This is a genomic window from Enterobacter cloacae complex sp. P40C2, from assembly GCF_014930695.1.
Taxonomy (GTDB): domain Bacteria; phylum Pseudomonadota; class Gammaproteobacteria; order Enterobacterales; family Enterobacteriaceae; genus Enterobacter; species Enterobacter pasteurii.
Genome location: NZ_JADBRP010000001.1, coordinates 1,030,501 through 1,086,776, shown reverse-complemented (window position 1 = coordinate 1,086,776; position 56,276 = coordinate 1,030,501). Strand labels below are relative to the sequence as shown.

Genomic DNA, 56,276 nt, shown 5'->3' with positions numbered 1-56,276 from the left:
CTTGCTACCCAGACCGCGGTTGTTGTATTCCCACATGCGGTTGAAGTTAGCGTCGTTCAGATTGCGCTGCACCTTCTCTTTATCATCCACCGTGCCGGTGTTGCCGGAGAACGGACGTTTGGAGATCGCCGCGTCTGCCCACGGTTTCGCCACGTTAAAGCCTTCGTTAATCACGCTGTCGCGGATCACCACCTGACCGTTCGTGGCGGAGTCCACGTCCAGCGAGCGGCCAAGCTGCGCAACGCCGTCACCGGCAGCCGTAAAGCGGCTGTTAACGGCCAGGAAGCCATAGAAGAGGTTGGACTGCGTGGCCGGCGCGAACACGTAACCTTCCTGCTGAGTGCGCGAGTTCACCACGCGGAAATCGGTGTTCTCGAACACCACCGCACCGCGACCGGACACCATATCCACATCACCTTCAACGTAGCTGTTGGTAACCAGGGTGCGCGTCAGGCGGTTATTCTGGAGGGTATTCTGCACGCCGCTGTTGGTGACGAAGAAGGTGTTCTGACGGCCAAGAATATTGACGTTGTTGATTTGTACCTTGTCGCCATCGCTGCGCAGCGCCACGGCCTGGTGATTACCTGCGTCAACGCTGTCGCCCAGGGTGTTCTGAATGGTCAGATTCTGTAACTGCAGGCCGTTGTTCTGAGACCAGAATACCGCCGAGCACATCACGCCAACGGTGGCGGCACGCTTGCTCTGGCATTTATCAAACATATACCACGCCGGTTTGCCTGGCATGTATTTGCCTGCCGGGTTCACCAGATGGCGCCAGGCCGCGCCGTCGAGCTCTGAATCAATTGCCAGGCCAATTTTTACGTCGACCGCTTTTTCGCCCAGGCCGTAAATAGTAATGCTGCCAGGGGCCGCCGGAACGTACACGGTGCCTTCGTATTCACCCGGCAGGATCGCAATGTACTGACGAGATGCGCTGTGTTTGGTGATTGCCGCATCGACCGCTGCCTGAATAGAGGTGTGCGTGACGCCCTGCGCCCCGGCCGGGCCAACAACGAAGTCTGGCTGTTTCGGCAGGTTAATAGAAGAAGGCGTCCACGGGGCAGCGTTTGGATCCATCGACGAGAAATAGTGCGCACGGGTGAAATTCTTCGCTTCATCCGCAGACAGAACAGGGCGGGAAGCGGTGCCCGGAGCAACCTGCTCAGAGGGTTGCTGATCCGGTGGTGTTGAGCTGCACGCGGATAAAGTCACGCCAAAGGCAAGTGCCAACGCCAGACGGGAAATCCTGGAAATAGTCAAGGTAATGCTCCTGGGTATGCAAGTCTTATCTGGATAGACGAAATAGCCTGCTTTTTTATACTAAGTTGAGCGAAACGGGAAGATAAAAAGGGGGAAAGTTGCACTTTTGCCCGGAGGGGACGGGAAAGTCATCACAAATAAATAACATTTTGCCTCAGGGCGGTTGACAGTCGGTGGCAGATGAAAATAAATGTCTATACAACCCATGACAAGTGGAAGGCACATGCAGCAGATTCATCCCGACGATGTGATATGGCGAAATGCCCGACTGGCAACCCTGGTTGCAGGCGAACCGGAACCGTATGGTCTGAAAGAGCAGCATGCTCTCGTGGTGCGTGGCCAAACGATTCTGGCCGTTATTCCTGAATCAGAGGTCCCCTCCGGGCATCGCCAGTGTGTCGATCTCAACGGGCGTCTGGTCACTCCCGGCCTGATCGACTGCCATACCCACCTGGTGTTCGGCGGCGACCGCGCGGCGGAATGGGAGCAGCGGCTTAACGGCGTATCGTATCAGACCATTAGCGCCCAGGGGGGCGGGATTAACGCCACGGTGACGGCCACCCGCAACAGTTCACCGGAAACCCTGCTGGCTCTGGCGCAGCAGCGTCTCCGGCGTTTGATGAACGAGGGGGTAACGACCGTTGAAATCAAATCGGGATACGGGCTCAATGCCGATACCGAAGAGAAAATGCTGCTGGTTACGCGCCAGCTCGGCCTGAACAACCTGGTGGACATCAGCCCGACGCTGCTGGCGGCGCACGCCGTCCCTGCTGAGTATCGGCAGGATCCGGACGCGTATATGACGCTGGTCTGTGAGGAGATCGTCCCCGCGCTTTGGCAAAAAGAACTGTTTGAAGCGGTGGACGTGTTTTGTGAAAACGTCGGCTTTACCCCGGCACAAACCGAACGCCTGTTCCGGGCCGCCGCCGCGCTCGGTATCCCGGTTAAAGGGCACGTAGAGCAGCTCTCCAGCCTGGGCGGCGCGGCGCTGGTCAGCCGCTACAGGGGGCTTTCCGCGGATCATATTGAGTATCTTGATGATGCGGGGATCCAGGCGATGGCGCACAGCGGCACGGTCGCCGTATTACTCCCGGGGGCGTTCTATTTTCTTCAGGAGCGTCAGCGTCCCCCGGTGGAGCAGCTCAGAAAACAGGGCGTGCCGATGGCCGTAGCCACCGATTACAATCCGGGCACCAGCCCGTTTGCCAGCCTGCATCTGGCGATGAATATGGCCTGCGTCCAGTTTGGCCTGACGCCGGAAGAAGCCTGGGCAGGCGTGACGCGCCATGCCGCGCAGGCGCTGGGGCGCGGCGCGACGCACGGGCAGTTGAGGGCGGGCTACGTGGCCGACTTTGTCGTCTGGGAGGCCAAACATCCGGTTGAGATGGTTTACGAGCCGGGGCGTAATCCCTTATATCATCGCGTATTTCGGGGGCAGATAGCATGAAGCTGTGGCATCCCGTTTCTCCGCAGGTCTGGCAGGGGCGTGACGACAGCGCCGAGTCCAGCACCGCAAAGCGCCTTTTCCAGACGATACGGCAGCGTGAACGCTTCTCCCCCGAGCCGTCAGGCATCGCCCTGATGGGCTTTGAGTGTGATGAAGGGGTAAAGCGTAACCAGGGCAGGCCCGGAGCCGCGCAGGCCCCAGACGTGCTGCGCGGCGCGCTGGCGAATATGGCAAGCCATCAGGGACACGCGCGGCTGGTGGATATGGGCTCTGTTTATGTTGAAGGCAACGCCCTGGAGGCGGCACAGCGGGCGCTGAGCGATGCGGTAACCGCGTGCCAGCAGTCCGGGATGCGAACCCTGGTTTTCGGCGGCGGACATGAAACCGCCTGGGCGCACGGGCGCGGCGTGCTTGATGCCTTCGCCACTGAACGCGTTGCGACGATCAACCTTGATGCGCACCTGGATTTACGCAAGGCTGAGCGGGCGACATCCGGCACGCCGTTCCGCCAGCTGGCGCACTATTGCGCGTCCCGGTCGCGCGAGTTTCACTACGCCTGCCTGGGCGTAAGCCGTGCGGCGAATACGCAGGCGCTGTGGGATGAAGCCGGGCGGCTAAACGTAACGCTGGTGGAAGATCTGCATTTTCGCCGCGATGCGTTATCCTCCCTGGACCGCGTGCTCGCGGGGGCAGACCGGGTTTATCTCACTATCGATCTCGATGTGCTGCCCGCCGCAGAAATGCCCGCCGTGTCGGCCCCTGCGGCGCTGGGGGTTCCGGCCCTGGATCTCTTGCCGGTGATTGAGCGTATCTGCCGAAGCGGTAAACTACAGGCGGCAGATCTCGTGGAATTTAACCCGCACTACGATCGGGACGGTCAGGGCGCGAAGCTAGCCGCCCGACTGGCCTGGCAAATTGCTCACTGGTGGGCATAACAACATTACAGGAGTCAGCATGTTTTCACGCTCACCGCAGCAACCGGCCAGCCCGCCCGCACCTTTTTATGAAAAGGTGAAAAAGGCGATCAGTGAAAAAATCGCCGCGGGCGTCTGGCGTCCGCACGACCGCATTCCGTCAGAAGCCGAGCTGGTGGCGCAGTTTGGCTTTAGCCGCATGACCATCAACCGTGCGCTGCGCGAACTTACCGATGAAGGGCTGCTGGTGCGTTTGCAGGGGGTCGGAACCTTTGTGGCCGAGCCAAAAGGGCAATCGGCGCTGTTTGAAATCCGCAGCATTGCCGATGAAATTACCTCCCGTCATCATCAGCACCATTGCGAAGTGCTGGTGCTTGAGGAGACGCAGGCCAGCGCCGGGCAGGCCGCTGAGCTGAACGTGAAGGAGGGCACGCGCATCTTCCATTCGGTGATGGTGCACTATGAGAACGACGTTCCGGTACAGATTGAAGATCGCTGCGTTAACGCCGGGCTGGTCCCGGACTATCTTAACCAGGACTACACGCAAACGACGCCGCATGCGTATCTCTCCCTCGTCGCCCCGCTGACGGAAGGGGAGCATATTGTGGAGGCGGTGCGCGCCACGCCGCAGGAATGCGAGCTGTTGCGCATTAAAGAGCACGATCCCTGCCTGCTGATCCGCCGCCGTACCTGGTCATCCTCGCAAATTGTGTCGCACGCGAAGCTGCTGTTCCCGGGGAATCGCTACCGGCTGCAGGGCCACTTTATGTCATAAGATCGATAAGCGTGATCGCTAACGCAATATAGCAAAATTGTATCTTTTCTGTTAAATTTGGCCTTGTGTGCACTTGTCTATACAAGTATATCTAAATGCATCACCTGTCCCTTACAAGGAACACACAATGTCGTCAGATAAATACCGCAAGCAGGATGTCCGCGCCGCGCGCGGCACCACCCTCACTGCAAAAAGCTGGCTCACCGAAGCACCGCTGCGCATGTTGATGAACAACCTCGATCCTGAGGTGGCAGAAAACCCCCACGAGCTGGTGGTTTACGGCGGCATTGGCCGCGCCGCGCGCAACTGGGCGTGCTATGACGCCATTGTTGAGTCTTTAACGAATCTGGAAAACGACGAAACCCTGCTGGTGCAGTCCGGCAAGCCGGTCGGCGTATTCAAAACCCACAAAAATGCGCCCCGCGTGCTGATTGCCAACTCCAACCTGGTGCCGCACTGGGCGACGTGGGAGCACTTCAACGAGCTGGACGCTAAAGGGCTGGCAATGTACGGCCAGATGACCGCCGGCAGCTGGATCTACATCGGCAGCCAGGGCATCGTGCAGGGCACCTACGAAACCTTCGTGGAGGCAGGCCGCCAGCACTATAGCGGCTCGCTGAAGGGCCGCTGGGTGCTCACCGCCGGTCTGGGCGGCATGGGCGGCGCGCAGCCGCTGGCCGCAACGCTGGCGGGAGCCTGCTCGCTGAACATCGAATGCCAGCAGAGCCGCATCGACTTCCGTCTGCGCACCCGCTACGTGGACGAGCAGGCCACCGACCTTGACGACGCCCTGGCGCGAATTAAGCGCTACACCGCCGAAGGCAAAGCGGTGTCGGTTGCCCTGTGCGGCAACGCGGCGGATATTCTGCCGGCGCTGGTGGCGCGCGGCGTGCGCCCGGATCTCGTTACCGACCAGACCAGCGCCCACGATCCGCTGCACGGCTATCTGCCTAAAGGCTGGAGCTGGGAAACGTACCAGCAAAAAGCGGATTCCGATCCGGAGGGCACGGTGCTGGCGGCCAAGCGTTCGATGGCGGAACACGTATCCGCGATGCTCGCCTTCAGCAGGATGGGCATTCCGGTCTTTGATTACGGCAACAACATCCGCCAGATGGCAAAAGAGATGGGCGTCAGCAATGCCTTTGACTTCCCCGGCTTCGTGCCTGCCTATATTCGTCCGCTGTTCTGCCGCGGCATAGGGCCGTTCCGCTGGGTTGCCCTGTCCGGCGATCCGGAGGATATCTACAAAACCGACGCCAAAGTGAAGGAGATCGTCGCCGACGACGAGCATCTGCACCGCTGGCTGGACATGGCCCGCGAACGCATCAGCTTCCAGGGCTTACCGGCGCGCATCTGCTGGGTAGGGCTGGAGTGGCGGCAAAAGCTCGGCCTGGCCTTTAACGAAATGGTGCGCAGCGGCGAAGTCTCCGCGCCGATCGTGATTGGTCGCGACCACCTGGACTCCGGCTCCGTCGCCAGCCCGAACCGTGAAACCGAAGCCATGCGCGACGGCTCCGATGCGGTCTCCGACTGGCCGCTGCTGAATGCCCTGCTCAACACCGCCAGCGGCGCAACCTGGGTGTCTCTCCACCACGGCGGCGGCGTCGGGATGGGCTTCTCCCAGCACTCCGGGATGGTCATCGTCTGTGACGGAACGGATGAAGCCGCCGCGCGCATTGCCCGCGTGCTGCACAACGACCCGGCGACGGGCGTCATGCGCCATGCGGATGCGGGTTACGAGATTGCCATTGACTGTGCCAGAGAGCAGGGGCTGAACCTGCCGATGATTACCGCCACACAAGGAAAGCCTGCATGAACGCCTTAACTGTTACTCCCGGCTCGCTGACGCTCAAACAGCTGCGTCGCGTCTGGCGGCAGCCGGTCACGCTCACGCTTGATGAAAGCGCCCACCGTGCGATTAACGACAGCGTGGCGTGCGTCGAGGCCATCGTGGCTGAAGGGCGCACCGCTTACGGCATCAACACCGGTTTTGGCCTGCTGGCCCAGACCCGCATTGCCACGCACGATCTGGAGAATTTACAGCGTTCGCTGGTGCTTTCGCACGCGGCGGGCGTTGGCCAGCCGCTGGACGACGATATTGTCCGCCTGATGATGGTGTTGAAAATCAACAGCCTGGCGCGCGGTTTTTCCGGCATTCGTCTGAGCGTGATCCAGGCGCTGATGGCGCTGGTGAATGCAGAAGTTTATCCGTGGATCCCGGCAAAAGGCTCCGTCGGTGCATCGGGCGATCTGGCGCCGCTGGCGCATATGTCCCTGCTGCTGCTGGGCGAGGGCCAGGCCCGCTGGCAGGGGGAGTGGCTGCCTGCCAGAGAGGCGCTGAAGAAAGCCGGGCTGGCGCCAGTCACCCTCGCGGCAAAAGAGGGGCTGGCGCTGCTCAACGGCACTCAGGCATCGACGGCTTTCGCGCTGCGCGGCCTGTTTGAAGCGGAAGATCTGTTTGCGTCGGCGGTGGTCTGCGGCGCGCTGACCACCGAGGCGGTGCTCGGCTCGCGTCGGCCGTTCGACGCGCGTATTCACGAGGTGCGCGGCCAGCGCGGCCAGATTGATGCCGCCGCGATGTACCGGCATCTGCTCACCGACACCAGCGCCATTGCCGATTCACACCACAACTGTGAGAAGGTGCAGGATCCGTATTCCCTGCGCTGTCAGCCGCAGGTGATGGGTGCGTGCCTGACGCAGCTGCGTCAGGCGGCAGAGGTGCTGCTGGTGGAAGCCAATGCGGTGTCCGATAACCCGCTGGTGTTTGCGCAGGAAAACGAGGTGGTGTCCGGGGGCAACTTCCACGCCGAACCCGTGGCGATGGCGGCGGATAATATTGCGCTGGCGGTTGCCGAAGTGGGCGCGCTGTCCGAGCGCCGCATTGCGCTGATGATGGATAAGCATATGTCCCAGCTGCCGCCGTTCCTGGTGCGCAACGGCGGCGTAAACTCGGGCTTTATGATCGCCCAGGTAACCGCCGCGGCGCTGGCGAGCGAGAACAAAGCGCTGTCGCATCCGCACAGCGTGGACAGCCTGCCCACCTCCGCAAACCAGGAGGATCACGTCTCGATGGCCCCGGCTGCCGGGCGTCGCCTGTGGGAGATGGCCGCCAACACCCGCGGCGTGCTGGCGGTAGAGTGGCTGGCGGCGTGTCAGGGCATCGATCTGCGCGAAGGGCTGACGTCCAGCCCGCTGCTGGAGCAGGCGCGTCATGCGCTGCGCGAGCACGTTACGCACTACGATGACGACCGCTTCTTTGCCCCGGATATTGATAAGGCGATGCAGCTTCTGGAAGAAGGACGGCTGGTGGGGTTGCTGCCGCCGGTGCTGTGATTTTTTCCCCTCACCCTAACCCTCTCCCACAGGGAGAGGGAATTGTCAGGTTTTCTCCCTCTCCCCGTGGGAGAGGGCCGGGGTGAGGGCATCAGACCGCACGATTACGAATACATCGCCGTAATCGATGCACTTCCGAGCGAATGGAAATGCACGTTAAAGCCCACCATCGCGCCGCTTGCCCCTTCGTCGACCTCAATCTTATCCACGTCCAGCGCGTGCACCGTGAAGATATAGCGGTGGGTTTCCCCTTTTGGCGGCGCCGCGCCGCCGTAGCCCGCTTTGCCAAAATCAGTGCGCGTCTGTATTGCACCTTCAGGGAGGGCAACCAGGTCGGAGCCGGAACCCTGCGGCAGCTTTTCGCCGTCGCGTAAGTCTTTGCTGATGATTTTCATACGGTTTACCCTCGTGAGTCACTCGTTCACAAAGTGTAACCCATAGGGTTAAATCGTGAAATGCGCCGGAATAGTCACGGCTTTAACCACCGCCGACGTGAGCTTGCGTAACTGCTCCTGCGATATGCTGTACGGCGGCATCAGGTAGATCAGCTTACCGAACGGCCGCACCCACACGCCCTGGTCAACGAAGAAGCGCTGCAACGCGGCCATGTTAACCGGATGCGTCGTTTCGACCACGCCGATGGCGCCCAGCACGCGGACGTCCGCCACGTATGGCGCATCCGCCGCCGCGCTCAGCGCCTGTTTCAGCTGCGCCTCAATCGCCGCCACCTGCGCCTGCCATTCGCCGCTCTCCAGAATGGCGAGGCTTTCGCTTGCCACCGCGCAGGCCAGCGGGTTGCCCATAAACGTTGGGCCGTGCATAAAACAGCCCGCTTCGCCGTCGCTGATGGTGTCGGCAACGTGGCGTGTGGTAAGCGTGGCGGAGAGCGTCATGGTGCCGCCGGTCAACGCTTTGCCCAGGCACAGAATATCCGGCGCAATCCCCGCATGCTCGCAGGCGAAAAGCTTCCCGGTGCGGCCAAAGCCGGTGGCGATCTCATCGGCTATCAGCAGAATGCCCTCGCGGTTGCACATTTTTCGAATGCGCTTCAGCCACTCGGGGTGGTACATCCGCATTCCGCCCGCGCCCTGCACAATCGGTTCGAGAATCACGGCAGCAATCTCATGGCGATGGGCCGCCATCAGCCGCGCAAAGCCCACCATGTCCATCTCGTCCCATTCGCCGTCGAAGCGGCTCTGCGGAGCCGGAGCAAACAGGTTTTCCGGCAGATAGCCTTTCCACAGGCTGTGCATGGAGTTGTCCGGATCGCACACCGACATCGCGCCAAAGGTGTCGCCGTGATAGCCGTTGCGGAAGGTGAGGAACCGCTGGCGCGTTTCGCCTTTCGCATGCCAGTACTGCAACGCCATTTTCATTGCCACCTCCACGGCCACCGAGCCGGAGTCGGCAAGAAACACGCACTCCAGCGCGTCGGGGGTCATTGCTACCAGACGGCGGCACAGATCGACCGCAGGCTGATGGGCGATCCCGCCAAACATCACGTGTGACATCCGGTCAATCTGGGACTTCATCGCCGCGTTCAGCCGCGGATGGTTATAGCCATGGATCGCTGCCCACCAGGAGGACATTCCGTCCACAAGCCGCTCGCCGCTGGCGAGATGCAGCTCGCATCCGTGGGCGGAGGCCACCGGATAGACGGGAAGGGGACGGGTCGTTGAGGTGTAAGGGTGCCAGATATGCTGTCTGTCGAAGGCGAGATCGTCCTGGGTCATAATCGACTTGTAAACCATTTTGAAAAGTTTTAGGTTTACAAGTATAAACCGAACCGACAATTAACAAAACCCTTTGGAGAAGCCCGATGGCTCACCACGCACGCTGGACGATGTCGCAAGTCACTGAATTATTCAATAAACCTTTCCTGGAGCTGATGTTTGAAGCGCAGCAGGTGCACCGTCAGCACTTCGATCCTCGCCATGTTCAGGTCAGCACGCTGCTGTCGATCAAAACCGGTGCCTGCCCGGAAGACTGTAAATATTGCCCGCAAAGCGCGCGCTATAAAACCGGACTTGAATCCGAGCGCCTGATGGAGGTGGAGCAGGTGCTCGACTCCGCGCGTAAGGCAAAAAACGCCGGCTCGACCCGTTTCTGCATGGGGGCGGCGTGGAAAAACCCCAGCGATCGCGACATGCCGTATCTGGAGCAGATGGTAAAGGGCGTGAAGGAGATGGGGCTCGAAGCCTGCATGACGCTCGGCACGCTGAACGACGAGCAGGCGCAGCGTCTGTCGGCGGCGGGGCTGGATTATTACAACCACAACCTCGACACCTCGCCGGAGTTCTACGGCAACATCATCACCACGCGCACCTATCAGGAGCGTCTGGACACGCTGGATAAGGTGCGTGACGCGGGGATCAAGGTCTGTTCCGGCGGTATCGTGGGCCTGGGCGAGACGGTGAAGGATCGTGCCGGCCTGCTGTTACAGCTGGCGAACCTGCCGACCCCGCCGGAAAGCGTGCCAATCAACATGCTGGTGAAGGTGAAAGGCACGCCGCTGGCGGATAACGACGACGTGGATGCGTTTGATTTTATCCGCACCATCGCGGTGGCGCGCATCATGATGCCGACCTCTTACGTTCGCCTCTCTGCCGGTCGCGAGCAGATGAGCGAGCAAACCCAGGCGATGTGCTTTATGGCCGGGGCCAACTCCATTTTCTACGGCTGCAAGCTGCTGACCACGCCGAACCCGGAAGAGGACAAAGACGTTCAGCTGTTCCGCAAGCTGGGGCTGAACCCGCACCAGACCGGGGTGCAGGCGGGGGATATCGAGCAACAGCAGCAGCTGGAGCAGCAGATTTTCAACGCCGACACCGATCGGTTCTACAACGCGGCAGCCGTATGACCTGGCAGGCGCGCATCAGTACCGCGCTCGACGAGCGTCGGGCGGCGGATGCGTTTCGGGTACGCGGGGTGGTGGAACACGGCGCAGGCCGATTTCTCACCCGGGAAGGCCAGCGGTTCTGCAATTTCTCCAGCAACGACTATCTTGGCCTGAGCCAGCACCCGCAGGTCGTTCGCGCCTGGCAGCAGGGCGCGGAACGATACGGCGTGGGCAGCGGCGGCTCCGGGCACGTCAGCGGCTACACCGCCGCGCATCAGGCGCTGGAGGAGGCGCTGGCCGACTGGCTGGGCTATCCGCGCGCGCTGCTGTTTATCTCCGGTTTTGCCGCCAATCAGGCGGTAATTGCCGCCCTGATGGGCAAAGAGGACCGCATTGTCGCAGACCGCCTGAGCCACGCCTCGCTGCTCGAAGCGGCACATCTCAGCCCGGCGCAGCTGCGGCGTTTTGCCCATAACGATGTCGCTCAGCTGAACGCCCTGCTGGAAAAAAACGGTACAGGTCTCCAGCTGGCGGTGACGGAAGGGATATTCAGCATGGATGGCGACAGCGCGCCGCTCGCCGCCCTGCACGAGGCCGCAAAACGGCATCATGCCTGGCTGATGGTTGACGATGCCCACGGCACTGGCGTCGTTGGCGAAGAGGGGCGCGGAAGCGCGTACCGGCAGCGCGTCAGGCCAGAGCTGCTGGTGGTTACCTTCGGAAAAGGGTTTGGCGTTAGCGGCGCCGCGGTGCTGTGCAGCGAGCCGGTGGCCGATTACCTGGTCCAGTTCGCCCGGCATCTGATCTACAGCACCAGCATGCCCCCGGCGCAGGCCGTGGCGCTTTGCGCGTCACTGTCCGTGATCCGCGGCGAAGAGGGGGCTGAACGCCGTGCGCGCCTGGCTGAACATATTCAGCGTTTTCGCTGGGGCATTAGCGAGCTCCCGTTCCGCCTGACCGATTCACAAAGCGCCATACAGCCTCTGATCGTGGGCGAAAACCACCGGGCGCTGGCGCTGGCACAGGCGCTGCGGGAAAGCGGAATGTGGGTGACGGCTATCCGTCCGCCTACCGTTCCGCCGGGCACCGCGCGTTTGCGTCTGACGCTCACGGCAGCGCACGAAACCGGGGATATCGACGCCCTTCTGGAGGCCCTGCATGTCTCCCGTCAATAAGCAGGCCGTTGCCGCGGCGTTTGGCCGGGCTGCGCAAAGCTATTCACAGCACGATGAGCTGCAGCGCCTGAGCGCGCGCGGGCTGCTCTCCGCGCTCGGCGACAAACGGTTTGCGCAGGTGCTGGACGCGGGCTGCGGGCCGGGAAGCAACAGCCGCTACTGGCGCGAGAACGGCAGCCACGTTACGGCGCTGGATCTGTCCTCGCGAATGCTGGAAGAAGCCCGTCAGCAGCAGTCGGCGGACCATTATCTGGTAGCCGATATCGAGTCCATTCCGCTGGCGGACGCCCGGTTCGACCTGGTCTGGAGCCATCTGGCGGTGCAGTGGTGCACCAGCCTGCCTCAGGCGCTGCGCGAGCTGTACCGCGTGGCGCGGCCCGGCGGGACGGTGGCGTTTACCACCCTGCTGGAAAGTTCGCTGCCGGAGCTGAATCAGGCGTGGAGGGCGGTGGATGCGCAACCGCACGCCAACCGGTTTCTCTCCCACGGGCAGGTCATCCAGGCGCTGGACGGCTGGCGCTATCGCGGCGTGGCCCAGACCGTCACCCTCGAATTTAGCGATGCGCTAAGCGCCATGCGCTCTCTGAAGGGCATTGGCGCCACGCACCTGCACGCCGGGCGGGAGAAGAAGCCGCTCACCCGCGGTCAGCTACAGCGTCTGGAGCTGGCCTGGCCGCAGGCGCGGGGCCAGTTCCCGCTCTCCTATCATCTTTTTCATGGGATTATTGAACGTGACTGAACGTTATTTTGTTACCGGCACGGACACCGAAGTCGGTAAAACGGTTGCCAGCGCCGCGCTGCTGCAGGCGGCGAAACGGCTGGGGAAAAAGGCCGCCGGATATAAGCCCGTGGCCTCCGGCAGCGAGATGACCCCTGAGGGGTTACGCAATACCGACGCGCTGGCGCTACAGCGTAACGGCAGCCTCAGCCTGGCCTATTCTGCGGTAAATCCCTACACCTTCGCCGAGCCAACCTCGCCGCACATCGTGAGTGCTGATGAAGGCCGTCCGATTGAGTTCGCCGTGCTCTCATCCGGCCTGCGCGCGCTTGAAAGTCAGGCCGACTGGGTGCTGGTGGAAGGGGCCGGCGGCTGGTTTACCCCGCTTTCGGAACAGCAGACGTTTGCCGACTGGGTGCAGGCCGAACGGCTCCCGGTGATTCTGGTGGTCGGCGTGAAGCTTGGGTGTATTAACCACGCCGTACTGACCGCTCAGGCCGTACGGCAGGCCGGGCTGCAGCTGGCAGGCTGGATAGCCAATGACGTGGTTGCGCCGGGTAAGCGCCATGCTGAGTATCTGGCGACGCTGAAGCGGATGCTGCCAGCGCCGTTCCTGGGGGAGATCCCGTGGCTTGCCGACGGTGCAGAGCAGGCGGAAACCGGGCAGTATCTCAATCTCAGCGCCTTACGTCCCGCGCCATCCAGTGTGCAATAAGCTCGTCATTCAGCTCGTTAACGTGGCCCTGCGCCACGTTACGCCCGCGATAGAGCATGCAGAAACGGTCCGCCACCCGGCGGATAAACGACAGCTGCTGCTCCGCTAACAGCACCGTCATTCCCAGCTCCCGATTCAGCCGCACCAGCAGCTGTCCCAGCCTGTGGGCGAAACTCTGCCCGGCGCCATGCATGGGCTCATCCAGGATCAGCACCCGCGGGCGGTTAACCAGCGCGCTGGCCAGGGCCAGCCGATACTGGTCGTCAGGCGAAAGCGTAGCGGCGCGGACCTGGCGCAGCGGATACAGCTCCGGGAAGAGATCATACGCCTCGCTTTTTGCGGCAGGATCGGGTTTCCCCGTCGCCCGCATAGCGATATGCAGGTTTTCATCAATGGTCAGCTGGGAAAATATCCGCCGATCCTGCGGGACGTAGCCTATCGTTGGCGGCGCAGGGGGTTCTGCCGACGGGCTGAGCAAATTACGCGGCGGCGCACCGGCTTCATGCCAGATGATGGTGCCGCTCTCGACGGGCACTTTTCCGGTAATGCAGTTCATGAGCGTGGATTTGCCCATGCCGGGCAGGCCAACGATGCCTGTACAGATCCCTTGCGGAAAGTCGACATTCACGTTCCATAGCGTATGTTGGCTTCCGTAAAACTGATTTACAGCACGCAGACTCAACATCTTTCTCTCCTTAAAAATGTATGGGTGTAAGGCTCAGGTTGATGTCTGCAAAACGCCTGCCAGAAGCTGAATAATGATTAAAAAAAGGCCGTTTTTAGGAATAACACACTGCTTAAAAGTAAAACGGCTGCTTCAAATGCACGCTCCCGGTGCCGAACATGTTGAATTGTGGTGCAGGGGAAAATGACGGAAATGTGATTAAGATCTCACCGACTGCTTATGAAAAATTGAGCGCTTTCCAGGCAAAAAAGAGTGATAAAAATTTTTTACCGCCGCTTCGTGGGAAAAACCGGGAATTTGCTGAAGTACGCGCCATACGGGCTGGAGGCAGTTATCCACTATTCCTGTGGATAACCTTGTGCATTAGAGTTAGAAAACACGCGATAAGCGAGAGAATACGCGGGTTACGCCCAAATTGATGCGAAACGCGGCTTGATGAAATAATCGTTGTTTATTAATGAATTAGATAAATGCAATTCCCGGCACCGCACCACGACGGGTTGCCACAAAACTTTCATATCGTCCCTTGACAAATGTTAAAAAAGTAATAGTTCTGGGGATAACCCCCAAAGCGTGGTGTTTTATTTTGTCTGATATAAAATTTTGGTCGGGATCGCGCTAAACCTCTCCCCGCTACGCTAAATATCCTGACACGCTACTGGTTTTTCATCCAGTGTTTTTTACTGGCAATCCTGGCCACAACGAGTAAAATTACTCACCTGCCGCTTATTACGTCATCAGGTCGTTGCCCATGAGTAAACCGTTCAAATTGAATTCTGCTTTCCGTCCATCTGGGGACCAGCCCGAGGCTATTCGTCGCCTGGAAGAGGGGCTGGAAGACGGGCTGGCGCACCAGACCCTGCTTGGGGTAACCGGTTCGGGTAAAACGTTTACCATTGCCAACGTCATTGCCGATCTACAGCGGCCAACCATGGTCCTGGCGCCCAACAAAACGCTGGCGGCGCAGCTGTACGGTGAGATGAAAGAGTTCTTCCCGGAAAACGCCGTAGAGTATTTCGTCTCCTACTACGACTATTACCAGCCGGAAGCCTACGTTCCCAGCTCCGACACGTTTATCGAAAAAGATGCCTCGGTGAATGAACACATTGAGCAGATGCGTCTGTCGGCGACCAAAGCGCTGCTGGAGCGTCGCGACGTGGTGGTGGTGGCCTCGGTTTCGGCGATCTACGGCCTGGGCGATCCGGATCTCTATCTCAAGATGATGCTGCACCTGACGCAGGGGATGATCATCGATCAGCGCGCGATTTTGCGCCGTCTGGCGGAGCTGCAGTACACCCGTAACGATCAGGCGTTTCAGCGCGGGACCTTCCGCGTGCGCGGTGAGGTAATCGACATCTTCCCGGCGGAATCGGACGACATGGCGCTGCGCGTTGAGCTGTTCGACGAAGAGGTGGAACGGCTGTCGCTGTTCGATCCGCTGACCGGCCACGTCGAGTCCGTTATCCAGCGCTTCACCATCTACCCGAAAACGCACTACGTCACGCCACGCGAGCGTATCGTGCAGGCGATGGAAGAGATCAAGGTTGAGCTGGCGGACCGCCGCAAGGTGCTGCTGGCGAACAACAAGCTGCTGGAAGAGCAGCGCCTGAGCCAGCGTACCCAGTTCGATCTGGAGATGATGAACGAGCTGGGATACTGCTCCGGCATTGAAAACTACTCGCGCTATCTTTCCGGGCGCGGGCCGGGCGAAGCGCCGCCCACGCTGTTTGACTACCTTCCGGCGGACGGCCTGCTGGTGATCGACGAATCACACGTCACCATCCCCCAGATCGGCGGGATGTACCGCGGTGACCGCGCGCGTAAAGAGACGCTGGTGGAGTACGGGTTCCGTCTGCCGTCAGCGCTGGATAACCGTCCGATGAAGTTTGAAGAGTTTGAGGCGCTTGCCCCGCAGACTATCTACGTATCGGCAACGCCGGGCAACTACGAGCTGGAAAAATCCGGTGATGACGTGGTGGACCAGGTGGTGCGCCCGACCGGGCTGCTGGATCCGATTATCGAAGTACGCCCGGTGGCAACACAGGTGGACGACCTGCTCTCGGAAATTCGCGCCCGTTCCGCCATCAACGAGCGCGTGCTGGTTACCACGCTCACCAAGCGTATGGCGGAAGATCTGACGGAGTATCTTGAAGAGCACGGCGAGAAGGTGCGTTATCTGCACTCGGACATCGATACCGTGGAGCGCATGGAGATTATCCGCGATCTGCGTCTGGGCGAGTTCGACGTGCTGGTGGGGATCAACCTTCTGCGAGAAGGTCTGGACATGCCGGAAGTTTCGCTGGTGGCCATTCTGGACGCCGACAAAGAGGGCTTCCTGCGCTCCGAGCGTTCGCTGATCCAGACCATTGGCCGCGCCGCGCGTAACGTCAACGGGAAGGCGATCCTGTACGGGGATAAAATTACCCCGTCGATGGCGAAAGCCATTGGCGAAACGGAACGTCGTCGCGAGAAGCAGCAGCGCTACAACGAAGAGCACGGCATTACACCGCAGGGGCTGAACAAGAAGGTGGTGGATATTCTGGCGCTGGGTCAGAACATTGCGAAGACCAAAGCGAAAGGCCGCGGCAAGGCCCGTTCAGTGGTGGAAGAGGATACCGTCGCGCTGACGCCGAAAGCGCTGCAGCAGAAGATCCACGAGCTGGAAGGGCAGATGATGCAGCACGCCCAGAACCTGGAGTTCGAAGAGGCGGCGCAAATTCGCGACCAGCTGCATCAGCTTCGGGATCTCTTCATCGCCGCATCTTAGGTAAAGCAGCGTGTTTTCGCCCTCTCCCTGTGGGAGAGGGCAACAGGCCGCACAAAACGAGCCTACCCCAGCTCCTGAATCGCCTTCTCCAGCGCCTCGCGCAGCAGGTGGCGGTCGTGACGGTATTTTATGTCGCTCGCCTCCAGCGGCTCCTGCACCACTACGCGATCGCCAATTCCCGACACATCTACTTTCGGCCCGACCACGACACCGTCGATAATTTTTTTGCCGACGTACTGCTCCATCAGTTCAAGCTTGTCCGCCAGCGACAGGCTCGCCGCCGCCGGGCTCAGCTCGCGACCTAAATTACCGATATACACCATGGGCGCGGGCGTTCTGCGCAGCGCCTGCGCCAGCTCGTTTACCAGCAGGATTGGCATCAGGCTGGTATAAAAACTTCCCGGCCCAATCAGGATAAGATCGGCTTCGCCAATCGCTTCTACCGCTTCACGCGTCGCGTGTACGCTGGGGTAGGTCATCAACTCTTTTGGCGGCAGAATGAGCTGATCGATATTCACCTCGCCGTATACCTCGTGATCGTCGGCATCGATCGCCATCAAATCCACCGGCTGTTCCGACATCGGGATCAGAAACGCATCCACTTTGAGCAGGTTACGAATTAAGTTGATCGCCTCCAGAGGCCGCACGCTCAGGTGGTCCAGCGCCTTTAACATCAGATTTCCCAGGTTATGGCCTGAAAGTTCGCCATTCCCGCCAAAACGGTACTCAAACATCGCCGAGGCCACGCTTGGCTCCGTAATGAGCTGATTAAGACAGTTGCGCATGTCACCCCAGGCAATCCCGCCTTCGGCGCGTCGGATCCGCCCGGTAGAGCCGCCGTTGTCGGTGGTGGTCACGATGCCCGTCAGGCGTGAGCCAAGTGACGATAACGACGACATAACCCGACCCAGGCCATGGCCTCCTCCAAGTGCGACCACGCGGTCCAGATCCGCAAAAGTGCGATTGCGCATACCCATTCCTTATCCTGTTTTATCTTGCGTCACAGTAACGCAACTACCCCTAAAAGACGATGCTTCTCACAATCCATAATGACGTATATCAATGCGAAAGCGCTGTTTTTGCGTATTCTGTAGTGAAAATGCACGATAACACCGTTATGTATAAATTTATATAGCGAAAAGCGAGAATGGCGCAGTGGAGATTTCCACGCTACTATCGCCATAACCACGTTTTCAAAACTGAAAACATACACTCTAGCCCTGGCGCCTGTGTCGAGAGATATGGCGCCCTGGCCGTGGCGGATTTGCCACCAGGGTACAGAAAGAAATGACTGTGCCTCCCGTATCTGGAAAGGTGTACATGGCTTCACAACTTACTGATGCTTTCGCGCGTAAGTTTTTCTACTTACGTTTGTCGATTACCGATGTGTGTAACTTCCGTTGCACCTACTGTCTGCCCGACGGCTATAAGCCTGGCAGCGTCACCAATAACGGCTTTCTCACCGTGGATGAAGTGCGCCGCGTCACGCGTGCGTTCTCTGAACTCGGTACGGAAAAGGTCCGTCTGACCGGGGGAGAACCTTCCCTGCGTCGTGATTTCCCTGACATCATTGCCGCCGTGCGCGAAAACGAGCGTATCCGCCAGATTGCGGTGACCACCAACGGCTATCGCATGGCGCGCGACGTGGCGAACTGGCGCGAAGCGGGCCTGACGGCGATTAACGTCAGCGTCGATAGCCTTGACGCCCGTCAGTTCCACGCCATTACCGGCCAGGACAAGTTCCGTCAGGTGATGGACGGCATTGACGCGGCGTTTACGGCCGGCTTCGACAAGGTCAAAGTCAATACCGTTTTGATGCGTGATGTGAATCACCATCAGCTGGACACCTTCCTGGCGTGGATCAAACCGCGCCGCATTCAACTGCGTTTTATTGAGCTGATGGAAACCGGAGAGGGCAGCGAGCTGTTCCGCCGGCATCACATCTCCGGCATGGTGCTGCGCGATGAACTGCTGAAGCGCGGCTGGATCCACCAGATCCGCCAGCGTAGCGATGGTCCGGCGCAGGTCTTCTGTCACCCGGATTATGAAGGCGAAATCGGGCTTATCATGCCCTATGAGAAAGACTTCTGTGCCAGCTGCAACCGCCTGCGCGTCTCCTCCGTGGGTAAACTGCACCTCTGCCTGTTCGGAGATGGCGGCGTCGATCTGCGTGATTTGCTGGAAGACGATGCCCAGCAGGACGCGCTTGAAGCACGCATTTCCGAGGCGCTGACGCACAAAAAGCAGACCCATTTCCTGCATCAGGGCAATACCGGAATTACTCAGAACCTGTCTTATATCGGCGGGTAATCAGGCTTTAGAAGGAACCAGAAGATGAGTCAGGTAAGCGCAGAATTTATCCCGACACGCATTGCTATTCTTACCGTTTCCGATCGTCGCGGTGAAGAGGATGACACCTCCGGCCACTGGCTGCGCGAGGCGGCACACGAAGCCGGACACCAGGTTGTTGATAAAGCGATCGTCAAAGAGAACCGTTACGCCATTCGCGCGCAGGTCTCGCAGTGGATTGCGGGTGAGGACGTCCAGGTGGTGCTGATTACCGGCGGTACCGGCTTTACCGCAGGCGACCAGGCGCCAGAAGCGCTGCTCCCGCTGTTCGATCGCGAAGTGGAAGGCTTCGGTGAAGTGTTCCGCATGCTCTCCTTTGAAGAGATTGGCACCTCCACGCTTCAGTCGCGCGCCGTAGCGGGCGTGGCGAACAACACGCTGATCTTCGCCATGCCGGGTTCGACTAAGGCCTGCCGCACCGCGTGGGAGAATATTATTGCCCCGCAGCTGGATGCCCGTACCCGTCCGTGTAATTTTCATCCCCATTTAAAGAAATAAGCTATGTCACAACTGACCCACATTAACGCCGCCGGTGAAGCGCATATGGTGGATGTCTCCGCCAAGGCTGAAACGGTGCGCGAGGCGTGCGCTGAAGCGTTCGTCACTATGCTGCCACAGACGCTGGCGATGATTATTGACGGCAGCCATCACAAGGGCGACGTGTTTGCCACCGCCCGCATCGCCGGTATTCAGGCTGCAAAACGTACCTGGGACTTAATCCCGCTTTGCCATCCGCTGATGCTCAGCAAGGTGGAGGTGAACCTGCAGGCGCAGCCGGAGCATAACCGCGTGCGTATAGAATCCCTCTGCCGCTTAACCGGGAAGACCGGCGTGGAGATGGAGGCGCTGACGGCAGCGTCCGTGGCGGCGCTGACTATCTACGACATGTGCAAAGCGGTGCAGAAGGATATGGTGATTGGCCCGGTGCGTCTGCTGGCGAAAAGCGGCGGCAAATCCGGCGATTTTAAGGTGGACAGCCATGATTAAGGTGCTCTTTTTTGCCCAGGTCCGTGAGCTGGTGGATACCGACAGCCTGACGCTGGACGCTACTTTTGAAAACGTCGCCGCCCTGCGCGCGCATCTGGCTGCGCAAAGCGACCGCTGGGCGCTGGCGCTGGACGAGGGCAAGCTGCTGGCCGCCGTTAACCAGACGCTGGTGGAGTTCAGCCACCCGCTGGCCGAAGGGGATGAAGTGGCATTCTTCCCGCCGGTTACGGGGGGTTAAGATGGCGGAAACCCGAATTCTGGTCGGCCCTGAACGCTTTAGCGTCGGTACCGAATACGGCTGGCTGGCAGAGCGCGATGAAGACGGCGCGGTCGTGACCTTCACCGGAAAAGTGCGTAACCACAACCTCGGCGACAGCGTAAAAGCGTTGACGCTCGAGCACTATCCGGGGATGACCGAAAAATCGCTGGCGGCGATCGTGGAAGAGGCGCGAGGCCGCTGGCCGCTGGGGCGGGTTACGGTTATTCATCGCATCGGTGAGATGTGGCCCGGCGAAGAGATTGTGTTTGTCGGCGTCACCAGCGCGCACCGCGGGAGCGCCTTTGCGGCAGGGGAGTTCATCATGGACTACCTTAAAACCAAAGCCCCGTTCTGGAAGCGTGAGGCGACGCCGGAAGGCGAGCGCTGGGTAGAATCGCGCGACAGCGACAAGCAGGCTGCCAGCCGCTGGTAACAGGTTTATGAGGATGTGTTAGTCTTAACGTGTGTGTTTACTTAATCAGGAGTGAATCATGGACCGATTTCCGCGTTCCGATTCGATAGTACAGCAGACCCGTAGCGGGTTGCAGACCTACATGGCTCAGGTATATGGCTGGATGACGGTTGGCCTGCTGCTTACCGCGTTTATTGCCTGGTATGCGGCAAACACGCCTGAACTGATGATGTTCATCTTCTCCAGCAAAATCACCTTCTTTGGGCTAATCATTGCGCAGCTGGCGCTGGTGTTCGTCCTCTCCGGGCTGGTGCACAAGCTCAGCGCGGGGATGGCGACCACGCTGTTTATGCTCTACTCGGCGCTGACCGGGCTGACGCTTTCCAGCATCTTCATCGTCTATACTTACTCCTCTATCGCCAGCACGTTTGTGGTGACCGGCGGAATGTTTGGCGTGATGAGCCTGTACGGCTACACCACCAAACGCGATCTGAGCGGTTTCGGCAGCATGCTGTTTATGGGGCTGATTGGGATTGTGCTGGCGTCGCTGGTGAACCTGTGGCTGAAGAGTGAAGCGCTGATGTGGGCGGTAACCTATATCGGTGTCGTCATCTTTGTCGGCTTAACCGCCTATGACACCCAGAAGCTAAAAAATATCGGTGAACAGATTGACGTTCGCGACAGTGCTAACCTGCGCAAATATTCAATTCTGGGCGCGCTGACGCTTTATCTGGACTTTATCAACCTGTTCCTGATGCTGCTGCGTATTTTTGGCAACCGTCGTTAGTGAGGGTGGCGCTGTCTGATGCCCTCACCCTGACCCTCTCCCACGGGAGAGGGAACAAACCCTAAAAACGGCAACGAAGTTGCCGTTTTGCTTTTATTTTGCCATCGCCTTCTCGTTCTTCGCCCGCAGCTTCTTCGCCCGACTCTCCAGCACCAGATAGCAGACCGTTGCCAGCGCCAGCGGCAGGAAGTAGTAGATCATGCGGTACGCAAGGAGGGCAGCGATGATCGTTCCCTGAGAGACATGCTCGCCGGCCAGCAGGGCAATAAATACCGCCTCCAGCACGCCAATGCCCGCCGGGATATGGACTATCACGCCGGCAATACTGCTCACCAGCAGCACGCCCAGCACGAAGAAGTAGTTCACATCTTCCCCAATCAACAGCCAGATAATGGCCCCCATCGCCATCCAGTTGGCGCTGGAAACCACCATTTGCAGGACGGCGAACTTCCACGACGGCAGCACCAGCTTCTGACCTTTAATGGTCATATGGCGACGTTTAGCAAAGGCGCACGCCCACAGATAGGCCGCGATAATCAACAGCAGCACAATGCCCAGAATGCGCAACGTTACTTCATCGATATACCAGTGCGCAGGCAGCTGCACGACGCCTATGGTGAAAATCACCCCACCCAGCAGGATGTATCCCAGCCAGTTGGTGGTGATACTCAGCGAGAAAATGCGGGTGATGGTTCCGCCGGGTAATCCGAGACGCGAGTACAGGCGATAGCGCATGCCGATGCCGCCCACCCAGGTGCTCAGCGTCAGGTTGAAGGCGTAGCAGATGAACGACACCAGCATCACCTGCCGCTTTGCCAGCTTATGGCCGCAGTAGGCGCGCCCGAGCAGGTCGTAGCAGCCGTACATCAGGTAGCTCACGATGACCAGCCCAACGGCCCCCAGCAGCACCATCCGGTTGTAGTTGCGGATAACTTTCCACACCTCTTCCCAGTCCACTTTCTGGGCGTACACCACCAGCAGTACCGCGACGGCAATAAAGAACAGCCAGGTGAGTATTTTTTTCGCCAGCCGCCAGCGAGGATGCGATTTTGACATCAGGTTTTCCCTCCATCTTCCGCTTCAACGCGGTCCTGGGTTTCCATTTCGGGTTGAACCGGAGGATCAACCTGCGCCAGCTTCGGCGTGTGCGCGGGCAGCCAGCCCACCATCGCCGGGAAGTGGCGCAGGAAGTGGAACACCACCACGCCGATGCCAACGTTCCACCAGCTGCGTTTCGGCACCATGGATTCATCCACCCGCACGCAGTCATTCTTGATAAGCCCCTGAAGGTTATCGCGCAGGGTCTGGTTAAACTGGCGATCGTGAATGATCAGGTTCGCCTCCAGATTGAGCGACAGGCTCAGCGGATCGAGGTTGCTGGAGCCGACGGTTGCCCAGTGGTCATCCATAACGGCCACTTTGCCGTGCAGCGGGCGGCGGCGATATTCATAGATCTGCACGCCGCTTTTCACCAGGTAGCGGTAGAGCAGACGGGCGCCGACCTTCACAATCGGCATATCCGGCTCGCCCTGCACGATGAGCTTAACGCTCACGCCGCGTCGGGCCGCGTTGCGCATGGCGTGCAAAATACGATAGCCGGGGAAGAAGTAGGCGTTGGCGATGATCGCCTCGCGTTTTGCGTTGGCCAGCATCTTCAGGTAGTGGCGCTCGATGTCGTCCCGATGCTCCTCGTTATCCCGCCAGACAAACAGCGCCTGGGCTTCGCCCGGCTTGCGGTTCTCTTCCGGGCGATGGCGGCGTCGCCACCAGCGGCGAGCGGCCTCTTTGCCGGGCAGGTTTTCCAGCACGAACAGCTGAATGTCCTGCACCACCGGTCCTTCAATGCGGATGGCGTAGTCCTGCTTGGCCTCCGGACCGTAATCCGACATATGCTCAGCGGAGTAGTTAATGCCGCCCACAAACGCTACCGTTTCGTCCACCACCACGATTTTGCGGTGCATACGGCGGAACAGGTTGGTGCGCATGCCGAACAGGCGCGGGCCGGGATCGTAATAGCGGAACACCACGCCCGCGGCGGTGAGCTCATTAACAAATTCATCGCTGAGATCCGGCGAGCCATACCCGTCGAGCAGAACCTCGATTTTTATACCGCGCCGTGCGGCCTGCAGCAGCGCAGCGTGCAGCTGTCGGCCCACGTCGTCTTCAAACCAGATAAACGTTTCCAGGAATACTTTCTGCTGTGCGTGGCTAATCGCCTCAAAGACCGCCGGATAAAAGTTATCGCCGTTTTCCAGCAGCGTAATGCGGTTACCTTCCTGCCATGTGCATTTCATAAGTGTATCTCCGCGCTGAGTGGGGCATGGTCGGAGAGATGTCGCCAGTTGAGTAAGGCCAGCGCCGTCGGGCTGCTGGCATGGGCATTTTTAACGTAGATGCGGTCCAGGCGCAGCAGGGGGAAGCGCACCGGAAACGTCCGTGCGGGACGCCCGCGCGCGCGGGTGAAAATCTCCTCCAGCCCTGCGTTCACCTTCAGCGGATGGTTGGCGCGCTGCCGCCAGTCGTTGAAATCACCGGCAACCACCACGGGCTCGCCCTCGGGCAGCGCATTCGTCCACTCTGCCAGCATCTGCAGCTGGGCCTGACGGTGGGCTTCACGCAGGCCCAGGTGCACGCAGCCCACGTGTATGGGGAAATCAAGGTCCGGCGGCGTGATGCGGCAGTATAGCAGCCCGCGCTTTTCGCTCTCCCCAACGGAGACGTCGCGATTCTCATAATGTTCAATTGGATAACGCGACAGCACGGCGTTACCGTGATGCCCCTCCGGATAGACCGCGTTGCGCCCGTAGGCGTAATCGCTCCACATGGTATCCGCCAGAAATTCGTAGTGGGGCGTGTCGGGCCAGTTTTCGAAATGCATAGGATGCACCTCGTGGGCGCCCATGACCTCCTGCAGGCAGACAATATCGGCGCTGACGGTGCGTACCGCGTCGCGCAGCTCCGGTAAAATGAAGCGGCGGTTAAATGCTGTGAAGCCCTTATGAATGTTTATCGTCAGCACCTTAAGCGAGAAATGCTGCGTTTTTTTGCTCATAAACACCTTCCTGGGTGACTATCCCGATGAAAATAAAGTGTAGTAGGCGTCACAAAAAGATGCGGCGTTACGGAATTTTCCGTAAAGTGCGGTAGTCTGAATTAGCAGAGAAAAATCCTTCAGGAGAGAAGCCATGAAGTGGCAACAACGCGTTCGTGTCGCAACCGGTTTGAGTTGCTGGCAGATAATGTTGCATTTACTGGTCGTGGCCGTACTGGTGATGGGCTGGATGAGCGGCACGCTGGTGCGTGTTGGCTTAGGGCTATGCGTGCTTTACGGCGTGACCGTGCTGTCGATGCTGTTTTTACAGCGTCATCACGACGCGCGCTGGCGTGAAGTGGGTGATGTGCTCGAAGAGCTCACCACCACCTGGTATTTTGGTGCGGCAATGATCGTCCTGTGGCTGCTGTCACGCGTGCTGCAAAACAACCTGCTGCTGGCCCTGGCGGGTCTGGCTATCCTCGCAGGGCCTGCGGTGGTGTCGTTGCTCACCAAAGAGAAAAAGCTACGCGATGTTTCGTCTAAACATCGCATAGGCCACTGAGCCCGTTGTGGCCGCGATGACCAGTAGCGGCCACAAGCTTCCCCACACAATATCCAGACTCGCATCCTTCAGATAGATTTGCTTGGTGATATCCGTAAAGTGACGAATCGGGTTTATCCACGTCAAATCCTGTAGCCATACCGGCATGTTCTCAACAGGCGAAACGTACCCTGAAAGCAAAATCGCCGGCATCATAAAGACAAACACCCCGATAAACGCCTGCTGCTGCGTGGAGCAGAGCGCGGAAATCAGCAGTCCAAACCCTACCAGCGACAGGCCGTAAATCACCATCGTGAAGTAAAACAGCGCCAGCGAACCGGCGAACGGGATCTGGTAGGCCCAAATCCCAATACCCAGCACGATGGTGGCCTGGAAGGTGGCGACAATCAGCGCCGGCACCGCCTTGCCGATGAAGATCTGCCAGGTGGCGAGCGGGGAGACCAGCAGCTGATCGAGCGTACCTTGTTCCCGCTCGCGGGCCACGGACAGCGAGGTGACGATCATCACACCGATGGTGGTGATCATGGCGATAAGCGACGGCACCACGAACCACTTGTAGTCCAGATTCGGGTTGTACCAGTTGCGCACCACCAGCTCGCTGTTGTTGGGTTTAGGTTTGCCCGTCATCAGCTCCTGCTGGTAATCCTTCACCACCTGTTGCAGGTAGTTCGCCGCAATCTGGGCGCTGTTGGAGTTACGCCCGTCGAGGATCAGCTGCATCGGCGCGGTCTGGAAGGTGTCCAGGTTACGGGAGAAATCCGCCGGGAAGCGCACCAGCAGCAACGCTTTCTGCGTGTCGATGGTGGGCTGGATCTCCTGCGGGCTTTTCAGCAACAGCACGTGGGTAAAGGCTTTGGCGCGGGCGAAGCGCTGGGTCAGCTCGACGGAATGCCTGCCGTTGTCCTCGTTGTAGACGGCGATGGTGGCGTTAGTCACCTCCAGCGTGGCGGCAAACGGAAACAGTAAAACCTGAAGCAGCACCGGCAGCACCAGAATGGCGCGGGTCTGCGGCTCGCGCAGCAGCGATTGCAGCTCTTTGCGGATCAGTGTCCATAAACGGTGAAACATACTTACTCCTCAGTCCAGTCGCCGTCTGGTTTTCAGCCACGTCAGGCCGATAAACATCACCGCCGACGCCATCAAGAACAGGGTGTTGATAATCAACACCACCGGAATATTCCCCGCCAGGAACAGGCTTTGCAGCGTGCTGACAAAGTAGCGCGCCGGGATGACGTAGGTCACGGCGCGGATCACCGCGGGCATGCTGTCTATCTGGAAGATAAACCCGGATAACATAATCGACGGCAGGAAGGCGGCGTTTAGCGCCACCTGCGCGGCGTTAAACTGATTGCGGGTGATGGTGGAGATGAGCAGCCCCATTCCCAGCGTGCTCAGTAAAAACAGGCTGGTGATAAAGAACAGCACGATGAGTGAACCGCGGTACGGCACGCCGAGGATAAAGACCGCGACAAGCATGCAGAGCAGCATCGCCAGCATGCCGAGGAAGTAGTACGGAATGAGCTTGCAGAGCAGCAGCTCGACGCGCGTCACTTCGGTGGAGAGCAGCGCCTCCATGGTGCCGCGCTCCCATTCGCGGGCGATGACCAGCGAGGTGAGGATCGCCCCTATCACCGTCATGATGATGGTCACCGCGCCCGGAATAATAAAGTGCTGGCTGATGGCGGCGGGGTTAAACCAGTAGCGCGTCTGCACGTCAATCAGCGGTTCAAACTTTTCCCCCCGGTCTTCGGCGCGCTGCATCTGCCAGAGCTGCCAGATCCCCTCCGCGTAGCCCTGCACAAAGTTCGCGGTGTTCGGCTCGCTGCCGTCGGTAATCACCTGGATCGGCGCATCGGCGCCCGGGCGCGCCATGTTGGCCGCGAAATCCACCGGGATGACGATCAGGCCGCGAATTTTCCCGGCCTGCATTTTCTGGATCAATTCCTGTCGGCTGTCGCTGATGGTGGCATCGATGTAGGGCGAGCCGGTCATGGCGTGGGTGAAGTCCAGCGCCTCTTCGCTCTGCTGCTCCAGCAAAATCCCGATCCGCAGCTTGCTGGAGTCGAGGTTAATGCCGTAGCCGAAAATAAACAGCAGCAGCAGGGGGATCACCACCGCAATCAGCCAGCTGCTGGGATCGCGCACGATCTGGCGGGTCTCTTTGACGCACAGGGCGCGTACCCGGCGCCAGGAGAGGGCGTTACTGCGCATGGGCATTCTCCTTATCCCAGTCGTGGATGAGGGTGATAAACGCCTGCTCCATGGTCGGGTCCGGCTGTTCGTCGTCGGCGGCCTGCGCTTTCAGATCGTCCGGCGTGCCGTGGGCAATCAGCTTGCCGCGGTAAACCAGCCCGATGCGGTCGCAGTACTCCGCCTCGTCCATAAAGTGGGTGGTGACCATTACCGTGACCCCTTTCTCCACCATGCTGTTGATATGCAGCCAGAACTCGCGGCGGGTGAGGGGATCCACGCCCGAGGTGGGTTCATCAAGAAACAGGATATCCGGCTCATGCATCAACGAGCAGGCCAGCGCCAGCCGCTGCTTGAAGCCGAGCGGCAGCGCGTCGGTCGCCTGCGAGGCGATGTCGGTCAGGCCGAAGGCGTCGCACATGCGGCCGATCTTCTCGTTCTGCGCCCGACCCCGCAGGCCGTAGACGCCGGAGAAAAAGCGCAGGTTCTGTTCAACCGTCAGGTTGCCGTACAGGGAAAACTTCTGCGCCATATAGCCCAGGTGCTGGCGCGCCTTGCCGGAACTGACCTTGAGATCCATGTCCAGCACCAGCGCCTTGCCGGAGGTCGGCACCAGCAGGCCGCACATCATTTTAAAGGTGGTCGATTTTCCCGCGCCGTTTGGCCCGAGCAGGCCAAAAATCTCGCCGCGCTTCACGGCAAAGTTGACGTTGTCGGTGGCGGCAAAGTCGCCAAATTTCTTGGTGAGCGATTTCGCTTCAATCACCGTTTCGCCCGCCGTGCCTTCAACCGTGTGCAGAATGGCGCCAAGCGGCGACTCCGAGGTTCCCGCACCTCCCAGCAGATCGATAAACGCGTCTTCAAAGCGCGGGGCGGTTTCCTGCATCTCGATTTCAGGCATACCCTGCGCCCGGCGGATATCCTCGGCGGTGGCCTCTTTTTTGAGGATCGCCCGCACCGAACGTCCCTGAATCATCCCGTCGCTGATCTGCGGGAGCTTCAGCACCCGCTGGAGCAGCCTGCGGTTCGACTCCTGCGGGCTGTGCAGCAGGAAGCTGCGTCCGGCCATGGTTTGCGTCAGCCTAGTGGGTTCGCCCTGATAGAGCAGTTCCCCTTCGTTCATCAGCAGCACGTCGCGGCACTGTTCTGCTTCATCAAGGTAGGAGGTGCTCCAGAGGATAAGCATGCCGTCGCCCGCCAGCTCGTGCACCATCTGCCACAGCTCGCGGCGGGAAATCGGGTCCACGCCCACGCCGGGTTCATCCAGCAGCAGCACTTTCGGCTCGCCCACCAGCGTACAGGCCAGCCCCAGCTTCTGCTTCATCCCGCCGGAGAGCTTGCCCGCCAGCCGGTCGGTGAACGGGCCGAGGGAGGTAAACTCCAGCAGGCGCGCAAAGGTGTTCTGCCGGGTTTCGCCGGTGACGCTGCGCAGGTCGGCGTACAGATTGAGGTTTTCCATCACCGTCAAATCTTCGTACAGGCCAAACTTCTGCGGCATATAGCCGAGCATGCCGTGGAGCGCCGCGTCGTCTTTAATCGGATCGAGGCCAAGCACGCTTGCCGCGCCTTCATCCGGCTTCAGCAGCCCGGCCAGCATCCGCATCAGCGTGGTTTTACCCGCGCCGTCCGGGCCGACCAGCCCGGTCACATAGCCTTTGTGAATGGTGCAGTTCAGCGGCGCGACCGCCGGTTTGTCCATCCCCGCGAAGCGTTTGACCAGATTATTGAGCTGGATAACCGCATCATTCATGTCGTTCCCCGTCGTTTAAGGTCACGGTAACGGGCATACCCTGGCGCAGCGCGTCGTCCGCGTCGGTAACGATAATGCGCAGGCGATACACCAGGTCGGTACGCAGATCCGGGGTTTCAACCGTTTTCGGCGTAAATTCAGCCGTTGGGGAGACAAAGCCCACCTTGCCGTGATACGGCTTGTCCGGGCGACCGTCGGTATAGAGCAGCAGCTCGCGGCCCGGCTGCATCTGGCCGAGATTAGGCTCATCAATGTAGGCGCGCACCCACACCGGACGCGTTAAGGAGAGCGTTAATACGGTGCTGCCCGCGCTGAGCATGCTGCCCGGCTCCACGGCGCGGGTCATGAGGGTGCCGTCTGACGGGGCGATGAGGGTGGTATCGCGCAGATCCAGCTCCGCCTGGGCCAGCTGCGCCTGGGCCTGTTCGAGGCTGGCTTTTGCCTGAGCAATGTCCTGCGCGCGGTTACCGGAGCGGTACTGGCTGAGCTTATCCTGCGCGGATTTCAGCGTCGCCTGCGCCTGGTCGCGGGATGAGCGCGCATTTTCCAGATCGTTGGCGGAAATGGTGCGGCTTTTCCACAGCCCCTGCTGGCGGTTGTAGAAGTTCTGCGCGTAGTCATAGGCGGCTTTCGCCTGCTTGACGGCAGCGGCGGCCTGGGAAATTTCTTCATCGCGATAGCCCGCCAGCATCAGGTCATACTGCGCCTGCGCGACCGAAACGCCTGCTTTTGCCTGCATCAGGGCGTTCTCAAACGGGGCCTTGTCCAGCATCCCCAGCGTCTGCCCGGCTTTAATGGCATCGCCTTCGTCAACGTTCAGCGAGGCCAGCCGGCCGCCAACGCGGAAGCTCATATTCACGGTGCGGATATCAACGTTGCCGTAGAGCGTCAGGCCACGATCCTGCTGGCTCTGATACCACAGCCAGCCGCCAATGCCCGCAGCAAGCAAAATAACAACCACCAGAATGATGGCGACAGGTTTTTTCATGACTTCTCGCTCCTTTGCGTTAAGCCTTGCAGGATCAGATCAACGTGACGGGTAATGACCAGGCTAATTTGCGCGGCTTTATCCTCATCGAATTGTGTCCAGCCCGTACGTAACAGGATGGTTTCGCGCCCCAGACGGAAGGCGAGTACTTCGCCCAACAGGGCGTGGGTATGCAAAATGGTGGCGGTATCGCTGGCGTCCCGTCCGGTATAGGCTGCGACAAGCCGGGTCAGATGGGTGTGCATCGGGGCGATCACCTGTTCGTGAACCAGCTGGTAGGCGGCAGTGGGGGAGAGCTGCTCGCGGGAGATAAACCTGCTCAGGTTCAGCGTATCGTCGTGCGTCAGCAGGCGGATCATGTTGTGACAGGCGTTAAGAATCAGCTGGCGGATGGCGGCACGGTCTGGCTCTGGCTGGCTGAACAGCGCGGTGGCCTCTTCAACGTGCGAACGAAAGTGGGTGCCAATGAAATCGGCGATCCACTGGGCGCAGGCGAGGTACAAATCCTCTTTTGAGCCAAAATAGTAGGTAATGGCCGCAATGTTCTGTCCGGCCTGGGCGGCGATATCCCGCGTGGTGGCATGCAGGCCATACTCGCCAAACTGGGCCAGCGCGGCGGCGATAAGCTGGCTTTTTGCCTGTTCGCCTTTGGTTGTCGTTGGGGTCGTATTCATGGCGGTATTAAAAATTAATCAATCGATTGATTAAGATTATGCCGGAATCGCGCAAACGTCGAGGCATCGCCGGGGATATTTTATGCGCCACGTCACAAAAGCTGCTACACTCCGCACCTTCGTGACATTGTGGTTTTTGTCCTTCCCGTTTGTTATATCTCCCTGAAAACTACACCTGTGATGGTCGGGGCGGTTCGGAGTTTTTATGTCTTTTGATTCCCTTGGCCTGAACCCGGAAATTCTGCGCGCCATCGCAGAGCAGGGCTACGTTGAGCCAACCCCTATTCAGCAGCAGGCCATTCCGGCCGTGTTGCAGGGCCGTGACCTGATGGCCAGCGCCCAGACCGGCACCGGTAAAACCGCGGGCTTTACCCTGCCGCTGTTAGAGCTGCTGGTAAAAAATCAGCCGCACGCCAAAGGCCGTCGTCCGGTACGCGCGCTGATCCTTACCCCAACCCGCGAGCTGGCGGCACAGATCGGCGAGAACGTGCGTGAGTACAGCCGCTACCTCAACATCCGTTCGCTGGTGGTGTTCGGTGGGGTGAGCATTAACCCACAGATGATGAAGCTGCGCGGCGGCGTGGACGTGCTGGTGGCAACGCCGGGCCGTCTGCTGGATCTGGAACACCAGAACGCGGTGAAGCTGGACAGCATCGAAATTCTGGTGCTGGACGAAGCGGACCGCATGCTCGACATGGGCTTTATTCACGATATTCGCCGCGTGCTGGCGAAGCTGCCCGCGCGTCGTCAGAACCTGCTGTTCTCCGCGACCTTCTCCGACGAGATCAAGGCGCTGGCGGAAAAGCTGCTGCATAACCCGCTGGAAGTGGAAGTGGCGCGCCGCAATACCGCCTCCGAGCAGGTGACGCAGCACGTTCACTTCGTTGATAAAAAACGCAAGCGGGAGCTGCTCTCCCAGATGATCGGCCAGGGCAACTGGCAGCAGGTGCTGGTCTTTACCCGCACCAAGCACGGCGCGAACCACCTGGCGGAACAGCTGAACAAAGACGGCATCCGCAGCGCGGCGATCCACGGCAACAAGAGCCAGGGCGCGCGTACCCGGGCCCTGGCGGACTTTAAGTCTGGCGATATCCGCGTGCTGGTGGCGACCGACATCGCCGCCCGCGGTCTGGACATTGAAGAGCTGCCGCACGTGGTGAACTACGAGCTGCCAAACGTGCCGGAAGACTACGTTCACCGTATTGGCCGTACCGGCCGTGCGGCGGCAACCGGTGAAGCGCTCTCTCTGGTTTGCGTGGATGAACACAAGCTGCTGCGCGATATTGAACGCCTGCTGAAGAAAGAGATCCCGCGCATCGAAACCCCGGGCTATGAGGTTGATCCGTCAATCAAAGCCGAGCCGATTCAGAACGGCCGCCAGGGCGGCGGTCGCGGTCAGGGCGGCGGCGGTCGCGGCCAGCAGCCGCGTCGTTCAGAAGGCGGCGCCGCGAAATCCCCGGGCAAACCGCCGCGTCGTAATAACGACAGCAAACCGGCCGGTGAAAACCCGTGGCGCAGCGGCGAAGGAAAGCCAGCAGGGGAAGGGCAGCGCCGACGCCGCCCGCGCAAGCCTGCTAACCCGCAGTAATCTGGAAGCCCGGTCGTAATGCCGGGCTTTTCTTTTTGCGGCAGCGGGAAGAAAGTGCCACAATAGTGGCTGTTTATACAGTATTCCAGGTTTCCCGATGGCTTTAACCGCGGCGCTAAAAGCGCAAATTGGCGCATGGTATAAGGCGCTACAGCAGCAGATCCCCGATTTTATCCCCCGAGCGCCGCAGCGGCAGATGATTGCCGACGTGGCTAAAACGCTCGCCGGGGACGACGGGCGACATCTGGCGATAGAAGCCCCGACCGGCGTCGGGAAAACCCTGTCGTATCTCATTCCCAGCATCGCGATTGCCCGGGAAGAAGACAAAACGCTGGTGGTCAGCACCGCCAACGTAGCGCTGCAGGATCAGATCTTCAGCAAAGATTTACCGCTGCTGCGCAAAATCATCCCCGACCTGCGGTTCACCGCCGCCTTTGGGCGCGGGCGCTATGTTTGTCCGCGTAACCTCGCGGCGCTGGCCAGCAGTGAACCTTCCCAGCAGGATCTGCTCGCCTTTCTCGACGACGAGCTGACGCCAAACAATAAGGCGGAGCAGGAGCTGTGTGCAAAGCTGAAAACCGAGCTCGACGGCTACAGGTGGGACGGCCTGCGGGATCACACCAGCCAGGCGATTAGCGACGACCTGTGGCGCAGGCTCAGCACCGATAAAGCGAGCTGCCTGAACCGCAACTGTCACTACTACCGCGAGTGTCCGTTCTTTGTCGCCCGGCGCGAGATTCAGGAGGCGGAGGTGGTTGTGGCAAACCACGCGCTGGTGATGGCCGCGCTGGAGAGCGAAGCGGTGCTGCCGGAGCCGAAAAACCTGCTGCTGGTGCTCGACGAAGGCCACCATCTGCCCGACGTGGCGCGGGACGCGCTGGAGATGAGCGCGGAAATCACCGCGCCGTGGTTCCGTCTACAGCTGGATCTGTTCTGCAAGCTGGTGGCCACCTGCATGGAGCAGTTCCGCCCGAAAACCACGCCGCCGCTGGCGGTCCCGGAGCGGCTGAGCGAGCACTGCGACGAGGTTTACGGCCTTATCTCCTCGCTGAATAACATCCTCAACCTCTATCTTCCCGCCGCCCAGGAGGCGGAACACCGCTTTGCGATGGGGGAGCTGCCGGAAGAGGTAATGGAGATTTGCCAGCAGCTGGCGAAGCACCTCGAAAAGCTGCGCGGGCTGGCGGAGATGTTCTTAAACGATCTCAGCGAGAAAACCGGTACCCATGACGTGGTGCGTTTGCACCGCATTCTGCTGCAAATGAACCGCGCGCTGGGGATGTTTGAAGCGCAGAGCAAGCTCTGGCGGCTGGCCTCGATGGCGCAGGCGTCCGGCGCGCCGGTGACGAAATGGGCGACCCGCGAGGTGCGGGAAGGGCAGGTGCATCTGCTCTTCCACTGCGTGGGCATCCGCGTGGCGGATCAGCTGGAAAAGCTGATCTGGCGCAGCGTGCCGCACGTGGTGGTGACGTCCGCGACGCTGCGTTCCCTGAACAGCTTCTCAAGACTGCAGGAGATGAGCGGCCTGAAAGAGAAAGCGGGCGACCGCTTTGTGGCGCTGGACTCGCCGTTTAACCACTGCGAGCAGGGCAAGCTGGTCATCCCGCGCATGAACTATGAGCCGCTTATCGACAACGAAGAGCAGCACATTGCCGAGATGGCGGCCTACTTCCGCGAACAGGTCGAGAGCAAAAAATACCCCGGCATGCTGGTGCTGTTTGCCAGCGGGCGCGCGATGCAGCGCTTTCTTGAGCACGTTACCGATCTGCGTTTACTCCTGCTGGTGCAGGGCGACCAGCCGCGCTACAGGCTGGTGGAAACCCACCGCAAGCGGATTGATAACGGCGAGCGCAGCGTGCTGGTGGGGCTTCAGTCTTTTGCGGAGGGTCTGGATCTGAAGGGCGATTATCTGACGCAGGTGCATATTCATAAAATCGCCTTCCCGCCCATCGACAGCCCGGTAGTCATCACCGAAGGCGAGTGGCTGAAAAGCCTCAACCGCTACCCGTTTGAGGTGCAAAGCCTGCCGGCGGCGTCGTTTAACTTGATTCAGCAGGTCGGGCGTCTTATTCGCAGCCACGGCTGCTGGGGCGAAGTGGTGATATACGACAAGCGTCTGCTCACCAAAAACTACGGGCAGCGTTTGCTGAACGCGCTGCCGGTGTTCCCGATTGAGCAGCCGGAGGTACCGGAAGTGAAAAAACGCCCGGCAAAACTGGCCGCCGGGCGTAAAAAAGGCATCCATGCCAGGGGGCGCGGTCCTACTGGTAAGTAAAGGTGGCCTGAACAACGCTGTTGAACGTGCCGGCAGTGACGGGCATGGCGGTTGCGTAATAGCGTGCTGCCATGGGGAAAGTGGCGGTGTGGGTGCCGGCATCGATCACCACGCTGAACCGGGCCTCGGGGGCAAGCACGATGTAGTCCAGGCGATCGGCCAGCTCTAGCGCCACCCCCGTTGCGGTGCCGCTATTGGCGAATTTGAAGGGATGGTCCCTGTCGCGCGGGCCGTCAACGGAAACCGTGGCGACCGTCAGCGTGGGCGGGCAGTTCGTCAGCGTTAAATCGAATTTTTTCCACGGACCGGTATCGCCGATGTCACGGAAGTCGCTGGCAACGCCCTGCCCCAGATCCACCACCATATTCTGGCTGCCACCGTCCACCTGACAGGTGGTGTCGTAAATATTTCCTTCGATATTGAGCGTAACGTCGGTCGCGACAGCCGGGAGGCTCGTCAGTGCGAGTAAAAGGGGTAACGTTTTCATCTTCGCTCCGTCACTGGTATTCAAGATCGATTGTGGCGATGGTATTGGCTTTCCCCGCGGTGACGGTGGCATCCGTCTGGTAATACTGCACGGCGAAGGGAATGGCATCCGGCACGTCAGGTGCAGTTCTTCCACCAACCGGGATAGGGAAGTCGTATTTAAGATCGACACCGTCAAGCAGCATTCGCACCCCGACGCCCGTGGCGCTGTCGCTGCCGGGCGTAAGGTTCAGGACATCACCAAACTGGCCGTTAACGCCGTTCGCGCTGGTCACCGAGGCCGTAAGGTTGACCTCTTCCGTGCAGGTGGCGGTGATGCTGAAATACTTCCAGGCCGTATAGCTGCCCACGTGGGTAAACTGTGATACCGGGAAATCGCCGAGTGAGACCGTCAGATTGAGGGGATCGATGGAGCAGGTCGCCGTTCTTTCGCTAACCGTGGCGGAATAGTGGCTCGTATTTCGCGCGCCAGAGATACCGACAGAACGAAAAACGCCGAATCCAAAGGGATCCATCGCCACCGACAGGGTGCCGCTCCCGATGTGTGACGCCGTTTTGATTAAGCGCTGGGTATAGCTGAACGAGAACGTTTGTCCGCTGTCGCTGCTGACCGTCCCGACGGGCGTCGCGGAGGTATCACATGAGTAGCCCTTTCCGCGAACGATCTGCCCGTTACTGTTCAGAAGCTCAATGCCAATGCCGTCTACGTTGGTTGAGTACACGCCCGGCATGCCCGGCACTTCCGTTCCCGTTCCGTAATAGCAGGAAATAATGGTGTGATTAGTCATTGGCCCGACACAGCTGCCGTTAACGGTGTGCGTCTTTGCCGACCCCGGGATGATGCCGCCAATGTCGAGGGTCGTGGGGACGGAAAGCGTGCCGGCGTCCAGGGTATAAGGCAGGTCGGTGCTGTCACAGGTGGTTGCCGCCTGCGCATGGGGCATCAGGCACGCGCCTGAGAGCAAGACAGCCAGCGCAAAGGCATATCTAAATATGTTCATTTTTACCTCGAAAAGTCTCATACGCACCGCGCCGTAACGTTAATAACAGCCCCGTCGTCTTTTGCGGGAAGGTGATAGGTTGCGGAGCAGCGGCTGTCGGCGGTTTTCCCCCAGCTGACGTCAACCCTGCCTTTTTTCTGCATGCCGGTCATATATACCTGCCCGCCATCGCCCACGATAAATTCGCCCTCCTGATGGGGCTGCGATGCCGTTGCGCCGAACGGGATCGCGCGTCCGTCCGCGCGTTTCAGCGTAATTAACACCCGGCTGCCCACGTGCGTTTCGTAATGCGCGCGAACAATCGCCCCGCGCGTCGGCGTTACGGTTTTTGCGGCCTGAGCAACGTCCGCCTTTTCCGGCAGCGTTTCGGTGTTGAGCGCAAGGGTGTTATGGCGGTATGGCGACACGTACGGCACGATGGCATAGCCGCGGAAATCGGTGCTCACGCCGGTCTGATTGGTAATGTTCGTGTCGTCTGCGCCCGGCGCTTCGACCAGCGCGGCCGTCTCGCCCATCGGCTGGCCCAGCGTGACGCCATGCGCATGGGCGATCATGCTGCCCTGAAGGCCGACGTTAAGCTGCTGCTGCTGGCTATCCTGTGAATATCCGGCGCTCACCTCCCCGTAGGTGCCTTTGTAATCAGCGTTCAGGCTGGTGCTGTCGCCGCTGCTCTGACCGTGGCTCTGCTGGACGCCCCAGCTGAGGTTATCGCCGGCGAGCGCGGTGCCGTTCAGGCCCACGCTTTGGGTGGAGTCGTGTTTCGTGCTGTTCAGGTTGTAGTTGACCCAGGTGTTGCGAAGCCAGCGATCGAGCGGCACGGAGACGTTAAAGGCGATGGTCTGCTCGCTGGTTTTCTCGTTATTGTCGTCGCTGCCGTCACGGGTGTTTTTATTGAGTCCGTAGTTCAGGCCGTAGCTCACCCCGTGCCAGGAGTTGTTATAGCCGACGTTCACTGACGTCATGCTTTCGCTGGAATTCCAGTAGTTCTCCTTCACCAGGCTCAGGGTCAGGGATCCAAACCTTCCGCCCAGGGACTGATCGACGGTGGCCTCTTCCCGGCTGCGTCGGGTGTCCGGCATTTCCCGGTCGTCATTGCGGGTATGCGAATCCAGGGTGTCCTGTAGCGTATAAAACCCTTTGCTGTTGTAGCGGTAGCCGGCAATGGAAAAATGGGTGCCGGTGGTGGCGAAATCTTTGCTGTAGCGGATGCGCCAGGAGCGCCCGTGGGTCGGCGCCTTGTCCTGCATCTCTGATTTGGCACCGGTGACATCCACCGAAAACGCGCCGAGATCGCCGATATTCTTACCGACTCCCAGCGCCAGGGCATCGTAATACTGGCTGGCCTGCACGCCGCCGTAGGCCGTAAAGCCGTAAGGCAATCCGTAGATTGCCGTACCCTGCATGAAAGGCGTTTTTTCGACGTCGCTGTCGTAGCTGCGGTAGCGTCCTGCGGTGAGGCTGTACTTAAAGCGGCCCTCACGCTGCAATACCGGCACCGAAGCGTAGGGCACCACAAAATGCTGTTCGCTGCCGTCGGTCTCTTTCACGGTGACGTTTAAGTCCCCGCTGCCGCCGGTGGGGTAGAGGTCGTTTATTTCAAACGGGCCCGGCGCAACGTAGTTTTGATAGATGACGTAGCCGTTCTGGCGGACGATAACCTGGGCGTTGCTGTGTGCCGTTCCGCGGATGACGGGGGCAAAACCTTTCATGCTGTCCGGCAGCATATCGTCGTCCGACGCGATCTGCGCCCCGGTGAATGAAATGCTGTCAAACACGTCCGAAGGCGACGAGCTTTGCCCGAATTTAACGCTGCTGCCAAGGGAAATAATATCCCGCTGGACGTAGGTGTACACGGAAGAAAACTGGCTATCCGCGTCACCGTCTCCGCTGGTTTTGCTCCAGGTGGAGTAGTTTCGCAAACGCCACGCCCCGAGGTTAAGACCGGGACGCAGGTTAAGAAACTCGCTGCGCTGGTCTGTGCCGTTCTCGCCCTTGCCGCGGTTGTCCCCGGCGGTAAAGCTATAGTTCAGCAGCAGGGCGTTGATCCCCTCGTCATACTCCTGCGGGTCGACATAGTCGCGCGGCACCCGGGTAATAGCGGTCTGCGGGATGCTTAACAGCAGCTGCTGAGGGTTAACGTGAAACGTGGCGCTGGCGGAGGGGATAACGCTCAGGTCAATGCACTGCGCCTTATCATCCTGCACGAATTTATCAATTTTAATGCCGAAGCTTTTTAACTGGGCCGCGCTCAGGCACGGCTGCAGCGTCGATTTTCCGCTGGCGTCTTTCTTTAGCGTGAACTCAATCTCTTTACTGGCGACTTTATTATTATTGACGTAGACGTCGACGTGATATTTACCGGGAGCCTGGCCGGGGCCGATCTCGTAAATACTGAGATCGGTTTTTCCCTGTCCGGGGTTGTCAATATCCAGAAGTGCCGGGTTGAAATAATCATCGGCCAGAACTTTTTGCACGCAAACGCCCAGCAGGGTACAGCCCAGCGCAATTAGCATTGAGCGTCCGTGCTGTTTGGGTGGTTCGGTGCTATATTCCCAGCGCATAATGATGTTCAGATATTCCCGGCGAGTTAGTTAATCTTTGCGGTATAAGACGGGCTAATGCCGCCGTAGTCATTAATGATTTTCCAGCTCACCGAGCGCGCGGTGATATTCCCCGGGGTAGCAAAACGCGTTTCGCCGTTGGGAGCTGCATAGGTGACTTTGTCAACCTTTTTACCGTCCAGCTTTATTTCCTGGAAGTTCATATAAAATGGCGTAGGGTTGTTGACAATAAGCTGGTTGCCCTGCATGTGCCAGGATAAATGCGCGGCAACATCCTCCGGTTTACCGGTAATACCCGCCGGGCGATAGATAAGCTTAATTCGGGTTTTAATGGCAATTTGTAACGTGTTGCTAATTTCATTGCGCTTAGAAGACGGAATGGATTTAATATTTAGCCAGAAAAGCGATTCACGATCGGCAGGCAAATTTCCCCCGGTCCGGATGATGCGCAGAACGTTGTCCTGTTTACCGTCCAGACGGAACAGCGGCGGTGTGATTAAAAACGGTGCTTTCTCCCGCGCGTTATCTTCCGTCTCTACCCATGACTGCACCAGATAATCAAGATTGTCCGGGTTGCTGATACCAATGGAAGATTCTTTTTTATTTTCCGGGTATACCACGCGCGTGCCGCCGATGGTAATTCCGGCGTGCGCGGCAGTGGTGATGAATAAAAAGGAGGAGAGCAGAAGATATTTGCGCATAGCGACACCGTAATAAAGAAGTAACAGATATTAGCCACTGGGGTAGCTAATATCTGTTTTATTAGTTGTAAACGATGGTGAAGGTTGATGCGGCGTTCGCCAGCCCGGCAGAAACGATCTCTCCGGTCTGGATATAGCGTGCGCCAAACTGTAAATCGTTCGTTGTGGCACCTGGCGTGAGCGCATATTCTGTGGAAGCAGTATATAAGCTCAGCGGGTTTTGGGTTTTATCCAGCAGCTGGACTCCCACTCCCGACGCCGCGCCTGTTCCTGACGTAACCGCAAGGATATCCTTATTGTTACCGTCAGGCGTCCCACCGAAAGTCACTGAGGCGCTGGTGACCGTTTCAGGACAATCTTTGAGTTGAATGCTAAAGCGGGTTGTCGACGTCGTCGAACCACTTCCCGTAAATGCAGATTTAGCCACCTTACCTAATGAAACATTAAGTGGGTTGCTTAAACCATTTACAACAGTACATGCGGAATCAATAATTTCACCCGTGAAATTAATTTGTCCTTCACCACTTGATGCAAATGCAGAAACGGAAGCACACGCCATCCCGGCAGCGATGCCCGCAATAATCAATTTTTTCATTTTAATCCTCTGAATGAAAGTGTGGTACTTCTCGCATTAATCATCACCTGGCTGATTAATTCGGGGCGAACTATCGCTGAGATTTATTTTTCGTTCAATTTCTCTTCAGACCATTTTTATCCTCGAAGCGTCTGCTCCAGCACCTAAGGGCGGAAAATGATTACCCGCTCGACATTTATCAGGGCTATAGTATCTGCATAGAGCCGCAAGGAGAGATGTCGTGGATTATCGTAAAATTATCAAAGAGGTAGGACGTGGAAAGAACCATGCCCGCGACCTGGATCGGGAAACGGCCCGGGCCCTGTACACCCATATGCTAAACGGTGATGTCCCCGATCTGGAGATGGGCGGTATCCTGATTGCGCTACGCATTAAAGGTGAAGGTGAAGCGGAGATGCGCGGCTTTTATGAAGCCATGCAGGCGCAAACGCTGCGCTTAACGCCGCCGGCGGCAAAACCGATGCCGATTGTGATCCCAAGCTATAACGGTGCCCGCAAGCAGGCAAACCTGACGCCTCTGCTGGCAATACTGCTGCACAGGCTCGGATTCCCGGTTGTTGTGCATGGCGTAACGGAAGATCCAACCCGCACCCTGACTGAGACAATCTTCGATCTGCTGGGCATAGCGCCAACCCTGCACGCCGGGCAGGCGCAGGCCAGGCTTGACGGACATCAGCCGGTCTACATTCCGGTCGGGGCGCTGTGTCCTCCGCTGGAAAAGCAGCTGGATATGCGCTGGCGTATGGGGGTCCGTAACAGCGCCCACACGCTGGCAAAGCTGGCGACACCGTTTGCTGAAGATGCGGCGCTGCGCCTTTCCAGCGTATCGCACCCGGAATACGTCACCCGCGTGGGTAAATTCTTTGAGGACATTGGCGGAAGGGCGCTGTTAATGCACGGGACGGAAGGGGAAGTGTACGCCAATCCCCAGCGTTGCCCTCAGCTCATGCTTATTGATTCCACCGGAACGCGCGCCATTCTGGAACGCGGCGAGGAGAATACCGGCGTGATATTGCCCGAGGCGAAAGATCCGCATACGACCGCTAACTGGATTGAGCAATGCCTCGCCGGAAACGTGCCTGTTCCACACTCCATCAGGCTGCAAATGGCGTGCTGCCTGGTGGCGACAGGGGAAGCGGAGACGGTGGAAGCGGGAATGCAGCGCGTGGCGCAGTCGTTTTAAGCAAAAAAAAGCCCGTCCAGTGGCGGACGGGCAAACAAAGGGTAACAACAACAGGGTCAATGAGGGTTGGAGCATCTCACCAGAGGGATGGTGAGGGTGGAGCATAATTCATTCGATTATTTGTAGATAACCGCGGTACCGCTCAGTTTGTTATTACCGTTAGCGGAGGTAATGGTGTATCCACTTGCGCCGGCAGCCGCTGCTTTCTCAGCCAGTTTTGCTTCCAGACCGTCCAGCGTGGTCGCGCCTTCAGCACTCACCACACCGATTTTGTTCAGGCTCTGCGCCTGAGTGGAAGAGACCGGCTCTACGGCGAAAGCGCCGAAGGACAGAGCGGACAGGGCAACAGCTGCAACAGCATATTTGATAGTTTTCATTGTTAAATTCTCGCAGGTTATTCTGTTAAGGGGACGATGTTCCGTCGATGTGATAAGTATCACGCTTTTTTGCGGAAGATAAAATCGAAGAGAATTGACGTGGTTGCTCAAAAAATTTGAATGACAAATAACTTATTGATTACTAATAAATTCGCAGGTGCGATTTACACTTCTTGCGGCTGCGCTTTACAGAAGCGCTGAGAAGGGCACGTTTTGCTACGCGGTTCGCTGAAAGTCGTGAGCGTAAAGCTAAGCGCTTGCGCGGTTAACTTAGGTAAAGGAAAGTCAACGTAACTGGCTGTCTTTCGATCCTCTACGATTATATCCTGAATGTGATGCGTTTTTTGAATCTTTCTCCTGCTGGCAGGCAATGCAAAGCCGTACGCCGGGAATGGCCTTACGGCGCGCCTCGGGAATGGGTTCCCCGCACTCCTCGCATTCAGCCAGGCTTTCGCCGCGCGGAATTTCACCGCGTGCGCGCGCTACGGCATCTTCAATAGTACTGTTGATCTGTTCGTTAACGGCGTCGTCATTCGCCCAACCGGAAGCCATGCTGTTCCCCTGAGTGGTTTAAGCCATATTATTAATATGGGGTTAAAAAACGCGCAGACAAGGCGCAAAGAAAGAGAACTGCATCCGTCGGGCAGATGCAGTTCGGGACTTGAAGGGGTTATTTATAGATGGTCGCCGTGCCGTACATATGGTTATCCCCGCCGGCGGCGTTCACCACAAACCCTTTAGCCCCTTCCTGACGGGCTTTTTCAGCCAGCTTGTCCTGAAGGTCATCAAGGTTGCTCGCCCGGCTGACGGAGACGGTCCCGGCCGCACGCAGCTGGCTGGTGTCGTTGCCGTTGGTCAGGGGTTGAACGGACCAGGCAGAGAACGAGGCGCCTGCCAGCGCACCCACAATAATAAAGGTCAGATACTTTTTCATAATCACATCCTCAGGAGGGAAACAACAGGTGATTCCCCTTAAGTTTAGAAGCCTGACGAGTGTGATTTAGCGCAAAAATTTGATGATGATCTGCTTATTTTTTGAACGATATAATCTGACATTTTCTTGACAGATCATAGACATACAGGCCACTGATTTTGGTCGTTTTTTTGCGCCTCTCAGACAGATATTTACCCCTGCGCCTTCACAGGGTATCTTACGCGGCTGTTTAAAGGAGAATGCCATGACTTCCCAAAAGCCGGGATTGCACCCGCGTAACCGCCACCGTAGCCGCTACGACATGAATGCCCTGTGCCTGAGCTGCCCTCAGTTACGGGCGTTTATCGTTCAGACCCCTGCCGGTGAACCGTCGATCAACTTCGCCGATCCGCTGGCGGTTAAAGCGCTGAACAAGGCGCTGCTGGCCCACTTTTATGGCGTAGCGAACTGGGACATCCCTGAAGGCTTTCTCTGCCCACCGGTGCCGGGGCGTGCGGATTACGTCCATCACCTTGCCGATCTGCTGGCGGATGACAACGGCGGCGCGGTGCCGAACCAGGCCACCGTTCTTGATATCGGTACAGGCGCGAACCTGATCTATCCGCTGATAGGCGCGCATGAATACCAGTGGCGGTTTACCGGCAGCGAGATTGGTGCCGACGCGTTCGCCAGCGCGCAGGCCATTATCAACGCCAACCCGGGCTTAAGCCGTGCCGTTCGTCTGCGCCGTCAGAAGGACGCCGCAGCCATTTTCAACGGCATTATTCATAAGAACGAAAGCTACGATGCCACCATGTGTAACCCGCCGTTCCACGACTCGGCCGCTTCCGCACGCGCGGGAAGCGAGCGCAAGCGTCGTAATCTCGGCCAGGCTGAAGATGGTGCGCTGAACTTTGGCGGCCAGCAGCAGGAACTCTGGTGCGAGGGCGGGGAAGTGGCGTTCATTCTGCGCATGATTGCCGAAAGCAAAGGCTTTGGCCGCCAGGTGAAATGGTTTACGACGCTGGTCTCCCGTGGCGATAACCTGCCGCCGCTCTACCGCGCGCTGACCGAAGCCGGCGCCGTAAAAGTGGTGAAAAAAGAGATGGCGCAGGGCCAGAAGCAGAGCCGCTTCATCGCCTGGTCGTTTATGGACGATAACAAACGCCGCAAATAGGGTTTCAGGCCCGGCAAGCGTAGCGCCGCCGGGCAGAACGATTACAGCGTCGGCGCCTGCGGCGGTGGCGGCGTAGCCGGCGATGGCAGTACCTGATAGGTCTGTACCGGCGCGCGCACCTCCGCCAGATCGAAGTGTTTTTTCACCATGCTGTCGAGCGCGAAGCGCACCGTCCACTGCTTTAGCGGCTGGGTGGTGAACGATACGCGCAGGGTAAAGGCGGTGTTCGTCAGCCCGACGATGCCGGCGAACGACGGCTCGCCAATCACCAGCCCGCGAATATCCTCCATCTCCATCAGTTCGCTCACCGCGTCCCGCAGCGCCTGCTTCGCTTTCTCCGCGTCTTCATGGCGGTCCACGTCGTAGTTCGCCACCACCGAACCAATGCCGCGCACAAAGTTGGCAAAGGTGGTGATCGATGACCACGGAATGATGTGGTACGCCCCGGTGTCCTGACGCACGCCGACGGAGCGAATGGACATCCGCTCCACCGTGCCGGTGAGCGGCCCGATGGTGACCAGATCCCCGGTGTTCATCCCGTTCTCAAACTGGATAAAGATGCCGGTGATAATATCTTTTACCAGCGTCTGCGAACCGAAGGAGATCGCCAGCCCCAGGGCACCGGCGCCTGCCAGCAGCGGGGCGATATTTACGCCGATCTCCGACAGCACAATCATGATGGTAATGGTGCTGATGATCACCGCCAGCGCGTTGCGAAACAGCGTGAGCAGCGTGCGGGCGCGGGCGCTGGGCAGCGGCCTGCCATGCACATCCGAGACCAGACGGTTCTCAATGAGGCTTGCCAGCAGCGTCCAGCCGACGGCGGAGAAGAACAGGATCAGCGCGATACGAATAAGTATATCGACGGTCTTTTCCCCCGCGCCGTTGTGCAGCCAGTTCCAGAAATCAAACAGGCTCCACGCGTTCAGCAGCAGCATGATTGCCACGCAGACCGTCAGAATACGCGCCGCTTTCAGGGAGACCGACATCCAGCCGTTAACCCGTTTTTGCAGCTCCGGGTAATTCCGCTGAACCGGCGGCGACAGGGTAATGGTTTTCGAAAGCCAGCGGGAGAGCAGGCCGGAGACAAACGCCGCTATGCCGATAATCGCCAGGCTTTTAAACGTCGCCCCCATCATAAACTTCAGGCTGTTGCCCGGGTCGAACAGCGAGAAGAAGCACAGCACAATAAAATAGGCGCTGGCCAGCCAGTGCCACACCAGGGCAAAGGCGCGGATAAACAGGCTGAAAAAGGAGAGGGAGCGATCGGCCAGGTGCAGCAGGCTCTCGGTAATCGCTTTTTTATTATGGAAGATGAGGTACAGCGCCCAGACGGTTATACAGAGCATGATTAGCACGTTCGCCAGCGCCCCAAACTGCACGTTAACCTGGTTGGAAATAATCGGCACGGCAACCAGCAGGCCGTAACCAATTAACCCGCTCAGCACGCTGAGCCGCACCGCCCAGTATTTGGCGCTCCGATCCTGAATCGCGAAGGGGCGAAGATCCGGCACGCGCGGGCAGAAGATCAGCCGCAGAAGGGCCTTAAAGAATTCAATCAGCGCAAACGCGTTGAGGAACAGCGCCTGCTGAAAGGCGATGGTTTTGTTTCCGGTGTTAAGCCGGTCTGCCAGCAGCTGGCCGACAAACAGCGTCATCGCCAGCAGCAGCAAATCGATGATAAAGGCTCCGGTAATCATCGCCGGAAGATGTAACCAGCTGCTTTTTTGCTGATTCTTTTTACGTCCCCACTGGCCCATTTTTCGGTACAGCGGCCAGACGCACAGGCGCAGCAGCCAGTAAAAAATGAATACGGCACCTGCCAGAATGGCAAACTGCGTGGCGGCAGCGGAGAAGGTGTGGGGGTTAAAAGGCTTGTGGGATGTGCCAATCAGGTTTCGGTAGAGCTGGGCAAAACGCGACGACAGCGCTTCACCGTAGTGACGGCTAATGTCGGTGACGTTTTCCAGCACCGTTTTTTCTTCTTCGACCTGCGGCGGCGCTATGGTCGGAACCGGATCCTGAGGCGGCGTGGCGGCCACCTTCCTTAGCTGATCGATTAACTCCTGCCGGGACGTGTCGTTCTCAAGCACGTCGGCCAGGGCGCTGTACGCGGCTTTTTTCTTTTCGGCGTCTGGCTCCGGCGGTGCATTCTGCTGGGTGGCGGTGGCTCCGGTGGTGACGCCAGGAATGGTTACAGCCAGCGATGGCGCGCTAAGCAGGCTAAACAAGAGCAACAGGATCCACGGCACGGCGTCCTCCGACAAAATATCGTGCAAAATGATAAGTATAGAGGGCGAGAAGCGGAGGGGAGTTTTTGGGAACAATCCGGCGTAAAAAAGCCGGGCAAGCCCGGCTTAGCGTACTGCTGTCAGGAGACGTGCTGAAGGAATTCCTGGAGGCGCTGGCTTGGCGGGTTCGCGATCAGCGCCTGCGGATTTCCGTCTTCCGCGATACGGCCTTTATCAATGAAGATCAGACGGGACGCCACCTTTTCGGCAAAGCCGATTTCGTGGGTAACGATAACCATCGTCATGCCTTCTTCCGCCAGATCCTGCATGACCTTAAGCACCTCGTGACGCAGCTCCGGGTCGAGTGCGGAGGTTGGCTCATCAAACAGCATCATTTTTGGCTTCACCGCCAGCGCACGGGCAATCGCCACGCGCTGCTGCTGGCCGCCGGACAGCTCGGAAGGATAGTGATGGGCACGCTCCGCCAGGCCCACTTTTGCCAGCAGATCTTTCGCCAGCGTTTCGGCCGCCGCTTTGCTGGCTCCGCGCACGCGCAGCGGACCGAACATCACGTTTTCCAGCGCCGTCAGGTGCGGGAACAGGTAGAACTGCTGGAACACCATGCCCGCTTCCTGGCGGATCAGGCGCTCGTCCACTTTCGGATCGTTAACCTTCAGACCATCGACGATTAAATCGCCGCTGGTGATCTCTTCGAGCTTGTTAATGCAGCGCAGCAGGGTGGATTTACCGGAGCCGGACGGCCCGATAATGACCACCACTTCACCCTGCCTGATGTTCAAATCAATATTGTGCAGCACCTGGGTTGGGCCAAAGTGCTTGGAAACGTTTTTAAATTCAATCACAGGATTTTCATCCTTCTTTCAAGACGACGCAGAACAAAGCTCAGGAAAAGCGTGATAATCAGATAAACAACGGCGACCGCACTCCAGATTTCCAGGGCGCGGAAGTTACCCGCAATGATCTCCTGGCCCTGGCGGGTCAGCTCGGCAACGCCGATTACAATGAACAGCGAGGTGTCTTTGATACTGATAATCCACTGGTTGCCCAGCGGTGGCAGCATGCGGCGCAGCGCCAGCGGCAGGATCACGTGACGGATCGTTTCGCGACGTGAAAGGCCTAGCGCCAGGCCGGCTTCGCTGAAGCCTTTATGAATCGACAGCACCGCGCCGCGGGTGATTTCCGCAATGTAGGCACCTGAGTTGATCATGATGGTGACAACGGCGGCGCTGAACGGGTCAATGCGCAGGTCGGTGAATGCCATTGGCAGGGCGAAGTAGATAAACATCACCTGCACCACAATCGGGGTGCCGCGGATCACTTCGATGAAAACCAGTGCGATGTGGTTTGCAATCCAGCCGCCGTAGGTGCGAGCGAAACCGGCCACCAGACCGATAATCAACCCGCCAACCAGACCAAGGACCGAGATCCATAGGGTCATTTTGGCGCCTTCAAGCAAGAGAGGAATGGCAGGCCAGATGGCGCTCCAGTCAAACTGCATGATGTATTCCTGTATACCGTGGTGAAAAACAAAAAACGTAGGCCCGGCAAGCGTGAGCGCCACCGGGCGTTACAAACCTGAGATCAGGTAAAATTATTTAGGCTCGGTACCGAACCATTTTTTGTAGATTTCGTTATAGGTGCCGTTCTCTTTCAGCGTTTTCAGCGCGCCGTTCACCTTGTTACGCAGGTCGTCGCTGCCTTTCGGGAACGCGATACCGTACTGCTGTGCTTCCAGAGAATCGCCTACCGCTTTGAACTTGCCGTTGCCTGCGGTTTTGATGAAGTACAGGATGTTCGGGGTATCGTGCAGCACCGCGTCAGCGCGGTTCGTGCCGAGTTCCATATAGGCGTTGTCGATGTTCGGGAACTGACGCAGGTCTTTAGTTTTGATGTTGGCTTTCGCGTAATCAACGGAACCGGTGCCGCTCTTCACTGCGACCACTTTACCGTCCAGATCTTTCACGCTTTTTACGTCGTTGTTGTCCGCTTTCACCATCACCAGCAGGCCGCTTTTGTAGTAGCCGTCAGAGAAATCGATCGCTTTTTTACGTTCTTCGGTAATGGTGATGCCGGCCAGCGCCAGGTCAACGTTTTTGGTTTGCAGCGCCGGGATGATGCCGCTGAAGTCCATTGGCTTCAGGGTATAGTCCAGCTTAAGTTCTTTTGCGACAGCGGCCCACAGATCGACGTCAAAACCGACGTATTTATCACCCTGCTTAAATTCAAACGGTACGAACGCCGTGTCAGTCGCCACAACCAGTTTGTCGGCGGCCTGAGAGGACACCGCAAACGCCAGGGTAAGTGCAGCCAGTGAAACTTTTAATACAGACTTCATAGCATTTCCTTTTATATCCACGGGGCGATCCCCTGCGAGAACGTCAGGCACAATGAAAAAATCGTGCCAGTTTTACAACCTGTTGTTTTGCAAAGGAGATGATGTCACGCATTGCACAATAAGCGTGGCAATCCTGTTATGTTGCACCATAATGGAGCACCGTTTTGGTGCGCTTCGTTAGGGGCTTCTGACAGGGAGGTATTTAGCGCAGAATCTGACGGAAAAACAATCTTCCGTTAACGGTTGTGTGAGGTGATTATTACATTTTATTCACTTTTGCGGCCTTTTCGCCCAAAAGTGCGCACCATAAATGTGCAAAACCCCCGCCAGGGGCGAGGGCTATTCAGATAATCCGCAGGGATTATTCGATGTTGGACTCAATGAACCACAGGAACTGATCCAGGTCGCGGGAGGCGGCGGTGAAGATATCAGCAGTATCTTCATCTTTTGCTTCACCGATGGCTTTACGAACGTCGTTCGCCACGATCGCGTAGCGGTCCGCCAGCTCTTTCAGGTGATCCTGAACGGTATGAATATCCAGCGGGTAGCTTTTCAGTGGCGTTTTGCTGTTGATCACCTGCGTGGTGCCCAGCGCCACGCCGCCCAGCTGTACGGCGCGTTCGGCCATGGTATCAAGGTGTGTAACCAGTGCTGTGCGGAAGCCATCCAGCATTTCATGAACGGCAATAAAGTTTGCACCGCGCATATTCCAGTGGGCCTGTTTGGTGATCAGCGAAAGATCGATGAACTGGACCACCTGGCGATTCAGCAGCTCAATGGTTGCCTTTTTATCGCTATCCGATACATCGTTACGGGTATAAAGCAGATTAGACGCTTTCGTTTTCACCAGTTTAGCGGTACTCATAATCTCATATCCTCTTGATGTTTGTGTCCCAGGTAATTACGGAACTAAGTATAGCACCGGATTTTTTCTCTGCGGTTTGGCGCTGCCTATCGGTTTAATAGCGAAAGGATGGTTGTATTATTAACTATATGAAATAAAAGGAATCTATAAAAATTGATGCAGATCAATCTTAATTTAGGCTCTGGTAAGGAGGGCGGGTGACATATTTCAGCAATAAAGGCGACTTTGTAAGAAAGTATTTGGGCGAACGGATTCGGAGTATATTCTGCATGGCGGATGAACCATGCAGAATATAAGGGGTTAGCCGAGGTCGATTTTTTGAACCTTAGGTTCTGGACGCATGGTCAGCGTGGAGCCCATTGATGCCGCAATAATGGAGCAGAGCGCCAGCGTTTGCACCAGCGTCAGGGTTTCGCCGAGGAAAATCATTCCCGAAACGGCGGCCAGGGCGGGTTCCATGCTCATCAGGGTGCCGAAAATGCGCGTGGGCAGGCGCGTCAGGGCGATCATCTCCAGAGAGTAGGGCAGCGCCGTAGAGAGGATAGCGACCGCCAGCCCCACCGGCAGGATGGACCACTGCCATATTGAGTCCGTGGCCTGCGCCATGCCAAGCGGAACAAAAATGATGGCGGCAATCAGCGACCCTAACGCGACCGTCGCCGGACCGTGTTCTTCACCTGCACGCTGGCCGGTTAGTATGTAAACCGCCCAGCACGCCCCCGCGCCCAACGCCAGAGCGGCACCCGTTAAATCGACTTGCGACACGCTTTGACCGAGCGGCAGCAGGAACCATAGCCCCAGCACGGCAAGGATCACCCAGATAAAGTCTACCGGACGACGGGAAGAGAAGAGGGCGACGGCCAGCGGGCCGGTAAATTCAAGCGCAACCGCGATCCCCAGGGGGATGGTCTGAATTGAGAGATAGAACATATAGTTCATCCCTCCCAGCGCCAGCCCATAAAAGAGCAGGGGCAGCCGCTGCTCCTTTTTAAAGCGTAACCGCCAGGGCTTAAAGATAACCACGAGGATCAGGGTGCCTAACGCGATGCGCAGCGCCGTGACGCCCGGCGCACCGACCAGCGGAAAGAGGGATTTCGCCAGCGACGCGCCACTCTGAATGGACATCATCGCGATAAGTATCACTGCAACCGGCATCCAGACCGAAGACTTGCGGGGTAAACCAGGCATCCTTTCTCCTGTCAATTTATGTCAAATGAGGTAAAAGTGGCAGTGTAATGGAAATAAGGTGCAACGGTTGAGCTACTGTTGAAAAAAAACCAGGGAAAATCCGTAAAATGAGGAAAGGTTGATGATTTTATCGCCTGAAAGATTAGGAATAATCTGGATGAATGTAACGGCGATGGCGCGCACTATTAGCGTTAAAAGGTGAAAATCTGGAATTATTTTAACAAGATAGTGCCTTGTGGAAATGTTCTGTTACAGGAAAGGTCTCATTAGACATCGTGAAGAACAAAGAGTTTCACAGAATTTTTTGATATATTTAAAACTTACGGACTTACTTGAAGCACATTTGAGGTGGTTATGAAAAAAATTGCATGTCTTTCAGCACTGGCAGCTGTTCTGGCTGTTTCCGCAGGTACCGCGGTAGCGGCAACTTCAACTGTAACTGGTGGTTACGCTCAGAGCGATATGCAGGGCGTGATGAACAAAACCAACGGTTTCAACCTGAAGTACCGTTACGAGCAAGACAACAACCCGCTGGGCGTGATCGGTTCTTTCACCTACACCGAGAAAGATCGTACTGAAAATGGCTCTTACAATAAAGGTCAGTACTACGGCATCACCGCGGGTCCTGCTTACCGCCTGAATGACTGGGCAAGCATCTACGGTGTTGTAGGTGTTGGCTACGGTAAATTCCAGCAGACCGAAAACCAGGGTCTGAACCGTACTGCTAGCAACAGCGACTACGGTTTCTCCTATGGCGCAGGTATGCAGTTCAACCCAATCGAAAACGTTGCTCTGGACTTCTCCTATGAGCAGAGCCGTATCCGCAACGTTGACGTTGGCACCTGGATCGCGGGCGTAGGTTACCGCTTCTAATCACTTCGGTGAGCCAGTAAAAAATCCGCCCTTGTGGCGGATTTTTTTTTGAGAAGCTTAAAGCAAAACGGCAATCCATGATTGCCGCTTTTTACGTTTGTTCCCCGCAGGTGAGGGCACCAGGCCGCACGAGTCAGCGGAGATCACTTACTCTTAATATCGAAAATATCCGTCCCCAGATGGTTATAGTCAACTTTCTGTAACCTGAAGTTAGTAATGTAAACTGGCGGGCCCTTCTTCTCGGAGATAAACGGGTAATCATTTTTTATCTCCTTCGCCTTAATGCCCGTCCACTGTGAGAAGAATTTCAGAAAATCGTTGGCGGAACGGCGTGCCTTGATGATGCGATGCGTTTTGTCATCGCTCGACAGCACCATGAACGGCACCTGGAAGTTCTGCTGGAATTTATCATCGTGCGCCAGATACTGCACCTCTTTGCCGCGCTCCTTAAACGCCAGGCCGTGGTCTGAGAAATAGACCATGGAGAAGCTGTCGCCGCTATTGCGCAGCTGCGCGTACAGCTTGCTGAGCAGATCGTCGGTTTGCGTCATGGTGTAGAGGTAGCAGGAGGTCTCTTTCGACTGCACAAAGTCGGCGTACTTACCCTGCGTGCGGTCGCAGGCCTGCGGATGGGACCCCATCAGATGCAGGACAATCAGCTGCGGCTGGGTGCGCTGGGTGGCAAAAACCTGCGCCGTCATCTTCAGCAGCGCTTCATCTTTGGTATTTTTATCCGCTTCAAAGTCACCGCTCTTCAGGAACTGCACCTCGTCGGCACGCTTCGCGATGCTGGCAATAGCGGTATCGTATTCACCAATCTGCCCCTGATTTGAGAACCACCAGGTCTGGAAACCGGCGCGGTTAGCCAGCGTGACAAAATTATCCTGAAACTGCGGTTTGCCATCCACCACGCGATTAAGCGTCAGGCCGAGGGATTTCTGCGTCGAGCCGCTGGCGGCAACGTAGTCGGTAAACAGCGTGCCGTTGACGGTGCTGGCAAACGGCGTGTTGTCCCAGTGGCCGCCAAACGCGCCGAGCGCATCGCGACGCGCGCTTTCGCCGATCACCACGACGTAGGTGTGGTACTTCGGCTTCACCGCCAGCACGTTCCAGGTATCTTTCATCGTGGAAAGCTCGGCCATGCGCGCCTGCTCGTCGAGCACTTCCTCGTTATTGACCACCACGTCCTTGATGAAGCGAAACACCGGATACCCGGTATCTTTAAGCTTAAACACGCCGCCCCAGGCCAGGTTTTGTACCGGCGCGACAAAAAACGTCACCACGCTGAAGGCCAGGCACAGGCTTTCAATTTTACCCCACGCCTTTTTCGCATCCGGCTTACGGCGAACCGCAATCACCCCAAGGGCAAAAATAAAGAGGCCAACGACGTAGCTGTACCACGGGAAGATTGTCAGGATCTCCGTGGACTCTTCCATATTGGTAGAGTGCAGCGCCAGCAGGGTATTAAAGTTTGGCGCGCCATACGCCTGGCCAAACGGGAAATAGGCCGCGGCGACCAGGGAGCAGAGACCCAGAAGCACTTTCTGCACGCGCGGTGCGCTTCGCCACAGCAGGTGCAGGATGCAGGTGAACGCGACGGCATAAAGCAGGCTGAAGGGGTAGCCAAGCGCAAAGTTAATCAGCAGCGACTGCAAAAAATAAAATCCCGTCCACGGGCTTAAGGCCCGGCTGCGGGTAACAAGCGTATCAATCAGGGTTACGTTCATAGATCACTATCACGAAAACGCCATGTGCTCACCCTGGCGCCAAGGGTCAAAGCCTGCCGGACAGTGCGTGGAAAGGGAATGCGAGGTCCGCTTCAGCGAGCCGCAAATTGTGCAGGGCTGCAAGAAGATAGTGCGAGCGTGAATTAAGGTCAACAGTTGCTAAACAGATGTTTTGCGAAGGGGGCTGCAAATCCGCAAAAATAATCGGGAATTGGCCGTTTACAGGGAAAGCGTGAAGGGAAAATGAAGCGGCGTGCCGCGACGCCGCTTAGTGGGAGGATTTGTCGTCCTGGTGCGGTTTGTTGTTAAACATATCGCACAGCATGTTCAACAGCATTAAGCGCACTTTGAAGGGAGAGTGGGTAAACACGGTCATACACCTCTTGAATTCGTTCATAAGACCTCCTGATTTTTGATCCCTTCGATCCGTGAAGGTTGACTGCATTACATACAGATATAGCACAGGCTATATTGTATAGCTATGGCTAATTCGTTAATTTTTTGTGCTTGTAGAGCTATGGTTTACAATGTGCGCTCCGTTACAGGGCGCTGGAAGCGTCAACCCCATTGAGGAAGCACAATGAACCGTCGCGCAGGTAAGCCAACTAAAAAAACGACGCAACTGGTGAACGTTGAAGAGCATGTTGAAGGGTTTCGTCAGGTGCGTGAGGCGCACCGCCGGGAGCTGATTGATGATTATGTTGAGCTGATCTCCGACCTGATTCGTGAAGTCGGGGAAGCGCGTCAGGTTGATATGGCCGCACGTCTGGGCGTTTCACAGCCAACGGTTGCCAAAATGTTAAAACGTCTGGCGTCGGTAGGGCTGATCGAGATGATCCCGTGGCGCGGGGTGTTCCTCACCGCTGAAGGCGAAAAGCTGGCGCAGGAGAGCCGCGAGCGCCATCAGATCGTCGAGAATTTTTTACTGGTGCTGGGCGTGAGCCCGGAAATTGCCCGTCGGGATGCCGAAGGGATGGAACATCACGTCAGCGAAGAGACGCTGGTACGGTTCCGCGAATTTACGCTCAAATACGGTCCCTCCGCTGAATGAACATCCCCGGCCTGCAGGCCCTGAAACGCGATCGCTTTTTCCATCTGCTGCTTATTATTGGCGTCGGGTTCAGCCTGTTTGTGCCCTTTGCGCCGCAGGCCTGGCCTGCGGCCATTGACTGGCGCACCATCATCACCCTGAGCGGATTGATGATGCTCACCAAGGGCGTTGAGCTGAGCGGCTATTTCGACGTCCTGGGGCGGAAAATGGTGCGCCGCTTTGCCACCGAGCGCAGGCTGGCGCTGTTTATGGTCTTCTCGGCGGCGCTGCTGTCGACGTTTCTGACCAATGACGTGGCGCTGTTTATCGTGGTGCCGCTTACGCTCACGTTGCGTAAGCTGTGCGAAATTCCGGTGACCCGTCTGATCATTTTTGAAGCGCTGGCCGTTAACGCCGGCTCGCTGCTCACGCCGATTGGAAACCCGCAGAACATTTTGCTGTGGGGACGCTCCGGCCTGTCGTTTACCGCATTTACCTGGCAGATGGCGCCGCTGGCGCTGGCGATCGTGCTGACGCTACTGGTGGTCTGCTGGTTTGCCTTCCCCAATAAATCGCTGCAGTACCACAGCGGTACGGCCGGCCCGCAGTGGCAGCCGCGCCTGGTCTGGAGCTGCCTCGGCCTGTATATCGTTTTCCTCACCGCGCTGGAGCTAAACCAGGCCCTGGCGGGCGCGCTGCTGGTGGCGTGCGGTTTCCTGTTCCTCGCCCGGCGGGTGCTGGTGAGCGTCGACTGGACGCTGCTGCTGGTCTTTATGGCGATGTTTATCGATGTGCATCTGCTGATCCAGCTCCCGGTATTGCAGAACGTTCTCCACAGCGTAAGCGGCCTGTCCCAGGCGGGGCTGTGGCTGACGGCGATTGGTCTTTCGCAGGTCATCAGCAACGTGCCGTCCACCATTTTACTGCTTAACTATGTTCCCCCTACGGCGCTGCTGGCCTGGGCGGTTAACGTCGGTGGCTTTGGGCTGCTGCCCGGCTCGCTGGCGAACCTGATCGCCCTGCGTATGGCAAACGACCGCCGCATCTGGTGGCGCTTCCATCTCTGGTCAATCCCGATGCTGCTCTGGTCAGCGGCGGTCGGTTTCGGACTATTCCTTCTCATATAGTGCGCAATTTGTCAGTTTTTCCTGGCAAATGTATAGCAACGTCCTAGCTTTAGTGAACGGCATAGTGTGATGCCGCTCACTGACAGGACCGTTGCTGAACTATGGCAGAAGATCAAAACCCACCTGCTGACGAGCAGGAAAACAATAATAACGAGCGCAAGCGCCCGGGCAAAAAACCGTTAATTATCCTTGGCATCGTGGTCATCGTGATGGTGATTGTGGCGCTGGTGTGGTGGTTTTTGACCCGTAACGAAGAGACCACCGACGACGCCTTCACCGACGGTGACGTGGTGACGATTGCCCCTAAAACGGCGGGCTACGTTACCGAGCTTCGCGTGCGGGATAACCAGCGCGTGAAAAAAGGCGACGTGCTGGTGGTAATCGATCCTCGCGATAACATCGCCCAGCGCGATCGGGCTAAGGCCGAGCTCGGGCTGGCGCAGGCTCAGCTGCATCAGGCTCAGGCGCAGCTGGCGCTCTCGAAGGTGCAATATCCCGCCCAGCGTGACGAAGCCAGGGCTCAGGTGCTGAAAGCGCAGGCGGATATGGCGAACGCGCAGGCGGAGTATCGCCGCCAGCGCGGCGTTGACCCGCGCGCGACCACTCAGCAAAGTATCGATTCCGCGAACGCCCAGCTGCGCAGCGCGCAGGCGGGTCTTGCCAGCGCCCGGGCGCAGCTGGAGGTGGCGGAGCAGGTTCAGCTGCAAATTCGCCAGCAGGAGACCAACGTCGAAGCCCGCGAGCGGCAGGTCGACCAGGCCAGAGCGCAGCTGGAAACCGCCAACCTGAACCTCTCTTATACCGAAGTCCGCGCCCCGTTCGACGGCTTTGTGACCAAACGCAACGTGCAGCCCGGCACGCTGGTGCAGGCGGGCACGGCGCTGTTCTCGCTGGTGTCCCCGAACGTGTGGGTGGTGGCGAACTTCAAGGAGTCGCAGCTTGAGCGCATGAAGCCCGGAGATAGGGTCACCGTCTCCGTGGATGCCTGGCCGGATATGGCGCTGGAAGGCCACATCGACAGCATCCAGCAGGGCAGCGGCTCGCGCTTCTCCGCCTTCCCGTCGGAAAACACTACCGGTAACTTTGTGAAGATCGTTCAGCGCGTGCCGGTCAAAATCGTTATTGATAAAGGGCTGGATCCGAACAGGCCGCTGCCGCTGGGGCTGTCGGTTGAACCGAAGGTCACCGTGGAATGACGGACAGCAGCCACGAAAACTGGAAGCCCGCCAGCAACCCGTGGGCGGTGGCGATTGTGGTCACCCTGGCGGTGTTTATGGAAATTCTGGACACCACCATCGTCAACGTGGCGCTGCCGCACGTGGCGGGGTCGCTTTCGGCCAGCTATGACGAATCCACCTGGGTGCTCACCAGCTACCTGGTGGCGAACGGCATCGTACTGCCC

At 58.2% G+C, this 56,276-nt stretch carries 54 protein-coding genes, 1 pseudogene and 1 riboswitch (2 of these 56 only partly in view); of the genes and pseudogenes, 26 read left to right on the top strand and 29 right to left on the bottom strand.

The features are described from left to right. A protein-coding gene (locus IM304_RS05195) for a putative acyl-CoA thioester hydrolase (RefSeq protein WP_176610855.1) crosses the window boundary here: on the bottom strand, positions 1–1,260 show its 5' portion. 24 nt of this gene lie to the left of the window's left edge; the window shows 1,260 of its 1,284 coding nt (coding positions 1–1,260); its start codon is at positions 1,258–1,260; its stop codon lies beyond the left edge, outside the window. A 223-nt stretch (positions 1,261–1,483) separates the two neighbouring features. Here IM304_RS05195 and hutI point away from each other — a divergent pair, with 223 nt between their 5' ends. From hutI to hutH, 5 genes are all read left to right on the top strand, one after another. After that, positions 1,484–2,707 carry an imidazolonepropionase gene (gene hutI, locus IM304_RS05190; protein ID WP_193356715.1) on the top strand — a complete coding sequence of 408 codons (1,224 nt, stop codon included), beginning with the start codon at positions 1,484–1,486 and terminating at the stop codon, positions 2,705–2,707. Next, on the top strand, positions 2,704–3,642 hold the full coding sequence (gene hutG, locus IM304_RS05185; protein ID WP_193356714.1) for a formimidoylglutamase: 939 nt from the start codon (positions 2,704–2,706) through the stop codon (positions 3,640–3,642). Before hutI ends, hutG begins: the two co-directional genes overlap by 4 nt. 19 nt (positions 3,643–3,661) lie before the next feature. After that, positions 3,662–4,396, top strand: a complete 735-nt coding sequence (locus IM304_RS05180) for a histidine utilization repressor (protein WP_148420780.1) — start codon at positions 3,662–3,664, stop codon at positions 4,394–4,396. 127 nt (positions 4,397–4,523) lie between these two features. Further along, a complete protein-coding gene (hutU, locus tag IM304_RS05175) occupies positions 4,524–6,212 on the top strand; it encodes a urocanate hydratase (RefSeq protein WP_193356713.1) in 1,689 nt (562 codons plus the stop codon). Beyond that, entirely contained in the window at positions 6,209–7,729 is a 1,521-nt protein-coding gene (gene hutH / locus IM304_RS05170) for a histidine ammonia-lyase (protein ID WP_193356712.1), read from the top strand. Before hutU ends, hutH begins: the two co-directional genes overlap by 4 nt. 104 nt (positions 7,730–7,833) lie before the next feature. On the opposite strand, the pseudogene IM304_RS05165 reads toward hutH, so the two are convergent. Both IM304_RS05165 and bioA read right to left on the bottom strand, forming a co-directional pair. Next, positions 7,834–8,097, bottom strand: a pseudogene (locus IM304_RS05165) (YbhB/YbcL family Raf kinase inhibitor-like protein); the annotation flags it as partial. 75 nt (positions 8,098–8,172) lie between these two features. Continuing rightward, the gene (gene bioA / locus IM304_RS05160; protein ID WP_193356630.1) at positions 8,173–9,480 is read right to left on the bottom strand and encodes an adenosylmethionine--8-amino-7-oxononanoate transaminase; all 1,308 of its coding nucleotides are present in this window, start codon (positions 9,478–9,480) and stop codon (positions 8,173–8,175) included. Between the two features lie 68 nt (positions 9,481–9,548). Between bioA and bioB the strand changes: the two genes are divergently transcribed. From bioB to bioD, 4 genes are read left to right on the top strand one after another with little or no spacing between them, the layout of a single operon-like run. Beyond that, positions 9,549–10,589: a biotin synthase BioB gene (gene bioB, locus IM304_RS05155; protein WP_193356629.1), complete on the top strand. Its 1,041-nt coding sequence runs from the start codon at positions 9,549–9,551 to the stop codon at positions 10,587–10,589. Continuing rightward, positions 10,586–11,743 carry an 8-amino-7-oxononanoate synthase gene (gene bioF / locus IM304_RS05150; protein ID WP_193356628.1) on the top strand — a complete coding sequence of 386 codons (1,158 nt, stop codon included), beginning with the start codon at positions 10,586–10,588 and terminating at the stop codon, positions 11,741–11,743. Before bioB ends, bioF begins: the two co-directional genes overlap by 4 nt. Next, a complete protein-coding gene (gene bioC / locus IM304_RS05145; protein WP_148420773.1) occupies positions 11,727–12,482 on the top strand; it encodes a malonyl-ACP O-methyltransferase BioC in 756 nt (251 codons plus the stop codon). The genes bioF and bioC overlap by 17 nt, the downstream gene beginning before the upstream one ends. Further along, positions 12,475–13,176, top strand: a complete 702-nt coding sequence (gene bioD, locus IM304_RS05140) for a dethiobiotin synthase (RefSeq protein ID WP_193356627.1) — start codon at positions 12,475–12,477, stop codon at positions 13,174–13,176. The genes bioC and bioD overlap by 8 nt, the downstream gene beginning before the upstream one ends. On the opposite strand, the gene IM304_RS05135 is transcribed toward bioD, so the two are convergent. Further along, positions 13,139–13,861 (bottom strand): ABC transporter ATP-binding protein, encoded by a 723-nt coding sequence (locus IM304_RS05135; protein ID WP_148420771.1) that lies wholly within the window; start codon positions 13,859–13,861, stop codon positions 13,139–13,141. The genes bioD and IM304_RS05135 overlap by 38 nt on opposite strands. Positions 13,862–14,612: 751 nt before the next feature. On the opposite strand from IM304_RS05135, the gene uvrB reads away from it, so the two are divergent. Beyond that, a complete protein-coding gene (gene uvrB / locus IM304_RS05130; protein WP_148420770.1) occupies positions 14,613–16,628 on the top strand; it encodes an excinuclease ABC subunit UvrB in 2,016 nt (671 codons plus the stop codon). 62 nt (positions 16,629–16,690) lie between these two features. Here uvrB and yvcK read toward each other — a convergent pair whose 3' ends face one another. Beyond that, positions 16,691–17,599 (bottom strand): uridine diphosphate-N-acetylglucosamine-binding protein YvcK, encoded by a 909-nt coding sequence (gene yvcK, locus IM304_RS05125; protein WP_148420769.1) that lies wholly within the window; start codon positions 17,597–17,599, stop codon positions 16,691–16,693. 227 nt (positions 17,600–17,826) lie between these two features. Then, positions 17,827–17,961, top strand: a riboswitch (molybdenum cofactor riboswitch). Here yvcK and moaA point away from each other — a divergent pair. The 6 genes from moaA to IM304_RS05095 all read left to right on the top strand — a co-directional run bounded on the left by moaA (position 17,949) and on the right by IM304_RS05095 (position 21,422). Continuing rightward, positions 17,949–18,938 (top strand): GTP 3',8-cyclase MoaA, encoded by a 990-nt coding sequence (gene moaA, locus IM304_RS05120; RefSeq protein ID WP_193356626.1) that lies wholly within the window; start codon positions 17,949–17,951, stop codon positions 18,936–18,938. Its footprint overlaps the riboswitch before it by 13 nt. A 24-nt stretch (positions 18,939–18,962) precedes the next feature. Then, positions 18,963–19,475 (top strand): molybdenum cofactor biosynthesis protein B, encoded by a 513-nt coding sequence (moaB, locus tag IM304_RS05115; protein WP_148420767.1) that lies wholly within the window; start codon positions 18,963–18,965, stop codon positions 19,473–19,475. A 3-nt stretch (positions 19,476–19,478) separates the two neighbouring features. Beyond that, positions 19,479–19,964, top strand: a complete 486-nt coding sequence (gene moaC, locus IM304_RS05110; RefSeq protein WP_193356625.1) for a cyclic pyranopterin monophosphate synthase MoaC — start codon at positions 19,479–19,481, stop codon at positions 19,962–19,964. Then, positions 19,957–20,202: a molybdopterin synthase sulfur carrier subunit gene (moaD, locus tag IM304_RS05105; protein WP_148420765.1), complete on the top strand. Its 246-nt coding sequence runs from the start codon at positions 19,957–19,959 to the stop codon at positions 20,200–20,202. The genes moaC and moaD overlap by 8 nt, the downstream gene beginning before the upstream one ends. Before the next feature lies 1 nt (position 20,203). Next, entirely contained in the window at positions 20,204–20,656 is a 453-nt protein-coding gene (gene moaE, locus IM304_RS05100) for a molybdopterin synthase catalytic subunit MoaE (protein WP_148420764.1), read from the top strand. Positions 20,657–20,714: 58 nt separating this feature from the next. Further along, the gene (locus IM304_RS05095; RefSeq protein ID WP_148420763.1) at positions 20,715–21,422 is read left to right on the top strand and encodes a Bax inhibitor-1/YccA family protein; all 708 of its coding nucleotides are present in this window, start codon (positions 20,715–20,717) and stop codon (positions 21,420–21,422) included. Between the two features lie 93 nt (positions 21,423–21,515). Here IM304_RS05095 and IM304_RS05090 read toward each other — a convergent pair whose 3' ends face one another. Genes IM304_RS05090 through IM304_RS05080 form a run of 3 tightly spaced genes read right to left on the bottom strand, consistent with a single transcriptional unit; the run spans position 21,516 to position 24,474 of the window. Then, a complete protein-coding gene (locus IM304_RS05090) occupies positions 21,516–22,478 on the bottom strand; it encodes a YbhN family protein (protein WP_193356624.1) in 963 nt (320 codons plus the stop codon). After that, positions 22,478–23,716 carry a cardiolipin synthase ClsB gene (clsB, locus tag IM304_RS05085; protein ID WP_193356623.1) on the bottom strand — a complete coding sequence of 413 codons (1,239 nt, stop codon included), beginning with the start codon at positions 23,714–23,716 and terminating at the stop codon, positions 22,478–22,480. The genes IM304_RS05090 and clsB overlap by 1 nt, the downstream gene beginning before the upstream one ends. Next, the gene (locus IM304_RS05080; protein WP_193356622.1) at positions 23,713–24,474 is read right to left on the bottom strand and encodes an endonuclease/exonuclease/phosphatase family protein; all 762 of its coding nucleotides are present in this window, start codon (positions 24,472–24,474) and stop codon (positions 23,713–23,715) included. The genes clsB and IM304_RS05080 overlap by 4 nt, the downstream gene beginning before the upstream one ends. A gap of 133 nt (positions 24,475–24,607) precedes the next feature. Between IM304_RS05080 and IM304_RS05075 the strand changes: the two genes are divergently transcribed. Beyond that, positions 24,608–25,018, top strand: coding sequence for a YbhQ family protein (locus IM304_RS05075; protein WP_006809522.1), 411 nt, complete (start codon positions 24,608–24,610; stop codon positions 25,016–25,018). Here the strand turns inward: IM304_RS05075 and IM304_RS05070 are convergent. From IM304_RS05070 to cecR, 5 genes are read right to left on the bottom strand one after another with little or no spacing between them, the layout of a single operon-like run. Next, positions 24,980–26,086, bottom strand: a complete 1,107-nt coding sequence (locus tag IM304_RS05070) for an ABC transporter permease (protein ID WP_193356621.1) — start codon at positions 26,084–26,086, stop codon at positions 24,980–24,982. The genes IM304_RS05075 and IM304_RS05070 overlap by 39 nt on opposite strands. A 9-nt stretch (positions 26,087–26,095) precedes the next feature. Next, the gene (locus IM304_RS05065) at positions 26,096–27,229 is read right to left on the bottom strand and encodes an ABC transporter permease (RefSeq protein WP_148420758.1); all 1,134 of its coding nucleotides are present in this window, start codon (positions 27,227–27,229) and stop codon (positions 26,096–26,098) included. After that, complete coding sequence (locus IM304_RS05060) at positions 27,219–28,958, bottom strand: ATP-binding cassette domain-containing protein (protein WP_193356620.1); 1,740 nt, start codon at positions 28,956–28,958, stop codon at positions 27,219–27,221. Before IM304_RS05060 ends, IM304_RS05065 begins: the two co-directional genes overlap by 11 nt. After that, complete coding sequence (gene hlyD, locus IM304_RS05055; RefSeq protein WP_193356619.1) at positions 28,951–29,946, bottom strand: secretion protein HlyD; 996 nt, start codon at positions 29,944–29,946, stop codon at positions 28,951–28,953. The genes IM304_RS05060 and hlyD overlap by 8 nt, the downstream gene beginning before the upstream one ends. Then, complete coding sequence (gene cecR, locus IM304_RS05050; RefSeq protein ID WP_193356618.1) at positions 29,943–30,620, bottom strand: transcriptional regulator CecR; 678 nt, start codon at positions 30,618–30,620, stop codon at positions 29,943–29,945. Before cecR ends, hlyD begins: the two co-directional genes overlap by 4 nt. A gap of 205 nt (positions 30,621–30,825) precedes the next feature. Here cecR and rhlE point away from each other — a divergent pair, with 205 nt between their 5' ends. Further along, positions 30,826–32,208 carry an ATP-dependent RNA helicase RhlE gene (gene rhlE, locus IM304_RS05045; RefSeq protein ID WP_176610833.1) on the top strand — a complete coding sequence of 461 codons (1,383 nt, stop codon included), beginning with the start codon at positions 30,826–30,828 and terminating at the stop codon, positions 32,206–32,208. Positions 32,209–32,305: 97 nt separating this feature from the next. Further along, positions 32,306–34,483 (top strand): ATP-dependent DNA helicase DinG, encoded by a 2,178-nt coding sequence (gene dinG, locus IM304_RS05040; protein ID WP_193356617.1) that lies wholly within the window; start codon positions 32,306–32,308, stop codon positions 34,481–34,483. On the opposite strand, the gene IM304_RS05035 is transcribed toward dinG, so the two are convergent. From IM304_RS05035 to IM304_RS05015, 5 genes are all read right to left on the bottom strand, one after another. After that, positions 34,470–34,970, bottom strand: coding sequence for a fimbrial protein (locus IM304_RS05035; RefSeq protein ID WP_148420752.1), 501 nt, complete (start codon positions 34,968–34,970; stop codon positions 34,470–34,472). The genes dinG and IM304_RS05035 overlap by 14 nt on opposite strands. Positions 34,971–34,980: 10 nt before the next feature. Beyond that, the gene (locus IM304_RS05030; RefSeq protein ID WP_227009787.1) at positions 34,981–35,970 is read right to left on the bottom strand and encodes a fimbrial protein; all 990 of its coding nucleotides are present in this window, start codon (positions 35,968–35,970) and stop codon (positions 34,981–34,983) included. A gap of 17 nt (positions 35,971–35,987) precedes the next feature. Further along, positions 35,988–38,483: a fimbria/pilus outer membrane usher protein gene (locus tag IM304_RS05025; RefSeq protein WP_227009786.1), complete on the bottom strand. Its 2,496-nt coding sequence runs from the start codon at positions 38,481–38,483 to the stop codon at positions 35,988–35,990. Positions 38,484–38,557: 74 nt separating this feature from the next. Beyond that, entirely contained in the window at positions 38,558–39,232 is a 675-nt protein-coding gene (locus tag IM304_RS05020) for a molecular chaperone (protein ID WP_193356614.1), read from the bottom strand. A 61-nt stretch (positions 39,233–39,293) separates the two neighbouring features. After that, positions 39,294–39,827, bottom strand: a complete 534-nt coding sequence (locus IM304_RS05015) for a fimbrial protein (protein ID WP_148420748.1) — start codon at positions 39,825–39,827, stop codon at positions 39,294–39,296. Between the two features lie 220 nt (positions 39,828–40,047). Here IM304_RS05015 and ybiB point away from each other — a divergent pair, with 220 nt between their 5' ends. Further along, complete coding sequence (gene ybiB / locus IM304_RS05010) at positions 40,048–41,010, top strand: DNA-binding protein YbiB (RefSeq protein ID WP_193356613.1); 963 nt, start codon at positions 40,048–40,050, stop codon at positions 41,008–41,010. A 116-nt stretch (positions 41,011–41,126) separates the two neighbouring features. Here ybiB and ybiJ read toward each other — a convergent pair whose 3' ends face one another. The 3 genes from ybiJ to mcbA form a co-directional block, all read right to left on the bottom strand. After that, a complete protein-coding gene (ybiJ, locus tag IM304_RS05005) occupies positions 41,127–41,387 on the bottom strand; it encodes a DUF1471 family protein YbiJ (RefSeq protein WP_148420746.1) in 261 nt (86 codons plus the stop codon). 285 nt (positions 41,388–41,672) lie between these two features. After that, complete coding sequence (locus IM304_RS05000) at positions 41,673–41,939, bottom strand: DksA/TraR family C4-type zinc finger protein (protein WP_148420745.1); 267 nt, start codon at positions 41,937–41,939, stop codon at positions 41,673–41,675. 118 nt (positions 41,940–42,057) lie between these two features. After that, positions 42,058–42,321 carry a DUF1471 family periplasmic protein McbA gene (mcbA, locus tag IM304_RS04995; RefSeq protein ID WP_193356612.1) on the bottom strand — a complete coding sequence of 88 codons (264 nt, stop codon included), beginning with the start codon at positions 42,319–42,321 and terminating at the stop codon, positions 42,058–42,060. Positions 42,322–42,565: 244 nt separating this feature from the next. Here mcbA and rlmF point away from each other — a divergent pair, with 244 nt between their 5' ends. Further along, entirely contained in the window at positions 42,566–43,477 is a 912-nt protein-coding gene (rlmF, locus tag IM304_RS04990) for a 23S rRNA (adenine(1618)-N(6))-methyltransferase RlmF (RefSeq protein WP_193356611.1), read from the top strand. 41 nt (positions 43,478–43,518) lie between these two features. On the opposite strand, the gene ybiO is transcribed toward rlmF, so the two are convergent. The 6 genes from ybiO to rhtA all read right to left on the bottom strand — a co-directional run bounded on the left by ybiO (position 43,519) and on the right by rhtA (position 50,117). Beyond that, positions 43,519–45,729: a mechanosensitive channel protein gene (ybiO, locus tag IM304_RS04985; RefSeq protein ID WP_148420859.1), complete on the bottom strand. Its 2,211-nt coding sequence runs from the start codon at positions 45,727–45,729 to the stop codon at positions 43,519–43,521. 119 nt (positions 45,730–45,848) lie between these two features. Next, a complete protein-coding gene (gene glnQ / locus IM304_RS04980) occupies positions 45,849–46,571 on the bottom strand; it encodes a glutamine ABC transporter ATP-binding protein GlnQ (protein WP_022647522.1) in 723 nt (240 codons plus the stop codon). Beyond that, complete coding sequence (gene glnP, locus IM304_RS04975; RefSeq protein ID WP_193356610.1) at positions 46,568–47,227, bottom strand: glutamine ABC transporter permease GlnP; 660 nt, start codon at positions 47,225–47,227, stop codon at positions 46,568–46,570. The genes glnQ and glnP overlap by 4 nt, the downstream gene beginning before the upstream one ends. Before the next feature lie 93 nt (positions 47,228–47,320). Further along, positions 47,321–48,064: a glutamine ABC transporter substrate-binding protein GlnH gene (glnH, locus tag IM304_RS04970; RefSeq protein WP_003858455.1), complete on the bottom strand. Its 744-nt coding sequence runs from the start codon at positions 48,062–48,064 to the stop codon at positions 47,321–47,323. A 361-nt stretch (positions 48,065–48,425) separates the two neighbouring features. Further along, the gene (gene dps, locus IM304_RS04965) at positions 48,426–48,929 is read right to left on the bottom strand and encodes a DNA starvation/stationary phase protection protein Dps (RefSeq protein ID WP_000100801.1); all 504 of its coding nucleotides are present in this window, start codon (positions 48,927–48,929) and stop codon (positions 48,426–48,428) included. A 300-nt stretch (positions 48,930–49,229) separates the two neighbouring features. Then, positions 49,230–50,117: a threonine/homoserine exporter RhtA gene (gene rhtA / locus IM304_RS04960; RefSeq protein ID WP_193356609.1), complete on the bottom strand. Its 888-nt coding sequence runs from the start codon at positions 50,115–50,117 to the stop codon at positions 49,230–49,232. 354 nt (positions 50,118–50,471) lie between these two features. Here rhtA and ompX point away from each other — a divergent pair, with 354 nt between their 5' ends. Next, positions 50,472–50,990: an outer membrane protein OmpX gene (gene ompX / locus IM304_RS04955; protein ID WP_003858450.1), complete on the top strand. Its 519-nt coding sequence runs from the start codon at positions 50,472–50,474 to the stop codon at positions 50,988–50,990. A 143-nt stretch (positions 50,991–51,133) separates the two neighbouring features. Here ompX and IM304_RS04950 read toward each other — a convergent pair whose 3' ends face one another. Beyond that, complete coding sequence (locus IM304_RS04950; RefSeq protein WP_193356608.1) at positions 51,134–52,717, bottom strand: phosphoethanolamine transferase; 1,584 nt, start codon at positions 52,715–52,717, stop codon at positions 51,134–51,136. Between the two features lie 268 nt (positions 52,718–52,985). Then, positions 52,986–53,114 carry a manganase accumulation protein MntS gene (mntS, locus tag IM304_RS04945; RefSeq protein WP_032645368.1) on the bottom strand — a complete coding sequence of 43 codons (129 nt, stop codon included), beginning with the start codon at positions 53,112–53,114 and terminating at the stop codon, positions 52,986–52,988. A gap of 183 nt (positions 53,115–53,297) precedes the next feature. On the opposite strand from mntS, the gene mntR reads away from it, so the two are divergent. The 4 genes from mntR to IM304_RS04925 all read left to right on the top strand — a co-directional run. Further along, entirely contained in the window at positions 53,298–53,768 is a 471-nt protein-coding gene (gene mntR, locus IM304_RS04940; protein WP_148420737.1) for a manganese-binding transcriptional regulator MntR, read from the top strand. Continuing rightward, on the top strand, positions 53,765–54,874 hold the full coding sequence (locus IM304_RS04935; RefSeq protein ID WP_193356607.1) for an anion transporter: 1,110 nt from the start codon (positions 53,765–53,767) through the stop codon (positions 54,872–54,874). The genes mntR and IM304_RS04935 overlap by 4 nt, the downstream gene beginning before the upstream one ends. 101 nt (positions 54,875–54,975) lie before the next feature. Next, positions 54,976–56,070 carry an HlyD family secretion protein gene (locus tag IM304_RS04930; RefSeq protein ID WP_193356606.1) on the top strand — a complete coding sequence of 365 codons (1,095 nt, stop codon included), beginning with the start codon at positions 54,976–54,978 and terminating at the stop codon, positions 56,068–56,070. After that, on the top strand, positions 56,067–56,276 hold the start of the coding sequence (locus IM304_RS04925; RefSeq protein ID WP_193356605.1) for a DHA2 family efflux MFS transporter permease subunit. 1,362 nt of this gene lie beyond the right edge of the window; only the first 210 of its 1,572 coding nucleotides appear in the window; it begins with the start codon at positions 56,067–56,069; the stop codon falls past the right edge of the window. The genes IM304_RS04930 and IM304_RS04925 overlap by 4 nt, the downstream gene beginning before the upstream one ends.

Coding starts and splice junctions, on each gene's coding strand:
- IM304_RS05180 (WP_148420780.1), top strand. CDS start 3,662: ATGTTTTCACGCTCACCGCAGCAACCGGCCAGCCCGCCCGCACCTTTT.
- moaD (WP_148420765.1), top strand. CDS start 19,957: ATGATTAAGGTGCTCTTTTTTGCCCAGGTCCGTGAGCTGGTGGATACC.
- IM304_RS05025 (WP_227009786.1), bottom strand. CDS start 38,483: ATGCTAATTGCGCTGGGCTGTACCCTGCTGGGCGTTTGCGTGCAAAAA.
- IM304_RS05075 (WP_006809522.1), top strand. CDS start 24,608: ATGAAGTGGCAACAACGCGTTCGTGTCGCAACCGGTTTGAGTTGCTGG.
- clsB (WP_193356623.1), bottom strand. CDS start 23,716: ATGAAATGCACATGGCAGGAAGGTAACCGCATTACGCTGCTGGAAAAC.
- hutI (WP_193356715.1), top strand. CDS start 1,484: ATGCAGCAGATTCATCCCGACGATGTGATATGGCGAAATGCCCGACTG.
- bioC (WP_148420773.1), top strand. CDS start 11,727: ATGTCTCCCGTCAATAAGCAGGCCGTTGCCGCGGCGTTTGGCCGGGCT.
- hutG (WP_193356714.1), top strand. CDS start 2,704: ATGAAGCTGTGGCATCCCGTTTCTCCGCAGGTCTGGCAGGGGCGTGAC.
- hlyD (WP_193356619.1), bottom strand. CDS start 29,946: ATGAAAAAACCTGTCGCCATCATTCTGGTGGTTGTTATTTTGCTTGCT.
- dinG (WP_193356617.1), top strand. CDS start 32,306: ATGGCTTTAACCGCGGCGCTAAAAGCGCAAATTGGCGCATGGTATAAG.
- moaA (WP_193356626.1), top strand. CDS start 17,949: ATGGCTTCACAACTTACTGATGCTTTCGCGCGTAAGTTTTTCTACTTA.
- ybiJ (WP_148420746.1), bottom strand. CDS start 41,387: ATGAAAACTATCAAATATGCTGTTGCAGCTGTTGCCCTGTCCGCTCTG.
- rlmF (WP_193356611.1), top strand. CDS start 42,566: ATGACTTCCCAAAAGCCGGGATTGCACCCGCGTAACCGCCACCGTAGC.
- IM304_RS05135 (WP_148420771.1), bottom strand. CDS start 13,861: ATGTTGAGTCTGCGTGCTGTAAATCAGTTTTACGGAAGCCAACATACG.
- IM304_RS05035 (WP_148420752.1), bottom strand. CDS start 34,970: ATGAAAACGTTACCCCTTTTACTCGCACTGACGAGCCTCCCGGCTGTC.
- ompX (WP_003858450.1), top strand. CDS start 50,472: ATGAAAAAAATTGCATGTCTTTCAGCACTGGCAGCTGTTCTGGCTGTT.
- IM304_RS05020 (WP_193356614.1), bottom strand. CDS start 39,232: ATGCGCAAATATCTTCTGCTCTCCTCCTTTTTATTCATCACCACTGCC.
- rhtA (WP_193356609.1), bottom strand. CDS start 50,117: ATGCCTGGTTTACCCCGCAAGTCTTCGGTCTGGATGCCGGTTGCAGTG.
- bioA (WP_193356630.1), bottom strand. CDS start 9,480: ATGGTTTACAAGTCGATTATGACCCAGGACGATCTCGCCTTCGACAGA.
- bioF (WP_193356628.1), top strand. CDS start 10,586: ATGACCTGGCAGGCGCGCATCAGTACCGCGCTCGACGAGCGTCGGGCG.
- dps (WP_000100801.1), bottom strand. CDS start 48,929: ATGAGTACCGCTAAACTGGTGAAAACGAAAGCGTCTAATCTGCTTTAT.
- moaE (WP_148420764.1), top strand. CDS start 20,204: ATGGCGGAAACCCGAATTCTGGTCGGCCCTGAACGCTTTAGCGTCGGT.
- IM304_RS05090 (WP_193356624.1), bottom strand. CDS start 22,478: ATGTCAAAATCGCATCCTCGCTGGCGGCTGGCGAAAAAAATACTCACC.
- IM304_RS05065 (WP_148420758.1), bottom strand. CDS start 27,229: ATGCGCAGTAACGCCCTCTCCTGGCGCCGGGTACGCGCCCTGTGCGTC.
- rhlE (WP_176610833.1), top strand. CDS start 30,826: ATGTCTTTTGATTCCCTTGGCCTGAACCCGGAAATTCTGCGCGCCATC.
- mntS (WP_032645368.1), bottom strand. CDS start 53,114: ATGAACGAATTCAAGAGGTGTATGACCGTGTTTACCCACTCTCCCTTC.
- IM304_RS05070 (WP_193356621.1), bottom strand. CDS start 26,086: ATGTTTCACCGTTTATGGACACTGATCCGCAAAGAGCTGCAATCGCTG.
- glnP (WP_193356610.1), bottom strand. CDS start 47,227: ATGCAGTTTGACTGGAGCGCCATCTGGCCTGCCATTCCTCTCTTGCTT.
- hutH (WP_193356712.1), top strand. CDS start 6,209: ATGAACGCCTTAACTGTTACTCCCGGCTCGCTGACGCTCAAACAGCTG.
- hutU (WP_193356713.1), top strand. CDS start 4,524: ATGTCGTCAGATAAATACCGCAAGCAGGATGTCCGCGCCGCGCGCGGC.
- mcbA (WP_193356612.1), bottom strand. CDS start 42,321: ATGAAAAAGTATCTGACCTTTATTATTGTGGGTGCGCTGGCAGGCGCC.
- IM304_RS05060 (WP_193356620.1), bottom strand. CDS start 28,958: ATGAATGATGCGGTTATCCAGCTCAATAATCTGGTCAAACGCTTCGCG.
- IM304_RS05095 (WP_148420763.1), top strand. CDS start 20,715: ATGGACCGATTTCCGCGTTCCGATTCGATAGTACAGCAGACCCGTAGC.
- IM304_RS04935 (WP_193356607.1), top strand. CDS start 53,765: ATGAACATCCCCGGCCTGCAGGCCCTGAAACGCGATCGCTTTTTCCAT.
- bioB (WP_193356629.1), top strand. CDS start 9,549: ATGGCTCACCACGCACGCTGGACGATGTCGCAAGTCACTGAATTATTC.
- IM304_RS05080 (WP_193356622.1), bottom strand. CDS start 24,474: ATGAGCAAAAAAACGCAGCATTTCTCGCTTAAGGTGCTGACGATAAAC.
- IM304_RS04950 (WP_193356608.1), bottom strand. CDS start 52,717: ATGAACGTAACCCTGATTGATACGCTTGTTACCCGCAGCCGGGCCTTA.
- moaB (WP_148420767.1), top strand. CDS start 18,963: ATGAGTCAGGTAAGCGCAGAATTTATCCCGACACGCATTGCTATTCTT.
- uvrB (WP_148420770.1), top strand. CDS start 14,613: ATGAGTAAACCGTTCAAATTGAATTCTGCTTTCCGTCCATCTGGGGAC.
- yvcK (WP_148420769.1), bottom strand. CDS start 17,599: ATGCGCAATCGCACTTTTGCGGATCTGGACCGCGTGGTCGCACTTGGA.
- glnH (WP_003858455.1), bottom strand. CDS start 48,064: ATGAAGTCTGTATTAAAAGTTTCACTGGCTGCACTTACCCTGGCGTTT.
- IM304_RS05030 (WP_227009787.1), bottom strand. CDS start 35,970: ATGAACATATTTAGATATGCCTTTGCGCTGGCTGTCTTGCTCTCAGGC.
- moaC (WP_193356625.1), top strand. CDS start 19,479: ATGTCACAACTGACCCACATTAACGCCGCCGGTGAAGCGCATATGGTG.
- IM304_RS05015 (WP_148420748.1), bottom strand. CDS start 39,827: ATGAAAAAATTGATTATTGCGGGCATCGCTGCCGGGATGGCGTGTGCT.
- IM304_RS04930 (WP_193356606.1), top strand. CDS start 54,976: ATGGCAGAAGATCAAAACCCACCTGCTGACGAGCAGGAAAACAATAAT.
- IM304_RS05000 (WP_148420745.1), bottom strand. CDS start 41,939: ATGGCTTCCGGTTGGGCGAATGACGACGCCGTTAACGAACAGATCAAC.
- mntR (WP_148420737.1), top strand. CDS start 53,298: ATGAACCGTCGCGCAGGTAAGCCAACTAAAAAAACGACGCAACTGGTG.
- cecR (WP_193356618.1), bottom strand. CDS start 30,620: ATGAATACGACCCCAACGACAACCAAAGGCGAACAGGCAAAAAGCCAG.